The 57671-nt window shown below is 55.8% G+C and carries 43 protein-coding genes (2 of these 43 cut by a window edge); 24 read left to right on the forward strand and 19 right to left on the reverse strand.

Annotation, left to right across the window (positions count from 1 at the left end; all coding sequences use genetic code 11):
- From HG15A2_RS19035 to HG15A2_RS19045, 3 genes are all read left to right on the forward strand, one after another.
- Positions 1 to 786: the 3' portion of a coiled-coil domain-containing protein gene (locus tag HG15A2_RS19035; protein ID WP_145062305.1), read on the forward strand. It extends 726 nt beyond the left edge of the window; only the last 786 of its 1512 coding nucleotides appear in the window; its start codon lies beyond the left edge, outside the window; the stop codon is at positions 784 to 786.
- 86 nt (positions 787 to 872) lie between these two features.
- Positions 873 to 2099, forward strand: a complete 1227-nt coding sequence (locus HG15A2_RS19040) for a PQQ-dependent sugar dehydrogenase (protein WP_145062307.1) — start codon at positions 873 to 875, stop codon at positions 2097 to 2099.
- 346 nt (positions 2100 to 2445) lie between these two features.
- A complete protein-coding gene (locus HG15A2_RS19045) occupies positions 2446 to 3243 on the forward strand; it encodes an IS5 family transposase (protein ID WP_145062309.1) in 798 nt (265 codons plus the stop codon).
- A gap of 25 nt (positions 3244 to 3268) precedes the next feature.
- Here the strand turns inward: HG15A2_RS19045 and HG15A2_RS19050 are convergent, their stop codons facing one another.
- Complete coding sequence (locus tag HG15A2_RS19050) at positions 3269 to 4381, reverse strand: FG-GAP repeat protein (protein ID WP_145062311.1); 1113 nt, start codon at positions 4379 to 4381, stop codon at positions 3269 to 3271.
- A gap of 642 nt (positions 4382 to 5023) precedes the next feature.
- Here HG15A2_RS19050 and msrA point away from each other — a divergent pair.
- The 3 genes from msrA to HG15A2_RS19060 all read left to right on the forward strand — a co-directional run bounded on the left by msrA (position 5024) and on the right by HG15A2_RS19060 (position 7109).
- A complete protein-coding gene (msrA, locus tag HG15A2_RS24675) occupies positions 5024 to 6229 on the forward strand; it encodes a peptide-methionine (S)-S-oxide reductase MsrA (RefSeq protein ID WP_145062313.1) in 1206 nt (401 codons plus the stop codon).
- 76 nt (positions 6230 to 6305) lie between these two features.
- Positions 6306 to 6467, forward strand: coding sequence for a hypothetical protein (locus tag HG15A2_RS24235; RefSeq protein WP_218932097.1), 162 nt, complete (start codon positions 6306 to 6308; stop codon positions 6465 to 6467).
- Between the two features lie 198 nt (positions 6468 to 6665).
- Positions 6666 to 7109: a hypothetical protein gene (locus HG15A2_RS19060; protein WP_145062315.1), complete on the forward strand. Its 444-nt coding sequence runs from the start codon at positions 6666 to 6668 to the stop codon at positions 7107 to 7109.
- A 240-nt stretch (positions 7110 to 7349) separates the two neighbouring features.
- Here the strand turns inward: HG15A2_RS19060 and HG15A2_RS19065 are convergent, their stop codons facing one another.
- The 3 genes from HG15A2_RS19065 to metH form a co-directional block, all read right to left on the reverse strand.
- Positions 7350 to 7991, reverse strand: a complete 642-nt coding sequence (locus HG15A2_RS19065) for a DUF6498-containing protein (RefSeq protein ID WP_145062317.1) — start codon at positions 7989 to 7991, stop codon at positions 7350 to 7352.
- Positions 7992 to 7999: 8 nt separating this feature from the next.
- Positions 8000 to 9229, reverse strand: coding sequence for a metallophosphoesterase (locus HG15A2_RS19070; protein WP_218932098.1), 1230 nt, complete (start codon positions 9227 to 9229; stop codon positions 8000 to 8002).
- Between the two features lie 373 nt (positions 9230 to 9602).
- The gene (gene metH, locus HG15A2_RS19075; RefSeq protein WP_145062322.1) at positions 9603 to 13310 is read right to left on the reverse strand and encodes a methionine synthase; all 3708 of its coding nucleotides are present in this window, start codon (positions 13308 to 13310) and stop codon (positions 9603 to 9605) included.
- 369 nt (positions 13311 to 13679) lie between these two features.
- Here metH and ilvD point away from each other — a divergent pair, with 369 nt between their 5' ends.
- The 16 genes from ilvD (at position 13680) to HG15A2_RS19155 (ending at position 35495) form a co-directional block, all read left to right on the forward strand.
- Positions 13680 to 15362 (forward strand): dihydroxy-acid dehydratase, encoded by a 1683-nt coding sequence (ilvD, locus tag HG15A2_RS19080; RefSeq protein WP_145062324.1) that lies wholly within the window; start codon positions 13680 to 13682, stop codon positions 15360 to 15362.
- A gap of 39 nt (positions 15363 to 15401) precedes the next feature.
- The gene (locus HG15A2_RS19085) at positions 15402 to 15644 is read left to right on the forward strand and encodes an addiction module protein (protein WP_145062326.1); all 243 of its coding nucleotides are present in this window, start codon (positions 15402 to 15404) and stop codon (positions 15642 to 15644) included.
- Complete coding sequence (locus HG15A2_RS19090; protein ID WP_145062328.1) at positions 15641 to 15943, forward strand: hypothetical protein; 303 nt, start codon at positions 15641 to 15643, stop codon at positions 15941 to 15943. The genes HG15A2_RS19085 and HG15A2_RS19090 overlap by 4 nt, the downstream gene beginning before the upstream one ends.
- Positions 15944 to 15957: 14 nt before the next feature.
- Positions 15958 to 16824, forward strand: coding sequence for a hypothetical protein (locus tag HG15A2_RS19095; RefSeq protein ID WP_145062329.1), 867 nt, complete (start codon positions 15958 to 15960; stop codon positions 16822 to 16824).
- A 132-nt stretch (positions 16825 to 16956) separates the two neighbouring features.
- Entirely contained in the window at positions 16957 to 18543 is a 1587-nt protein-coding gene (locus HG15A2_RS19100) for a S10 family peptidase (protein WP_145062331.1), read from the forward strand.
- A gap of 382 nt (positions 18544 to 18925) precedes the next feature.
- A complete protein-coding gene (locus HG15A2_RS19105; protein WP_218932099.1) occupies positions 18926 to 19810 on the forward strand; it encodes a nitroreductase family protein in 885 nt (294 codons plus the stop codon).
- The gene (locus HG15A2_RS19110) at positions 19807 to 20982 is read left to right on the forward strand and encodes a polysaccharide pyruvyl transferase family protein (RefSeq protein ID WP_145062336.1); all 1176 of its coding nucleotides are present in this window, start codon (positions 19807 to 19809) and stop codon (positions 20980 to 20982) included. Before HG15A2_RS19105 ends, HG15A2_RS19110 begins: the two co-directional genes overlap by 4 nt.
- An 835-nt stretch (positions 20983 to 21817) precedes the next feature.
- Positions 21818 to 24151, forward strand: coding sequence for an arylsulfatase (locus HG15A2_RS19115; RefSeq protein ID WP_145062338.1), 2334 nt, complete (start codon positions 21818 to 21820; stop codon positions 24149 to 24151).
- Positions 24148 to 24426 carry a hypothetical protein gene (locus HG15A2_RS19120; protein WP_218932100.1) on the forward strand — a complete coding sequence of 93 codons (279 nt, stop codon included), beginning with the start codon at positions 24148 to 24150 and terminating at the stop codon, positions 24424 to 24426. Before HG15A2_RS19115 ends, HG15A2_RS19120 begins: the two co-directional genes overlap by 4 nt.
- Positions 24427 to 24849: 423 nt before the next feature.
- The gene (locus HG15A2_RS19125; protein ID WP_145062340.1) at positions 24850 to 26406 is read left to right on the forward strand and encodes a DUF1254 domain-containing protein; all 1557 of its coding nucleotides are present in this window, start codon (positions 24850 to 24852) and stop codon (positions 26404 to 26406) included.
- Between the two features lie 91 nt (positions 26407 to 26497).
- A complete protein-coding gene (locus tag HG15A2_RS19130) occupies positions 26498 to 28981 on the forward strand; it encodes an arylsulfatase (RefSeq protein ID WP_145062342.1) in 2484 nt (827 codons plus the stop codon).
- A 176-nt stretch (positions 28982 to 29157) separates the two neighbouring features.
- Complete coding sequence (locus tag HG15A2_RS19135) at positions 29158 to 29553, forward strand: hypothetical protein (RefSeq protein WP_145062344.1); 396 nt, start codon at positions 29158 to 29160, stop codon at positions 29551 to 29553.
- 15 nt (positions 29554 to 29568) lie between these two features.
- Entirely contained in the window at positions 29569 to 29928 is a 360-nt protein-coding gene (locus tag HG15A2_RS19140) for a hypothetical protein (protein WP_145062346.1), read from the forward strand.
- 961 nt (positions 29929 to 30889) lie between these two features.
- Positions 30890 to 31882 (forward strand): glycosyltransferase family protein, encoded by a 993-nt coding sequence (locus HG15A2_RS19145; RefSeq protein ID WP_145062347.1) that lies wholly within the window; start codon positions 30890 to 30892, stop codon positions 31880 to 31882.
- A gap of 180 nt (positions 31883 to 32062) precedes the next feature.
- Complete coding sequence (locus HG15A2_RS19150) at positions 32063 to 33850, forward strand: hypothetical protein (protein WP_145062349.1); 1788 nt, start codon at positions 32063 to 32065, stop codon at positions 33848 to 33850.
- A 205-nt stretch (positions 33851 to 34055) separates the two neighbouring features.
- Positions 34056 to 35495 (forward strand): magnesium chelatase, encoded by a 1440-nt coding sequence (locus HG15A2_RS19155; RefSeq protein ID WP_145062351.1) that lies wholly within the window; start codon positions 34056 to 34058, stop codon positions 35493 to 35495.
- 789 nt (positions 35496 to 36284) lie between these two features.
- Here HG15A2_RS19155 and HG15A2_RS19160 read toward each other — a convergent pair.
- The 4 genes from HG15A2_RS19160 to larB form a co-directional block, all read right to left on the reverse strand.
- A complete protein-coding gene (locus HG15A2_RS19160; RefSeq protein WP_145062353.1) occupies positions 36285 to 39560 on the reverse strand; it encodes a hypothetical protein in 3276 nt (1091 codons plus the stop codon).
- A 164-nt stretch (positions 39561 to 39724) separates the two neighbouring features.
- On the reverse strand, positions 39725 to 40513 hold the full coding sequence (locus tag HG15A2_RS19165) for a helix-turn-helix transcriptional regulator (protein ID WP_145062355.1): 789 nt from the start codon (positions 40511 to 40513) through the stop codon (positions 39725 to 39727).
- A 451-nt stretch (positions 40514 to 40964) separates the two neighbouring features.
- The gene (locus HG15A2_RS19170) at positions 40965 to 41843 is read right to left on the reverse strand and encodes an NAD(P)H-hydrate dehydratase (RefSeq protein ID WP_145062357.1); all 879 of its coding nucleotides are present in this window, start codon (positions 41841 to 41843) and stop codon (positions 40965 to 40967) included.
- Positions 41844 to 41882: 39 nt separating this feature from the next.
- Positions 41883 to 42569, reverse strand: coding sequence for a nickel pincer cofactor biosynthesis protein LarB (gene larB / locus HG15A2_RS19175; protein WP_246117792.1), 687 nt, complete (start codon positions 42567 to 42569; stop codon positions 41883 to 41885).
- A gap of 179 nt (positions 42570 to 42748) precedes the next feature.
- Between larB and HG15A2_RS19180 the strand changes: the two genes are divergently transcribed.
- Positions 42749 to 43549, forward strand: coding sequence for a metallophosphoesterase family protein (locus HG15A2_RS19180; RefSeq protein WP_246117793.1), 801 nt, complete (start codon positions 42749 to 42751; stop codon positions 43547 to 43549).
- Positions 43550 to 43662: 113 nt separating this feature from the next.
- Here HG15A2_RS19180 and HG15A2_RS19185 read toward each other — a convergent pair whose 3' ends face one another.
- From HG15A2_RS19185 to HG15A2_RS19230, 10 genes are all read right to left on the reverse strand, one after another.
- Positions 43663 to 44490 carry an ExeA family protein gene (locus tag HG15A2_RS19185; RefSeq protein WP_145062361.1) on the reverse strand — a complete coding sequence of 276 codons (828 nt, stop codon included), beginning with the start codon at positions 44488 to 44490 and terminating at the stop codon, positions 43663 to 43665.
- A 70-nt stretch (positions 44491 to 44560) separates the two neighbouring features.
- Positions 44561 to 45493, reverse strand: a complete 933-nt coding sequence (locus HG15A2_RS19190) for a tyrosine-protein kinase family protein (protein WP_145062363.1) — start codon at positions 45491 to 45493, stop codon at positions 44561 to 44563.
- A gap of 44 nt (positions 45494 to 45537) precedes the next feature.
- On the reverse strand, positions 45538 to 46359 hold the full coding sequence (locus HG15A2_RS19195; protein WP_145062365.1) for a hypothetical protein: 822 nt from the start codon (positions 46357 to 46359) through the stop codon (positions 45538 to 45540).
- 214 nt (positions 46360 to 46573) lie between these two features.
- Positions 46574 to 48796 carry an AMP-binding protein gene (locus HG15A2_RS19200; protein WP_145062367.1) on the reverse strand — a complete coding sequence of 741 codons (2223 nt, stop codon included), beginning with the start codon at positions 48794 to 48796 and terminating at the stop codon, positions 46574 to 46576.
- 257 nt (positions 48797 to 49053) lie between these two features.
- Positions 49054 to 49731 carry a hypothetical protein gene (locus tag HG15A2_RS19205; RefSeq protein ID WP_145062369.1) on the reverse strand — a complete coding sequence of 226 codons (678 nt, stop codon included), beginning with the start codon at positions 49729 to 49731 and terminating at the stop codon, positions 49054 to 49056.
- A gap of 26 nt (positions 49732 to 49757) precedes the next feature.
- Entirely contained in the window at positions 49758 to 50315 is a 558-nt protein-coding gene (locus HG15A2_RS19210; RefSeq protein WP_145062371.1) for a hypothetical protein, read from the reverse strand.
- Between the two features lie 242 nt (positions 50316 to 50557).
- Positions 50558 to 53005, reverse strand: a complete 2448-nt coding sequence (locus HG15A2_RS19215) for an ATP-binding protein (protein WP_145062373.1) — start codon at positions 53003 to 53005, stop codon at positions 50558 to 50560.
- A 152-nt stretch (positions 53006 to 53157) separates the two neighbouring features.
- Positions 53158 to 53535 (reverse strand): DUF2780 domain-containing protein, encoded by a 378-nt coding sequence (locus HG15A2_RS19220; RefSeq protein WP_145062375.1) that lies wholly within the window; start codon positions 53533 to 53535, stop codon positions 53158 to 53160.
- A gap of 111 nt (positions 53536 to 53646) precedes the next feature.
- Positions 53647 to 55008, reverse strand: coding sequence for a hypothetical protein (locus HG15A2_RS19225; RefSeq protein WP_145062377.1), 1362 nt, complete (start codon positions 55006 to 55008; stop codon positions 53647 to 53649).
- Positions 55009 to 55222: 214 nt separating this feature from the next.
- Positions 55223 to 56221, reverse strand: a complete 999-nt coding sequence (locus HG15A2_RS19230) for a sugar phosphate isomerase/epimerase family protein (RefSeq protein ID WP_145062379.1) — start codon at positions 56219 to 56221, stop codon at positions 55223 to 55225.
- Between the two features lie 210 nt (positions 56222 to 56431).
- Between HG15A2_RS19230 and HG15A2_RS19235 the strand changes: the two genes are divergently transcribed.
- Complete coding sequence (locus tag HG15A2_RS19235; protein ID WP_145062381.1) at positions 56432 to 57505, forward strand: hypothetical protein; 1074 nt, start codon at positions 56432 to 56434, stop codon at positions 57503 to 57505.
- 46 nt (positions 57506 to 57551) lie between these two features.
- On the opposite strand, the gene HG15A2_RS19240 is transcribed toward HG15A2_RS19235, so the two are convergent.
- Positions 57552 to 57671, reverse strand: the final stretch of a protein-coding gene (locus tag HG15A2_RS19240) for a sulfite exporter TauE/SafE family protein (protein ID WP_145062383.1). The gene runs 630 nt beyond the window's last position; 120 of the gene's 750 nt are visible here — the last part of the coding sequence; its start codon lies beyond the right edge, outside the window; it ends in the stop codon at positions 57552 to 57554.

The raw sequence follows: 57671 nt of genomic DNA on the forward strand, positions 1-57671 counted from the left end.
AATGTGCTCATGGAGCAGGTGGAAGCGATTGAAGATCGCAACTCGGACGAAATTGGTCTCACAGCAGTGATGCGCGAAGGGCAAGAACTAGGCGCAAAGCGAGATGCGCTGACTGACGCAATTGCTAAGCAACAGGACCGGCTGATTGCTCACGAGGAAGAGTTGCTGCAACTTCAACAGCCGAACAACAAATATCACGACCAAGCCATTGCCCGCATGAAGTTTTTCCTCTCGAAAATGGAGGAGTCGAAGCTGCAACGTCGCTCGCGTCAAACTCCCGAGCCTCAGGACGATGCTATCGTGGCGGAAGTTTTGTGGCTTAACGAGCGACTCGACGATGCGGAACGGCAAGGGCAAGCTGAGTCTCGCAAACGCCAGCAGTGGGACGATAAGCTCTCCGGTCTGCATCAAATTCAGCAGCGTTTTCGGGAAGCAGAGTTCGACAGTCGTCGCTCGATGTTCCATCCTCGCTTCGAAATGGCGGATTTGGTCGAGGATTATCTCGAGGGCGATCTCGGCACGGAGGGGCTGTGGTCGGCAATTCGCAAGAACCAGGAATTCGCCCCGCAGTGGCACGAGCAACGCGGTGGCGGGTTTGATGATTTTCTCAACAGCGAAATGTCCTACGTATTGTTCCGCGTACTGACCGACGTAGCGGGTCACGCCCTCCGCAACGCCGCACGCCGGGGCATGGAACGCCGTGGGCCGATCCGTACGCAGCAACGCCGGCAATCAGGTAGGCCGAAGTTACCACGTCGCGGGTTTACCAAGGGGCGTGGGTTTTAGGCGCAAGCTGGTTTTAGGCGCAAGCTCCAGCGGCATAGGCACCCCCAACCACTTTTTCAATAGATAATGCAAAGTACTGAACTCCCATGAAAACTATACTCATTGCTATATCCTCATTGCTCCTCACCACCACTGCGCTAGCAGAACCTGGGACCATGGAACAAGCGGTTTCCACGGAGCTGAATGTCGGCTTCGAGCCGGTTTTCAACGGGCACGCATTCGAGAGGCCGATCGCTTTGGACCATGCGGGCGACGGTTCGGGAAAGCTCTATGTCATGGGGCAACTGGGTACGGTTGAAGTGCTTGATGGCCCGGAGGATGACTCGCCGGAGATGCTACTCGACATTACCGAGCGCGTGCTCTTCCTCAAGAATGAAAACGAGCAAGGTTTGCTCGGCATAGCGTTTCACCCAAAGTTTGCGGACAACGGGCAGTTCTTTCTCTACTATAACCCCCGGCCAACGGACGAAGATTCGCGGCGGCGGACGGTCGTTTCTCGGTTTACTGTGGAGAACGGCAAAGCCGATCCGGCTAGCGAAGAGCTATTACTAACGATCGAACAACCTTACTGGAATCACAACGGCGGCACGCTGCGCTTCGGTCCCGATGGCATGCTTTACATTGCCGTAGGCGATGGCGGTAAGTTTGATGATCCGCACGATCACGGCCAAAACCCCAAGACGCTGCTGGCGAGCGTGCTGCGGATCGACGTCGATCACCGATCTACGGTCGATGGCAAGAAACTGCCCTATGCCATTCCGTCGGACAATCCGTTTGCCGATAAGCCCGAGCAGGGTCGCGGCGAAGTGTGGGCCTATGGGTTGCGTAACGTGTGGCGTATGGAGTTCGACGCGAAGACTGGCGAGTTGTGGGCGGGTGACGTGGGGCAGAACGTTTGGGAGGAGATCGACATTCTCGAAGCAGGCAAGAATTACGGCTGGAATGTGCGCGAAGGAAAGCACGCGCTCGAAAAGCAAAAGGGGGTACCTCCGACCAAGCCGCGTGAAGGCGACGAACTTGTCGAGCCCGTTTGGGATTACCATCACGACATCGGTAAGTCGATTACTGGTGGGCACATCGTTCGCTGCAAGTCGCTACCGCAACTTGACGGCATGTATCTGTACGCGGATTACATCTCCGGTTCCATCTACGCGCTCGACTACGACCGTGAAGCAAATGAGGTGCGTAAGAATCACATCCTCCGCGAGAAAGGTCTGCCAGTGACCTCCTTCGGCCATGACGCACAAGGCGAGTCGTACTTCATGCAAGATGACGGTGTGATTTATCGATTGGTGGTTGAGAAGCAGTATTAGATATTTATGTCCCACACAGAGGCGCATGTAGCGCGAAGGCTTGTTGCAAGCAAAGTTAGCCATCATGGCGCGTCAAGCACGTATGACACGGATATTTTCGAACAGGAGGTAGCAGAGGGAACAGAGCAAGCCAGCAAGTCGCCACTCCATTCTCTCTGTTGCCTTCTGTTTGAGTATTGATAACGACAGACTTGAGGCCCTAACAAAACTGTCTGCTAGTGCCGCTGCTTATGCAGTACGCTAGCACAATGAAGTGAACACAATATACGCCATATTATGCTAATCCATTTGCCTTGACCTGGAGAATTCTTCGAGACCACAACCTCGAAATGAAGGAGAATCTGCCATGGCTAAGCCACTGGTGCCTGACGAACTCTGGGAACGAATTGAACCGCTGATTCCTGAACAACTGCCAAAGCCCAACGGAGGGCGACCTCCCATTGAAGATCGCAAAGTACTCACGGGTATCTTATTTGTCCTGAAGACAGGCATTGCTTGGGAAGACTTGCCGCAAGAGATGCAATGCGGTTCGGGCATGACTTGCTGGCGACGCTTGCGCGACTGGCAGGAAGAGGGAGTGTGGGAGGCGTTGGTACAACTGCTGCTGAATGAATTGCGCGAAGCCGATCAGATCGATTGGTCGCGTGCTGCCGTCGACAGCGCCAAGGCTCGTGCTATGGGGGGTGGCGAAAAGACGGGCCCGGACCCTACCAACCGCAGTAAACCGGGGAGCAAACATCACGTTGTGACCGACGCTCATGGAATTCCGTTGCACGTGACGCTTACGGGAGCGAATCGACAGGATGTGACACAGCTGCTGCCTGTGATTGACGGCATTCCGCCAGTAGCTGGAAAGCCGGGGCATCCTCGGCAACGCCCTGACGAAGTGTACGCTGACCGTGCTTACGATTCGCAGGCCCATCGTGAGCAACTTCAGCAGCGTGGCATCGAACCTCATTTGGCTAAGCGGAATACGGACCATGGTAGTGGACTGGGAATCTATCGTTGGGTTTCGGAACGCACGCTAAGTTGGCTTCATCAGTTTCGACGCCTAAAAACCAGATACGATCGCCGAGCTGATATCCACGAAGCTTTCATGAAGATCGCCCAAGCGTTAATCTGTTTCAGAGTCTTAAATTGGTAGTTTTGTTAGGACTTCTTAGTGTGGCCTATCGCCGGCGGCGGAGAAACCATGCGGTCCAGGCGAAGGTGGCCAACAGCAGCGAGGTCGGTTCAGGGATGCGACTGTTGAACAAGTAGGCAGAGCCAGAACCGAGGCGCCCGTTGCCATTGAAGTGTGCACCGACTAGCGTCGTGTCGCCGCTCATCGCCACGGAGTGGCCAAAAAGGTCCCCACCCGCAGCGTCGGAGGCAGTGAGCTTAGCAAGCTGATTGCCGGTGGTGACATCGAACAAATAGGCTGAACCAGAGCTGCTGCCCCCGTCATCATCGAAGACTGCACCGACAATAGCCGTGCCGCCACTGATCGCCACGGAGAAGCCAAACCGGTCGTTTGCCGCAGCATCGTTAGCGGTCAGTTTAGTAAGTTGGTTGCCGGTAGTCACATCGAACAGATAGGCTGAACCCGAGTCGCTGCCCTCGTCGTCATCTCGGTGTGCACCGATAAGAGCCGTGTTGCCGTTGATAGCCACAGAGTAGCCAAAACTGTCGCCCGCCGTAGCATCCTCGGCGGTAAGCTTGGCAAGTTGGTTGCCGGTACTGACATCGAACAGATAGGCCGAACCAGATGAGCCGCCCCCATCGTTATCGAGGAATGCACCGACAAGAGCCGTGTTACCGCTGATCGCCACGGACCAGCCAAAACTATCGCTCACCGCAGCATCGTCGGCGGTGAGTTTGGCAAGCTGGTTGCCAGTAGTGATATCGAACAGATAGGCCGAACCAGATGAGCTGCCCCCGTCGTCATTGCCGAATGCACCGACAAGAGCCGTGTTGCCGCTAATCGCTACGGACCCGCCAAAACGATCAACCGCCGCCGCATCGTTGGCAGTGAGCTTGGCTAGTTGGTTGCCAGTAGTGACATCGAACAGGTAGGCAGAGCCCGAATTGTTGCCCCCGACGTCATCGCCGAATGCACCGACTAGAGCCGTGTTGCCACTAATCGCTACGGAATAGCCAAAATAGTCAAAATAGCCAACCGCAGCGCCGTCGGCGGTGAGCTTGGTTTCGGCATTAAAAAATATGGCGGAAGCGGGCGTGGCAGCCAGACTGGCCAGCAGGAACGCTGTCAATAAAGATTTTGAAGCAGCGGTGGTTTGCATTAGACGTTACTGTTTGTCAAAGAGGATAGGTGAGACGGTAGGCTTCAGAGATTAAGATCTGTCAAGGTGATGCTCCGCTTCGATAGCGAACCGGTGGACTCCTAGCGGGCTGCTTACTCTGTCCTAGTCCTAGTTTTCAACGTTAGTTAGCCGAAACGGCTGAGTATAGTGAACGATTGACCAGCACAGTTAGCCATCCCGACACGCGGTGACACAGATAATACGGATTTTTTTCAACAAGAGGCAGCAGAGGGAACAGGGTTGTGCTTCGTGTTATTTGCTCTGTTCTCTCTGTTGCCCCCTGGTTCGAAAATCATCGGTCTCAGAATTTTGATGCCCTCTATTCTGCGGTTCCTGCGACCGTGCGTGGGGCTGAGAGCTTCCCCCACTTTCTTGCTAGTTGTGTGAGCTATTTCACCCAATCACGGTCAGAAGTGTCGTTGTTGGAAACTTTCGTCGTACCCCCGGCGTAAGAAACTCTACCCATTTCCGTCAAACTGATGTGCGAACGAGACTCTCAGTTTTGAGGTCAACCAGCCTTTTGCAGGGCCAATGTTCGGCGTGGGACAGTGTTCGCCGTGAGCCAGAGATTTGATAGAATGATCAAACAAGCGTCGGGCGACGCCTCCAGGAGATCAACTCATGACGCAGCCAACAAATCCGGGTTCCAATGGGCTACGCATCGCTGCGATTGCCTCGCTGTGCGTACTATGCGGCGGCTTCATCGCGGCAGGCCAATTGTTCTCCGGCTCGGGAACCAAAGCTGGCACGGGCGACACACCTCCCAGCGGTACGAAATCACAAATCAACAGTGCGAGGGCGAAGGATATGGATGCGTTGAACGACCCCAAACTTTCCAAGGCAACTTTCGGCGGCGGATGCTTCTGGTGTACCGAAGCGGTGTTCCGCGAACTACGCGGCGTAAAGGGCGTGTGGAGTGGTTACTCCGGCGGCAAAGTGGATAACCCCAGTTACCGCGAAGTCACCAGCGGGCTGACCGGTCATGCGGAGGTCATTCACATTGCGTACGATCCCAAACAAGTGAACTTCGAGACCTTGCTGGAAGTATTCTTCAAAACGCACGATCCCACCACGCTCAATCGTCAGGGTGCGGACACCGGCACGCAATATCGTTCGGCAGTGTTCTTCCACGATGAGGAGCAGCAAGAAACAGCTGAGCAGATCAAGAAGAAGCTCGATGCATCGGGAGCTTTCGGCGACGAAATTGTCACTGAGATCACGAAGTTTGAGAAGTTCTTTCCCGCCGAAGAGTATCACCAGGACTACTTCAATCTGAACCCCGATCAGGGTTACTGTCGCGCGGTGATTCAGCCGAAGATGGAAAAGTTCCGCAAGGTGTTTGCGGACAAACTCAAAGGGGAGGAAGACGAAGTGAGTGCTGAGAACCCAACGAATCCTGAGGACGTTGACTGGAAAAACGTGGACTGGAAGAGCAAACTCACCGAAGAGCAGTTCTATGTGACACGCAAGGAAGGCACTGAAAAACCTTTCAAGAACAAGTACTGGGATAACAAGCAAGAAGGCACGTACAACTGTGTGTGCTGCGGGCTGCCATTGTTCGAGTCGGACACCAAGTACAAGTCGGGCACCGGCTGGCCCAGTTTCTATAAGCCGATCGATAAGAAGAACGTGGGCGAGCGGGAAGATCGCAAACTGTTTGGCACTCGCACGGAAGTTCACTGCGCCCGCTGCGAAGCCCACCTAGGCCACGTATTCACTGACGGGCCGGAGCCTACGGGGCTCCGTTACTGCATGAATTCTGCTTCGTTGAAATTTGAAGACGAGAAGCAAACAGCCGAAGAGAAAAAGAAAGCGGCACAAGAGTAAGAGTAGCGGACGCGTCGAGCACAGCCTAGAAAACTTTCGTTTTCTCAGACGCTGAGCACCCCAGGACGATGCCTCCTTGGTCAGATACGGAAGTGGCCAAGCTTGTGCCTGGAACGTCGATTTTGGCCGATTTTGGGGCCTGCTGTTTGAGACAGAGGTCATCGACACCGCCGGGAGTAAATCTGCCCAAATCGCAGCCAGTTTCGACGCACAGGAGGATGAATCTGACGCACGTTAGCAATTCCCCGTTCGGCACCCAGGACGACGCCTCCTTACACAGTTGGAATACGCTGAATTCACGTCGATTTCCTAGTTGGCCGAGGGGTGGCATGCGGCTTGTGTGGTAAACTCCACGATGGGTTTGCATTTGCCATGAGTGCCCTGCGAGCTATGCGGCTAGCCAGCATCGTTCTTGATTCGATTCACCGGAGAGACAATGGAAAGCGCGACAATCTATTCAGCATCGCCAAGTGCTCTTGCCAAGTCGGACATCTCTGCAATTGGTTGCGTGAAGAAGGTCAGAACTGATGGAGGTCTATTGAAGAAGTCGACGTTTTTCGATGTCGAACTCGCAGACAGAGTAATTCGCCTCAATGTCATGCCTCAATCGGAAACGCAGGCTCACTTTCGGGAGTTCAAGGGGTACGTCCAACACCTGCATCAGACAGACCCACTAGACAACTACGATGAGATTAGAGGGTATATCGACAGTCTCCAGCAAGCGTACGGACTTGCAACTGATAGAGACTTTGGTTTTGAATCGGACGTTTTCTCGGTCCTCAATGGCATAGCCGAGTCATTATCCGGTGTTATCTTCCTTTGCGATTCACTGATTGACACCGAAGGAATGGTCATATTTGGACCGCTCGGTGATGCCTAGCTCGTGCAGTCCGACAACTGCGCTCTAAGTACAAGGGAGTGACCTTCATTATGCTCCAAAAATCCTTGGCTTTCATGCACCGGCGTGAAACGCCAAGGCAGTTTGGCGACATTAGAAATCACCCGCCAAGTGACAGCGGTTGTCCAAACCGCTGTCAGTTTGGGCACCAAATTATCTAACCCATGTGCGCCCCAGCTTAGCGGCCCACGGCCTTAGCGTAGGTTTCTCTTCCCTTACTGCTCAGGCCCCCAAACGCATGACTAATTGGAGCACAAGATCCAGGATGGTCTTGAGCACAACTAGTAGCGCGATCACTGGCCAGGAGGCGCCGACTACCATTGCGAGAAATACGCCTAGCACAATCGCCACATGCAACACAAGCATCCGCGGGTAAGGTCGCCACATGTGCGAGCCGGGGCCAAGATGTCGGCCTCGACCTTCGATGAGGAACTCCTGAATAAAGTCGTACGCATGGCTGGCGACTAGCGCTAGTGCCGTAGTACCGATCAACCAAGGACTATATTGCGCGCCCGCCGCGCCGTAATACTCCTTGCCCACAAAGCCGCCTAGTGCGAGTACAAAGATTCCATGCACGAGGGTAAATATGCCGTAATGCATGGCAAAGAAACCGGCCGAAGCAATGCGTTCTTTCGCCTCTCCGCCAGTACACCACAGCATCTTCAAAGCCGTGGTCACCCCCACTGCAACGTTCTCGGCCCAATAGAGCGCAAGCACCAGAAAGGGGCTCCACTCCCACCAAATAACGCCAATCAGCGGTAAGAAATTCGACACGAGCAGCAGCGCCGCACTCGGTGGAAACCACGGCCAAGGCCAGCTGCGGATGGCATCGAATCTACCGTCGGAATTTCGCTGAGTGTTCACTTCGTTTCTTAGGTCAGACTTCGTCGACTGCGTGACGAAAGGAGGCTCATGCACAGCATTGTGAGAGGCACTGTGGATGGTTCTGGGATAATCGCATTTATCTGGATGTTTGCAAAGTCCCCATCAAATTGCCTTTGCCAGGCAAGAAAGTCAGTGCCGTCTGAGTCGAGGTCTCCATCAGCGTCAGCGCCGTTCCCAGCGCCATAATCTGACTGCCAGTTCATGAGGTCCTGTGTATCGACGAAGCCATCGTTATCGAAGTCGGCATTTGAGGAAGGGGGAGCAGGTAGATTGCTTTGATCGAGAGCAAAAGTGTCGATTACCAGTCCTCCATTCATGCCGTTGTTGCCGTCACCGAGGGACAGAAATTCGAATGTCGCTATTTGATCAGTTACTGCAATTCGCATAGCGCCGTGATTTTGGTTGTAGCGAACCTCGCTGCCTGCTGCGGGAATACCCAGAGGATACAGCGTCCTGCCGCCCACGCCATTCACGAAGTAGAGCATTTCGTTCTGGGTGGAATCTGTGACTCGAAGGCGTTCGTAGATGTGGTTATGCCCAGCGAGTACGGCATCGGCACCCCACCGCTGGAACGGCAATTGCAACAGCGTGTCGCCTCCGTGAATGCTAGATGAGGAGTAGGGTGCACGGTGAACGTAGACGAAGTTCCACGTGGCCGTTGAACTTGCTAGTCCTTGCTGAAGCCAGACCGTCTGTGCCGCACGAGCATCCGTGTCAGCATGAAAGAGTTCACTGTCCATCGCGAATAAGCGAACAGAACCAGTCCCGTTTTCGATCGGTAATTCCACATCATAATAGCTACCCGAACTGTTGTGCACTCCAGCTGGCAGCCGACCACTCGGATTGTCAGGATCGTCGTGGAAGTAGTCGATATGTCCTGAAGCACTACCGCCAGTGATGTCGTGGTTGCCAATGGTAGGGAAGAAGCGTTGCGTAATACTGGTCTGAGTGGGGTAGGGGCTAGCCTCACTAATGGCGCGCTGTTGAATATAGTCGCCGTAGCGGGCTCCGACGATGCTCTCCCAATCGGAATGGCCTGTCGTAACCCCGCCGTAGTTGTTGTCGCCTAGGGTGATGATGTAGTCGGTGTCCCAATCGGTGCTTGTGACCATATTCGCCACGTTAGTTGCATTAGCACCACTTGTTCCCCAATCCCCAACAACTCCGAAAACTGTTGCTCCACCGGCCTCTGGGATCACTACTATTAGCTGAATCATCGCGGCTAGAATCAAGCTGCGACCTGACGATCGAAGCTTCGCAGAATATAACGCGAGTGCTCGTTGCATAGGTGTCGCCTACTCCCGTTGGGTCTCTCGCACGTGAGCTTGCTCCCGTCCGTCTGATTCAGGTGGCTCGTGGGCAGCAAGAAATCGTGCTTGGCACTTAACTTGTGTTGGTTGTTCGTCGTCCCTTGAATTTTATTGTACACAGTAGAGAAGAAACTGCTGGGGTTTTGCCAAGACTATATCAGGTAGTGGCATGGAATACTGAAGCAGCTAAGTGAGAAATGCTACACGACTTAGAGCGACGCGATTGTTTCGCACCCTGCAACTTTTTCGAGAAGGGACCTCCGCACTTCAGATCGCACCCTCAACTGTCGTACCCCAAGTTCGGCCGCAACCAGCGCTCGGCTTCTTCCAAGGGCATGCCCTTGCGCTTCGCGTAGTCTTCGACTTGTTCTTTGCTGATTCGATCCACGGCAAAGTAGCGTGCCTCAGGATGCGCGAAGTACAGGCCGCTGACGCTGGCGGCGGGGTGCATGGCGAGGGATTCGGTGAGTTTCACGCCGGTTGCGTTCTCTGCATCGAGAAGCGCGAACAGCGTGCGTTTCTCGGTGTGGTCCGGTTGTGAAGGATAACCCGGTGCGGGTCGGATACCGCGATAGTTCTCAGAGATAAGCGATTCGTTGTCGAGAGCCTCCTCTTTACCGTAGCCCCACTGCTGGCGGACTTGTTGGTGGGCATATTCCGCAAAGGCTTCGGCAAGGCGATCGGCGAGTGATTTGGTCAGTATCGCGTTGTAGTCGTCATGTTGGGCGTTGTACTTTGCGGCCAGTTCATCACAACCGATGCCGGCGGTCACGACGAAAGCGCCGATGTGATCTTTGCGTCCACTTTCGATTGGAGCGATGAAGTCTGACAGTGAATAGAAAGTGCCCTGCCCTTTGCGTTCCCACTGTTGGCGCAGCCCGTGGAACCGGGCAGCGACTTCTTTCCTCGCATCGTCCGAGTAGACGAGAATATCTTCCCCATCACTGGCAGCGGGCCAAAAGCCGTAGACGCCGGTAGCGGAGAGCGACTTGTTGGCGACGATCTCGTCGAGTAATTCGTTTGCTTCGTCGAATAGTTTTTTTGCTGCTTCACCAACCTTGGCATCCTCGAAAATCTTCGGGTACTTGCCTTTGAGTTCCCAAGTCATGAAGAAGGGGGACCAGTCGATGTACTCGCGCAAGGTTTCCAGCGAAAGGTCCTTAAATTCACGCACGCCGGTGAACTCTGGCTGCGGAATATCAACGGTCGCCCAATCACAGGTGAACCGCTTCTCCTTCGCCTGCTCATAAGGCAACAAGGTCACTTGTTGACGCTTCGCGAACGAAGCGACGAGTTGCTCCTGCGTCTTGCGATTCTCCACGTCGAATGTTGGGCGGCTCTCTGGGTTAATGAGCTTCTCAACCACACCTACAGAGCGCGATGCATCGAGCACGTGGGCCACGATATTCTCATAGTGCGGAGCAATCTTCACGGCCGTGTGCTTCGCACTGGTTGTAGCACCGCCGATCAACAGCGGCTTCTCGTTGCCCGTACGCTTCATTTCGCGCGCCACGTGAACCATCTCATCGAGACTTGGCGTAATGAGCCCTGACAAGCCGATGATATCGACGTTGTGTTTTTCGGCTTCTTCGAGGATCGTCTCGCAGGCGACCATGACGCCCAGATCCACAACTTCAAAGTTATTGCAGCCGAGCACTACGCCGACGATATTCTTGCCGATGTCGTGCACGTCGCCTTTGACGGTGGCCATGAGCACCTTGCCGCGAGCTTGCCCGGCAGTGCCGGCGGCTTCTTTCTCTTCTTCCATGTAGGGAGTGAGATACGCGACGGACTTTTTCATCACGCGGGCAGATTTGACTACCTGGGGGAGGAACATTTTACCTGCGCCAAACAGATCGCCCACGACACTCATGCCAGCCATCAGCGGGCCTTCGATGATTTGCAGGCACGTGTCGTACTTCTGGCGGGCTTCCTCGGTATCTTCCTCGACGTGTTTGACGACGCCTTTCAGCAGGGCGTACTTGAGACGTTCCTCGACGGTGTCATTGCGCCACTCGGTATCCGCTGATGCCCCCCGGCCCCCGGACTTGTCTTTGAGGTTTTCTGCAAAGTCGACGAGGCGTTCTGTCGCATCGTCGCGGCGATTGAGGATCACATCCTCGACGAGTTCCTTAAGTTGCGGCTCGATGTTGTCGTAAACCTCGAGCTGCCCAGCGTTCACGATACCCATATCGAGACCGGCGCTGACGGCGTGATAGAGGAACGCGGAGTGAATTGCTTCGCGCACCTTGTCGTTGCCACGGAATGAGAAACTCACATTCGAAACACCGCCCGACACATGCACGCCGGGGCAGGTGGCTTTGATCTCGCGTGTTGCTTCGATGAAGTCGACCGCGTAGTTGTTATGCTCTTCGATGCCAGTAGCGATCGTGAGAATATTCGGGTCAAAAATAATGTCGCTGGCCGGGAAGTCAGCCTCCTCGGTGAGCAGTTTGTACGCCCGCTGGCAAATGCGTACTTTGTCTTCCTTGGTGGCGGCTTGCCCTTTTTCGTCGAATGCCATGACCACCGCTGCCGCACCGTACTGCCGGCACAATTTTGCGCGGCGCAGGAATTCCTCTTCGCCATCCTTCAGGCTGATGGAGTTGACGATCGGCTTACCTTGAATTGCCTGCAAGCCGGCTTCCAGGACTTCCCACTTGCTACTATCGACCATCACGGGCACAGCGGCGATGTCCGTCTCGCCAGCGATTAGACGCAAAAACTTGGTCATCACGGCGACGCCATCGATCATGCCCTCGTCCATGTTGATATCGATGACATTCGCACCACCTTCGACTTGATTGCGAGCGACTTCGATCGCTTCCTCGTAGTTCTCGCTCTTGATGAGACGATCGAACTTCTTCGAGCCGGTAATATTCGTACGCTCGCCGATCATCAGGAAGTTACTCTCGGGGCGCAGTTCCATCGGTTGGGTGCCGCTGAGGCGCAAGCGTTGCGGCAGCTTCACACGTTGGTGCGGCTTCACATTTTTCGTTCGCTCCGCAATTGCTTCAATATGTGCCGGGCTCGTGCCGCAGCAACCTCCCACGATGTTCAACCAGCCCGCATCGGCAAATTCGCCGACGAGTTTCGCCATGCCTGCGGGATCGAGATCGTACTCGCCCATTTCGTTGGGCAATCCGGCGTTGGAGTGGCAACTGATATGTGCGGTGGATATGTTCTGCAAGGTTTCCAGATGAGGTCGCATGAGTTCGGGACCCAGTGCGCAATTCATGCCAACCGACATCATCGGGAAGTGTGAGATCGCCTGCCAGAACGCTTCGACCGATTGGCCAGAGACGAACGTAGCGCCACCCTTATCGAACGTTCCTGAAACCATGACGGGCAGGCTTGTGCCCGACTCATCGAAAAATCGCTGTATCGCGAAGAGACAAGCCTTGAGGTTGAGCGTGTCGATGACGGTTTCCGCCATAAGGATGTCGATGCCAGCCTCAGCCAGGGCTTTCACTTGGCCGTAGTAAGAGGTTTCCATCTCGGCGAACGTCGTGCCACGAAAAGCGGGGTCGTCTACCTTGGTGCTAATGGCGGTTTGCTTGGTCGTGGGACCAATCGAGCCGGCGACGAACCGCGGGCGCTCGGGCGTTTTTTCGTTGAACTCGTCGCGTGCCTTGACTGCACACGCAACCGCCGCGGCATTGATATCTTGCACGTACGAATCGGGCATGTCGAATTCGTCCATACCAACGACACTCGCACCGAAGGTATTGGTCGTTACGATGTCCGCGCCGGCGGCATAGTAGCGACGATGAATGTCTGTGATGTCGTCTGGCCGCGTGAGGCAGAGAATATCCGCGAAGTTCTTCAGGTCCTTGGTGTGATCGGCAAAACGTTCGCCGCGCACGTCAGCCTCTTCCAGACCGAGGGCCTGAATCTGGGTGCCCATGGCCCCGTCGAGAATGAGGATTCGCTCCTTCATGAGCGAGTGAAGGAGTTCGGTCTGGTCGATGATCGGAGAGGTGGGCATAGCTAGGTGAGATAGAATTGGGTGTGTTTAGAACCGACCATGATACCTATCTTAGAGAGGACCGCCCAGGGTGGGGCGGAGTTCGCTCGTTGAAGGGGGAAGGCGGAAGGCAGTATCATGTCATTCCGAAAGGAGTCGAACGACTGAGGAATCCGGTTGTTTCGCGAACTCAGGCTGAAGCTAGATTCCTCGGTCGGCAAGCCTCGCTTCGGAATGACATTAACGCAGAATTTGCAGTCCTATTGAGCCAAATGCAGGCCCATGACCAGAGCCCGTCGTGTAGCTATAATGGACGTTTCTTACTTCCCGCGGCTTGCGCCCGGGACTAGGGTTTCCACGTATTCTCGACCTACTACCTAACGCCTCAACATGCTTAACAAATACAGCAGCAAGATCACTCAGCCGAAATCTCAAGGTGCCAGCCAAGCGATGCTTTATGGCACGGGGATGACCGACGAAGATATGCAGAGGGCCCAAGTGGGCATTGCTAGCGTTTGGTACGAAGGCAACACATGCAACATGCACCTGCTTGACCTTGCGGCCGAGGTGAAGGCTGGTATGGCGGAGGCAGACCTCGTGGGCATGCGGTTCAATACGATTGGCGTTTCCGATGGCATCTCGATGGGGACCGACGGGATGAGTTACTCGTTGCAGTCGCGTGACCTCATTGCCGACAGCATCGAAACCGTGATGGGAGCCCAGTGGTATGACGGACTAGTGACCATCCCCGGGTGCGACAAGAACATGCCGGGCTGCTTGATCGCCATGGGCCGGCTAAACCGCCCTGCCCTGATGATCTACGGCGGCACCATCAAGCCGGGCTTCACGAAGTTCACCGAGAATGGCGAGAAGCGAGATATCGTCAGTGCGTTCCAATGCTACGGCGAATTCCTCGCGGGCAAGATTACCGATGAGGAACGTAAAGAGATCGTGAAAGTGAGCTGCCCAGGGGCTGGCGCTTGCGGCGGCATGTACACAGCCAACACGATGGCCTCGGCCATTGAAGCGATGGGTATGTCGTTGCCCTATAGTTCTTCAATCCCAGCGGTCGATCCCGACAAACTAAAGGAATGCCGCCAAGCGGGTAAGGCGATCTATCACTTACTCGAAAAAGACATCAAGCCGCGTGACATTATGACGCGTGATGCTTTCGAAAACGCGATGGTACTTCTCACCGCGGTAGGCGGCTCAACGAACGCGGTGCTGCATCTGCTAGCGATGGCGCGTTCGGTGGATGTAGCGCTCTCGATCGACGACTTCCAGTCAGTGAGCAACCGCACGCCGTTGATTGCCGACTTGAAACCGAGCGGCCGTTTTGTGCAGGAAGAGTTGCACGCAGTGGGCGGGACGCCGGCGGTGATGAAGCTGCTGCTGGAAGAAGGCATGATCAAGGGCGATTGCATGACGGTGACCGGTAAGACAATCGCAGAGAACCTAGCCGAGCTGCCAGGGCTTTCCGAAGGGCAAGAAGTGGTGCGCCCGTTGAGCAACCCGATCAAAGCAACTGGCCATATACGCATCATGCGCGGTAATTTCTGCCCCACCGGCGCGGTCGCCAAGATTACGGGCAAGGAAGGCTTGGTCTTCAAGGGAACTGCCAACTGCTTCGATTCCGAAGAGGACATGCTTGCCGCGCTCGAAGAAGACAATATCAAGAAAGGCGACGTCGTTATCATCCGCTACGAAGGCCCCCAAGGCGGCCCTGGTATGCCGGAGATGCTAACTCCGACTAGCGCCATCATGGGTGCAGGTCTAGGATCGGATGTGGCGTTGATGACCGACGGCCGATTCAGTGGCGGCTCGCACGGTTTTATCGTGGGGCATGTGACACCCGAAGCCCAAGTCGGCGGACCGATCGCACTCGTTGAGAATGGCGACAAGATCACCATCGACGCGGAGGAGAATCTCATCACCGTAGACATCACGGACGAGGAATTCGCGAAGCGTGAGGCGGCTTGGAAAGCGCCGGCATACAAGGCAACACGGGGCACGCTTTACAAGTACATTAAGAACGTGAAGAGTGCGAGCGAGGGGTGTGTGACGGACGAGTGAGATTTTGCGGTTTTTCCCATTCTTGGTACAATTAGATTCATGGACACACAGAACCTACCCGTCTTCGATGCTGCTCTGGCACTTCCGCCGGCACAACGCTCAGAATTGGCTGACAAGCTGGTATTGAGCCTTGCGCCTCCGGAGCGAGACGGCAACGAAAAAATGATTACCGATCTAGCTGCACAACTAGACGCGTTCGAGCGTGGTGAGTTGGAAACGATTGATGGGCCCGAGGCCTTAGCAGAACTTCGACGCCGCCAAGCTCGAAGGCAATCGTCTTGAAATGGGAATTGACGCCGCGCGTCTTGGATGATGCCGACCGAGCAGCAGCATGGTACGAATCTCGCCGAACAGGTTTGGGCAGCGAATTGCTCGACGAATTCGAGTTTGCCATCTTTGAAGTGATCAAGTCTCCTAAGCTGTATCCATTGCTGGAACAACCTGAGAACATCAAAGGTCGTGCACGACGCTTTTTGCTTCCCCGGTTCCCTTACGTGCTGATTTACGCGATGGATGGGGTAGAACTTGCCTTTCTCACCTTGCAGAATACTGCCAGCGATCCCGAAAACTGGCTTCGTTAATGATGGGTCAGAGAATGCCTCGCCGCTTAACCGTCCTAACACTCGTTCTCGCGGTTATCCTCGCCGGGGCATGGTACAAGGAGCGGGAGAACCGGCGGGACTGGGAGACGCAAACGGCGTGGAACCAGAAGATCGAGCGGCTAACGTCCGACGGACTTAAGCATAAAGAGATAATGGTCGCTCAAGTTCGTTCCTGGTGGACCAAGCCCAATGGCTTGAGCAAAGTCGAGTCAGAATGGAACGATGGCGAGCCCTTGGAACTGACGCAAATGGACGATCTCCAACATGCAACCTGGATTGACCCCAAATACAATATCGAACACAAATTCACATTCCGCGACGGCATAGTAATCGGCCACGGTACAGGTTGGGGGCCACGCAGTGTACTGGCGACATATCCGAGGCCTGCGAATTTCTCCCGCAGTTCCGAAGCCGAGTCCATCCGCGAAATAAATCTCGGCTGCGCCATAATCTTATGGTTTCATCTTTTCCTAGCATCGTTAGCCACGAAAGACTCACGCTGGTTGGAAGAGGGAGCGATCATAACCGCCATCACTGCTGGAGTTGCGTGGCTTGTCGATCCTATCCACTCCATTAGTTGGCACGGTATTTTCTCAAACGACAATCTGGTCTTTGCTTTGATAATGCTCGTCCTCTCAGGTGTACTGCTTGCCATTCGCCGGGCCGATGCGGCAGTCGGCTGGGGTTTTCGCTTCAGCCTGAGAGGAATGCTCATCGCAATGACTGCGGTGGCACTTCTACTGGCCTTGGGACCGGTCGGCTACGTGGCATTGGCAGTGGCAAGCGGTGCGGTGCTGCTAGGTGTCTTGAGGTTTCTACAGATTCGCGGGGCAACTTCCCACGAGCCGCAAGTGGGTTGACTATACTGGAAAGTCCCCCAACACTTAGCTGCAGAGCCAGCCCGACGCTTCTGACCGACTGCTCTCTGGATACCACGCGGCGGTCAAGGCCGTCGGCCAACGATAATTTTTCGCCTTTGGAGTTTTTCTCTGATGTTTCTACGTAGTTTGCTTCTCGTGTGCTGTACTCTCTCGCTCTTCACATTTCACCCTTCGCTCGTTCTGGCTGACCATCACGAGGAACTCAAGGCAGAAGCTCAGACTGCTGACAAGAAGGAAGAGACGCGGGCAGACGAAAAATCTGATGACAAGAAAGACGAGCCCAAAGTCACCCAGGGCACCGTCACCATCGACGGCAGCGAAGTCGCTTACACCGCCACCGCGGGTAAGCTGCCGATGAAGAGCGACGACGGAGAGACCAAGGCGGACGTGTTTTTTGTCGCCTACACAGTGGAAGCGGAAGGCGGCAAGCAGCGCCCGATCACGTATTGCTTCAACGGCGGACCCGGCTCTTCGAGCGTGTGGCTGCACCTGGGCATGCTCGGGCCGCAACGCGTGAAGCTGGATTCCGATGCAGGACGTGTGCGACCACCGGCCGAGTTAATTGCGAACCCTTACTCGTTGCTCGATAAGACGGATCTCGTGTTCATCGATCCTGTGAGCACCGGCTACAGTCGTCCGGCCAAGGGAGAGAAGAAGAACCAGTTCCACGGCTACGATGAAGATCTGAAATCTGTTGGCCAGTTCATTCACGACTACACCACCAAGTACGGTCGCTGGGGCTCGCCGAAGTTCTTGCTTGGCGAGAGCTATGGCGGCTTGCGCGCGGCAGGGCTCAGCGGTCGGCTGCAAGATCGGTACCACATGTACCTCAACGGCGTGGTATTGATTTCCGCAGTGGTGGACTTTCAAACGCTACGTGCCAACGGAAACAACGACATCGGGTACGCGCTCTTTTTGCCCGCCTATGCAGCGACAGCTTGGTACCACGAGGCGCTCGACGAACCACTCCAAAAGCTGTCCATAGAGAAGCTCGTGAAAAACGCCGAAAAGTTCGCTTCCGGGCCCTACCTGAGGGCGTTGCTCGCTGGCGATTCGCTTCAGGGAAAAAAGCGTGAGAAAATCATCGCCCGCATGTCTGCACTTACGGGACTCTCAGAAGATTTTCTCGATCGCGCAAAGTTGCGAGTGAGCATGCCCCAGTTCGGCAAAGAGCTGTTGCGTGAACGCCGCAAAGTCGTTGGTCGTTTTGATGGTCGCTATACAGGCAGCGATCGCGATTCAGTGGGCGAGTACACCGAGCACGACCCAAGCGGCACAGCACTGTTCGGGGCGTTTACTTCTGCAATGAACCAGTATCTGCGCGACACTCTGAAAGTCGAGGAAGAACGTGTCTACGAGATTCTCACTGGCAACGTCCATCCATGGGACTATAGCGAATTTACCAATCGCTACGTAGATGCCAGCCAAACGCTTCGTAAAGCGATGGCGGACAATCCCTACCTCCGTGTGTTTGCCGCCTGTGGTTACTATGATTTGGCGACCCCCGGTTTCGCCATGCAATACACGCGTAACCATCTCGGCTTGTCGCCTGAGTTGCGTGATCATATCGAGCTGCAGTTCTACGAAGGGGGTCACATGATGTATGTGCATGAGCCTTCGCTGGAGAAGCTGCGAGACGACTTACTGAAGTTCTATGACACGACGCTCAACGCAGAAGTTAAGACACCTACGGAGTGACGCTAGCAGTTGAGTAGGGTGATCAGAGGGCAGTTTCATTGACTTGACGAACGAGACTGCCCACGCTTTGAATTGTCGTCTTTACTAGCCCTACTAGTTCTGCAATAACTCACGAAGCACTCTCAATCTTACCGGCAACCGTTACGTTAAATCTTACGCGTATAGGCGTGACGATTAGAGTTCCCTGCCATGGATCGAACCTAATTCCTCCCTTATCGCAGTTATGCTTAGGCGTGTTAAATCAAAACTTCTGCGAAGTTCACGTTTTAACTCCCTGTTACGTGCTTGCGTACGGTGGCCCTTCTTTGCGGACTGTTACTATTGCTTTTCGGGGAGCTTTCGCCGCGAACATCGGGCGGTGCTGCTGGGCAAGCTCTCGCATTTGAATAAGAAAGATGAAGTCTGCCATTCGGGAGCTACCTACACGCTCCGACGGAATGTTCATCGGCTGGAAAAGGGGCTGATTATGCGGCCTCGGCGTGCGAGCTTCGCCTTGGATTATCTCGGAGAGACGATGCAGGCGTACGAAGAGACGATAGGACTAGCAAGTGAAGAAAACCAAGCTTTGCTGACATGGGCTTATGATGTGCTCTTCAAGTACTATTCAGTCGTAACTGAAAACGCTGAAGTCGACGCCTTTCGTACCCATTTTGAAGCGATGGAGGTTCCTCAACGTACCGAACCGAACCAATTGATCCCCTATCAGCGTGCAACGAATCCGCTGCGGGTCGATCTTCAGGGCATCCAGGAATTGGCATATCGTCGACGGAGCGTTCGTTGGTACCTCGACAAACCGGTTCCTCGAAGTTTTCTCGATGAAGCGATCGAAGTTGCCAAACTTTCGCCGAGTGCCTGCAACCGCCAGCCCTTTTCGTTCCAGGTTTTTGACGATCCTGAGGATGCCCGACGCGTAGGTGCGATCCCCTGGGGAACGAAAGGCTTTGCGGAGCATTTTCAGTGTGTGATCGTCATCATTGGAGATCTGAGCGCCTATTTCGATGAGCGAGACCGCCACATTATTTATATCGATGCGGGCCTTTCCGCGATGGCTTTGCAATTCGCCCTCGAATCGCAAGGAGTCAGCTCTTGCTGCATCAATTGGCCCGATATTGAAGCGAAGGAAATTGAAATGCAGGAAGTCTTGGGGCTGGAACTCTACCAGCGGCCCATCATGTGTATGTCAGTAGGCTACCCCGATCCGCAGGGGAGTGTGCCCTACTCGCAGAAGAAAACGCTGAATGAAATTAGGACGTACCGCCAACTATGATTGTTCAACTCTTTGGGGCGGGATTTGATAACCGCGGCGCCCAGCTGATGCTATGGACGGCTGCCCAAAAGCTACGGGAGTTGCACCCGGAAGTCGAAATCGTCGTCGAAGCGATCCGGAGTAGTCCCTCGGAAAGGGCAAGCTACGACCTCCGAACGCTGTTCCCTTCGCTAGGACTTCCCAAACAGAAAAGGGCCGTTCGACTCGCTTCGACCTACGATCGTCTGAGCCGACTGCTGCCTACGAAGCTGCATCGCAAGTACGGGCTGGTTCGACGCTGCGACGTGGATGCCTTTATCGACATTTCTGGGTACGCTTTCGGTGACAAATGGACGCTACTAAACCTCCGAGAACTCGATGCGAGGCTCTCCGTGTTTGCTCGCAAAGGGAAGCCTCGGATTCTGCTTCCTCAAATGCTTGGCCCCTTCAACGAAGAGCCGAAGCGGAGGGCGGCGGAGAAGGCTTTCTCAAAAGCGGACCTGATTTATGCCCGCGATCAAACGTCGTTGGAATGCGTACAAGCGCTGGATTGTGGCCCGGCGGAGATTCAGCTGGCTCCAGACATCACCATCTTTTGCGACGCGAAGAAAACGAAACCACCATTGGATGGGCCTTATGCTTCGCTGGTGCCCAACGCGCGGATGCTGGATAAGGCGGCCGGCACGTGGGGCGAGAACTACATGGAAGCCCTGGTCCAAGCGGGACAGAAGATTAAGAGTTATGACGTCCAACCGATTGTTGTCATCCACGATATTGGCCAAAACGACATCAAGCTGGGCTACGAACTGGCAGATCGCTTGGAGATTCCCCGTGAGAGAGTCTATCAACCCGACGATGCGTTAGAAATCAAGCAGCTTCTTGCTCAGGGCGTGATGACGATTGGTTCGCGGTTTCACGCGCTCGTATCCAGCCTGTCGACCGGAGTTCCTTCGATTGCCTTGGGTTGGGCGCATAAGTATGAGGCGTTACTCAAGGATTTTGGCCTCCCCGAGCTGTGCTGCCATCACACCGAGGGGCCTGATTGCACGCTGAAGCATATTGATCGCTGCATGGACCCAGACCGCCGCGAGCAAGTCGTGCAGACCTTGCAAGCCAGTAAGAAACACATGCGTGCTGAAAATGAGCGGATGTGGAGCCGGGTCTCCGAGATGCTTCGCGTGAGGTGCAGCTAGCCCTAGGGTATGCGAGGACGTTCTGCCAAGGAGGGGCACGCCAGTGGATGTTGAACTAGCCGAGCAGCACTGTGTAGGTTGGTTGGTGGGGTGCAACCGCACAACAGTACCAAAACCGTCATAGCAATCGCAGACAAGAGGCGCCTTGGCAATGAGTTACGTCGAAGAACGTACTCCCATTTTCGAGCTCGTGAAATAGCGCCGTTTTGGAGAGTTTTTTCTAGCCCGGGAGAGTCACTCATTGGCTGCGAAGAAAATGTCGTTCGCTGCTCAGGACAAAATGACCTGTGTCATGAACCCGGACCATAACCGGGCACAAGAATCCCCCGTGTGCCATCATTTGGACTAGCACTTCTCTGCGGTAGGTGAATTTACCGCTGCATCCAAGAACAGCTATTTCGAGCTGGCGGGGGATGCAACCTCATGCAATTGGCCGAGCGACGAACTCAGCGAAGTCTGGTGCACCACTGCGTCGCAGCACCCAAAACATTGTCACACAGGTGGCCGTGCCTCGAAGTCTGTTTGCCGCGATCCTCGACCGGATTGCACGCTTGGCGATTCCACCTCCTAGTGTCGCGGTGCCATGCGCCTAATTCAATTGGCCGGTGTAAGCCGCGACTTCAGAGGAAATTGCGCGCCGATGGCGGATTTGAAGCTCAGTGAAGGGCCACACAACGCCGCTGGTCCATCAAGGAACGAGAAAAATGTTTGAAAAACTCCACGCGCTAGCCGCAGGGGAGGGGCGCTGCGGTTAGAATAAGGGCCGGAATGCGCCGGGAGCGGTTCCCGGCTGATCTATCTGGGGAATCCCGGTCAAATAAACTTGGGGCAAATCATGTTCAGATTATCGTTTGTGGTCGTTTTTTCGGTTCTATGTTCCGGGCTTGCCCATGCTCAGGAAGTGCTCCCACGTCCCGAGGGGCCTTTCACTGGGAAGATAGGACTGACGTACAAGGATTCCGAGGCGGTGAAACCGGAGCTTAAGGTGCCGGCTACGTTTGGAATAGAAGACGCTCCGAACATTCTCATCGTCCTCATCGATGACTGCGGCTACGGCCAGATGGGAACCTTTGGTGGGGCAATTCCGACTCCCACATTTGATCGCGTTGCCAACAATGGTTTGCGTTTTAACCGCTTTCACACAACTGCGCTCTGCTCGCCAACGCGAGCCGCGCTGCTTTGCGGGCGCAATCATCACTCGGTGGCGAGTGGTGTGATCGGCGAGGCGGGAACCGGCTTTCCCGGTTACTCAGGGATCATTCCCGCAAGCGCCGGCACCTTTGCCGAGACGCTTCGCGAGTACGGCTATATGAATGCGTGGTTCGGCAAGAACCACAATGTACCCGACTGGGAGACGAGCCTCGTTGGGCCCTTCGACCGCTGGTCCGAAGGCCTAGGCTTCGATTACTTCTATGGCTTCGTCGGTGGCGACACCGATCAATTCCATCCTGCGTTGGTGGAAGGCAAGAAACGTATAGAGCCGCCCGAAACCAATGAAGATGGCAGCCCCTATCACTTCACGACCGACATCGCCGACAAGGCGATCCGCATGATGCGGGCCTCGAAAGCGGTCGCTCCACAGCGTCCCTTCTTCGTTTACTTTGCCACCGGTGCAACGCACGCGCCCCACCAAGTGCCCGAAGAGTGGATCGCCAAATTCAAAGGCAAATTCGAGGGAGGCTGGGACAAGTACCGCGAAGAGACGTTCGCCCGCCAAAAGAAGATGGGCATCATACCGGCCGATACAAAATTGACTCCTCGGCCCGATTCGCTTCCTGCTTGGGACTCGCTCCCCGAGGCCGAGCGCAAAGTCTACGCCCGCATGATGGAGGTGTTCGCCGCGTTTACCGCTCATACCGATCATGAAGTTGGTCGGTTGGTCGATACGATTGAAGAAATGGGCGAGCTCGACAACACGCTCGTCATCTACATGGCGGGCGACAACGGTTCGAGTGCCGAGGGAGGGATCAATGGACTCTTGAATGAAATGACGTTTTTCAACGCCCTGCCGGAATCGCTCGACACCAAACTCGCCGCGTTCGACACGCTCGGCAGCGACAAACACTACAACCACTTCCCCGCCGGTTGGGCGTGGGCGATGGACACGCCGTTTCAGTGGACCAAACAAATCGCTAGCCACTTCGGCGGCACTCGCAACGGCATGGCCATGTCCTGGCCCAAACGGATTAAGGCGAAAGGCGAGTTACGCGATCAATTCCATCACGTGATCGATATCGCCCCTACGATTCTTGAGGCAGTCGGCGTGGAAGCACCCGCTCAACTCAATGGCGTTGCGCAGAAGCCGATTGAGGGGGTCAGTATGATTTACACGTTCGACGATGCCGACGCGCCCGACCGCCGCACAACGCAGTATTTCGAGATGCTCGGCAACCAAGGGATGTACCACGATGGCTGGATGGCGAGCGCACTTCGGGGCATTCCCTGGGACAGCGAGTCGCCGCCGATCGATCTGTTGAATATGCCTTGGGAACTTTATCACATCGACAAAGACTTCAGCCAAGCCAACGATCTCGCAAAGCAGAACCCAGAGAAGCTCGACGAGCTCGTCAAGCTGTTCTTCGCCGAAGGATCCAAATACCAAGTCATGCCACTCGACGGTCGCAAGACAGAGCGATTAAATATCGATAATCGCCCGAGCCTGACACAAGGGCGGACAAAGTTTACGTATCCGAACCTGCTGCGTCTTCCTGAGGGGGCCTCACCCGACCTGAAGCATAAGAGCCACACGATCTCGGCGAATGTCACGATACCCGAAGGAGGCGCCGACGGCATGATCTTCACGCAGGGAGGTCGCTTCGCTGGCTATGGACTTTTTGTAAAGGATGGCAAACTCGTCTATCACTACAATTTGGCCGGTGTCGAGCGATTTAATATCGCTTCAGACAAGAAGATTCCTACGGGTGAAGTCGAGATCAAGGCCGTCTATAAGACCGACGCCGACAAGGCTTTCGCTGGCGCCGACGTGACACTGTTCGCCAATGGCGAGAAGATCGCCAAGGGCCGGGTCGAGAAGAGTATTCCTAATCGCGTGACTCTCGACGAAACGCTCGACATCGGCTTCGACACCGGCACGCCGGTGGCCGACGTTTACGAAATGCCTTTCAAATTTGAAGGCCAATTGGATTCCGTGACCATTGAACTTGAGTGAGAGAGGTAGGTAGCCGGTATATCCAAGACAATTTTATTCTTGGTGATCGCCGTCGGGCTTTTTCGGTCACTGCAGCGGATGGTCAGTCGTTTGATCGCTCGGTTCGTCATGCAGAAAATTTCGAACCATCCATTCCATATGCGGAACAACATCAGGCTGCCGAGGCCAAACTGGCAGCACTGAAGCAGAAGCATGGCAAGCGGCTTAACATCGTGTGGATCTTGGTCGACGACATGGGCATGGCGACCCAGGCTGCTACGGCGGTGGCGCAGTAATCGGCGCGGCAACGCCCAACATCGACCGGCTGGCGGCTGGTGGAGTGTCGACCGATTCAAGTTCGGACAATTTCGAAGTGCCTCAGGTTGGACCAACACTAGCGGCCTAGCGGCTCTAGCTACTCTCAGAGGTCTTGCCCGAAATTGTACACCACAGCGCCTTGCAGAAATCTCTTCTAGCTGGCGGGGGGATGCAACCGCTGCAGGCGGGTCAGCCGTCGACACCGTCCGAACTTACTTGCCAATAGGCATGAAGAGCGACTGGCCGTCCTAAGACGCCCTTGCTGTAGAACGACATATATTAGCTGGCCGAGACATGCGTTTCCGCGACGAAGTATCGACAACTGAGAGTGCGTGACCTAAGATTGTACACTCGCCGTGATCGCCCTTCCCGCTCATTGCACTCAATCCAGAACTTGCAGCATGACCAGCCGACTAGCCGTTCGTCTTTGCGTGGTCGCTTGGCTCCTTATGGGAGTCGTGGGCTCAGTTGGCACGTACGCCGAGCAGCCGACCCCCGGCTACAACGAAGAGATCCCGGCCGAAATCATGACGCCCGATAAGGTCGAGACCAGCATCGGTCCCCTCAACTTCGACGATGGCATCCCCGATGCCGAGACCACGCGGAAACTCTACGACAATCTCGACACACTCCGTGCGGTCGAGACCTTCCTCAATTTCATTCCCGCTACCTCCATCGAAGGACTGCGCCTCGGCCAGATCGCCCAGGGAGCGACCGAATGCAACCAGATAATCCTTTTCCAGAACCTGCTGGATTCCACTCCCTTGTTCCTCACCGGCAACACGGACACCGTCTATTGCCTCGGCTTACTCGATCTTGAAAAAGACGGACCGACCGTGGTCGAGATCCCGCCCGGCTGCGGACCAGGCACCTGTGATGATGCCTTCTTCCGCTTCGTCATCGACATGGGGCTTCCAGGACCCGATCGAGGCCAAGGAGGGAAGTATCTCATCGTCCCTCCCGGCTACGAGGGCGAGCTGCCCAAGGACAAGAAGGACGGCGGTGACTACTACGTCGCCCATTCGCGGAGCTATGTGAACTGGGTGCCGCTGCGCGGATTCCTTGTCGACGGCAAACCCGACGCCGCCGTGAAGATGTTCCAGGATGGCGTCAAAATCTACCCACTGAGCAAGGCCGACAACCCTCCGGCCATGGAGTTCATCGACAGCTCGGGGGATTATTTCAACACGATCCACGCCAACAACGACGAGTTCTATAAGGAACTGAATACGGTCATCCAGCGGGAACCCGTCGACTTCATCAGCCCGGAACTCCGTGGCATCGCCGCCTCTATCGGCATCGTCAAAGGCAAGGAATTCGCTCCCGACGAACGGATGCAGAAGATCCTGACCGACGCGGTGGCCATCGCCAACGGCACCGCCCGCGCGATCGCCTTCCGCAACCGCGATCCGCGTGCCAAGATCTACGAAGACGGGGCTTGGACGACCGCCTTCATCGGCGGCGACTATCGCTGGCTCGACGGCAATGGCATGAGAGGCCGCGACCTCGATGCCCGCACCAACTTCTTCTACATTGCCACAGTGAACACCCCCGCGATGGCCTTGAAGATGGTCGGCAAGGGCTCGCAGTACGCGCTCGCATACGTGGATAAGGATGGAAACTCGCTTGATGGCTCGAAAAACTACAAGCTCCACATTCCGGCGAATGTCCCGGCCAGGAACTTCTGGTCGGTCGTCGTCTACGATCCGCAGACCCGCTCCGAGCTCCAGACTAGCCAGCCCTTCCCCAGCAAGAACAACAAGCGTGATCAACTCATCGAGAACGCCGACGGCTCGGTCGACCTCTACTTCGGCCCCAAGGCTCCCGAGGGCAAGGAAGCCAACTGGGTCGCTACCGAACCGAGCAAGGGCTGGTTCGGCTGCCTCCGCCTCTACGGCCCGCTCGAACCCTGGTTCGACCAGACCTGGCGCCCCGGCGAGATCGAGCTGGTGAAATGATTCAAAGATCTAAACACTGAACAACCATCATCCGGAATTCATCATCCGCAGAATGGCATACACCTTTTTAAACCAATAAACCAAACATACCATGAAGCGAATACATACCCATCTGCTCGGCAGGCTCTGGCTCGCGGCCTTGCTTTCCGCCAATTCCGCCTTCGCGGTCGATACCACCGGCACTCCCGGCTCGCCGGATGCCACCACCTCCGTCCCCGGCGACCAGCTTCCCGCTCCGGCTCCAAGGTTCGGCGGCGAAATCAAGGAAACCGTCGATGAATCCAAGACCTGGTGGCCACCACGCGTCGTGCCGCCCGAGGGTGCTCCCAACATTCTGCTTGTCCTCATCGACGACTCCGGATTCGGCACCTCGAGCACTTTCGGAGGTGTGATCCCCAGCCCGACTCTGGACAAGCTCGCGGCCAACGGCCTGCGCTATACGGCGATGCACAACGCCGCACTGTGCTCCCCGACGCGCGCCGCGTTGATCAGCGGTCGCAATCACCACACCATGGGCTTCGGCGTGATCTCCGAGGCGTCCACCGGGTTCCCGGGCTATAACTCCATCATCACGCCGGACAGGGCGACGATTGGACGCATTCTTCAGGACAACGGCTTCGCGACCTCGTGGTTCGGCAAGAACCACAACACGCCGCCGTGGGTCGCGACCGATGTTGGACCGTTCGACCAATGGCCATCGGGTTACGGGTTTGAATATTTCTACGGTTTCCCGGTGGGCGAGACCAACCAGTGGGCCCCTTATCTCTTCCGCAATCACACTGCAATCTTCCCGTGGAAGGGCCAGCCCGAGGGCGACTGGAACCTGACCACCGCGATGGCCGACGAGGCAATCGACTACTTGCGCCGGACGGACGCGACGCACCCCGACAAACCGTTCCTGCTCTATTACGCGCCGGGAGGCACCCATTCACCCCACCACCCGTCGAAGGAATGGGTCGACAAGATCAGCGCGTTGAAACTCTTCGACGACGGTTGGAACAAACTGCGGGAGACGATCTTCGCCAACCAGAAGGAGCTCGGTGTCATTCCAGCCGACGCCAAGCTGACGCCATGGCCCAAGGGATCGCCGGCCAACTTGAAGGATTGGGAGGAGCTGTCGGCCGATGAGAAGAAGCTGTTCATCAAACAGGCGGACGTGTTCGCCGCCTACCACGCCTACACTGACCACGAGACCGGTCGGGTGATCGACGAGATCGAGCGCCAGGGCAAACTCGACAACACGCTGATCATCTGGCTGCAGGGCGACAACGGCAACAGCGCCGAGGGCACCACGGTCGGCACCCCGAACGACTACGCGGCGTACAATGGCGTCGACATCCCGGTGGACGTTCAGTTGGCCGATTTCTATGACAATTGGGGAGGTCCTGAGACGACCCCGCATATGGCGGTCGCCTGGACCTGGGCTTTCGATACCCCTTACAAGTGGACGAAGCAGGTTGCGTCGTATCTTGGCGGAAATCGGACCGGCGCGGTGATCTCCTGGCCGGCGCGGATCAAGGACAAGGGCGGCATCCGCAATCAGTTCCACCACGTGGTCGACGTCGTGCCGACGATCCTCGAGGCGACCGGAATCCCCGCACCCGAGTCTGTGGACGGCATTGAGCAGCACCCGATCGAGGGCGTGAGCATGGCCTACACCTTTGACGCGAAGAACGCCGACGTACCGTCGACGCACAATACGCAATACTTCGAGATGATCGGCCAGCGGGCGATCTATCACGACGGCTGGTACGCCAACACGAAGGTGGTAGTCGCGCCATGGGACAACAACCCGGGCATCAAGGTGCCGGACGTGCTCGACTACGAGTGGGAACTCTACGACCTCACGACGGACTGGACTCAGTTCGAGGACGTTTCCGCGAAGCACCCTGACAAGCTCAAGGAACTGCAGGCGGTCTTCGTTGAGGAAGCGGAAAAGTACAATGTGTTCCCCCTCAACAATGAGGGATTCCAGCGCTTCTTGCGGCCGCGGCCGAGCGGCTCGCCCGGCGTCACCGAGTTCAGTTATATCGCGCCGATCTCGATCGCGCTCGGTGCGATGCCGCCCTACCTCAACCGGGACTACACGGTTACTGCCGACATCGACATTCCGGAGGCCGGCGCCGAGGGCATGCTGATCACCGAGGGTGGCCGTTTCAACGGCTGGGGGCTCTATCTACTGAAGGGCAAACCGGTCTTCACCTACAACATGCTTGACCTGGACCGCTTCCGTTGGGAGAGCAAGGAGGCGCTTCCTCCCGGCCAACACACCGTGGTGTTCGACTTCAAGTATGATGGCCCGGGGCTCGGCAAGGGTGGAACCGGCGTACTGAGCGTCGATGGCGTCGAGGTAGCGAAAAAGACGATTCCCCACACCGTGCCCGCCGTCGAGATCATGGACGAGTGGATGGACGTCGGTTTTGACACCCGCACCGGCGTGGATGATAGCGACTATCAAGTGCCGTTCACCTTCACCGGCAAGATCAACAAGATTACCTTCAAGCCAGGTCCACCGGAGATGACCGAGGAGCAGATGAAGAAGGCCTCAGAGATGAGGGCCAAGCCGAACGACTGACCCGTCACTTCGGTTGCAAAGTAGTCGGGTCTGCTCTCGCCAGGGTGGGTCCGCGCACTCAGAATCGAATCAATTCCAAGTAGAAAACGAGAACTATGAGAACACACAATGAAAATGAAATGACAGCGTAAGCACCGGTATCCGCATCGCGGAAGGCTCTGAAAACCAGTTTTCTGGTGGCAGCCTTGTTAACCTCAGCCGTGGCTCCGTCCTTCGCGGAAACCACTGCCGCCGAATTGCCCGAAGTGTTTTCCGACGGCGACGACGCAAAGAAAGAACGTGTCGACGGCCTCAATCATGTACGGTATCTTGAAATTTACCTCGCAGCCCCTAACCCGGAAACCGGCAAGATCGTCGCCGCCTGCTACAACACCGCCATCGTCGCCTCGAATATACCCGAAGACAAGGACACCTGTCCTCAGAAACTGGTCGAGGGCCTCGACTTCGAGAAGATGAAAAAGGAATACGAGGTCGTCGCAGCGTCCCTGAATGGACTGAAACTCTGGATGCTCGATTGGACCCAGGTCGAGAATGGGGTCACCAGGGAGTTTAACGGCATTAAGGGCAGCTGATGCGCCCAACTGAACATGGACGGTAGCACCAACGTGAACAAGGTGCCTGCCTACAAGCCGATGATCATCGACCGCAAGAGCTCGATGGGTTGGAACAAGGACACCAAGGTGCTCTTATTGGACGACGCCGAAGGCTACACCTGGATCATGAAGGGTTTCGAGCTGGGCGTGAAGCCGCAGCACACCTACGACGAATTTGTCGCCGCCGGTGTCAACAACTACAAGAAGCTCCCTGCGGGCTGGAAGTTCCGGATCAAGGTGCTGGAGATGGACTACATCGAGACACCGGCAAACGGAAAGGCCACGATCATGGCAGATGAGTTTTTCAACGTCTACGACAAGATCGGCCCGGGTATGGGCAACTACAAACCGTGATTGCATGAATCATCGGTGCGAGCCTCTCGGTGATGGGTGGCCAAGAGCGGGTCGGGGGTCGTAGATGAGTGCGGCCCCTACGCCCCGGAGGGCAAGGAAGCCAACTGGATCGACACCGTGCTCGGAAAGGGCTGCTTCCCCTGCCTCCGCCTCTACAGCCCGCTAGAATTGTTCTTCGACAAGTCTTGGTCCTACTGAGATTGATCTCGCCAAATAGATTCGGCAGAGTTGCAAGGTCGCGCAACGAACGGGTGGCCCTACAAGGCGATGTGAGCGCGTGTCCTCTGATCCTCTCCTTGCTGTTTGGGGCCCGACACGGCTGCAAATCTGCTCGGTCATGAAGTTGCCGAAGTTAGACCAACCGCTCTCTTGAAACGCCCACTCAAATTGCAAGAGGTGGTGAAGACCTCAGAGGCAGTGTGGTTAAATCTACAGCACAACGATTTGGTGTTTGGAAACCACCCCAAACTTCACTTTCGTGACACATGTGGCATCGTCATGGACTTCTTAGCTACCAGCTCAATGATCGTAAGAACAAGCGTCTTTATGACAACCACCCGTCGATGGAAGGCACTGTTCCTTGAGCAAGAATTCTTATCGGAATGTTCTTCTGAGGAGGTTTTCGTCCAATTCGCTCAGTGATGGGTGCCGAATCCTATGACGGATTCTGTACCTTTGTACGGTTGCACCCTTGTTGATGAAATTGTGTGTGAAGCTACCTAGTGTGAAGCTAGCTAAAGGTCGGACCCGCTGAAGCTTGTTGGCTTTCTATCAGGGAGATTGTCAGCTGACTAGCGAATATCACCCTCAAGACCCTCAACAGAATCCGCAGAATGGACTTGTGGCACGCTTGCTGATTACCTAACTTTCGCAAGCATCCGTGTTCTCGCTGGCTCGCCTAGCAAGAACGCATTCCGTTTAATCGTTTCCATTCTGCCGTGCAGTACCAAGGCCCGCTGCGATGTCGTTTTCAACTCCGATCGTTATGCTGGTGTTTAATCGGCCAGATTTGACCAGCCGCGTGTTGAACGAGATTGCTCGCCAACGCCCACGGACGCTGCTAGTCTGCTGCGATGGGCCACGCCAAGACGTTGCAAGTGACGCCGCTAACGTTGCGGCCACACGGGCACTTTTCGACAAGATTGATTGGCCTTGTGAGTTATTGACGCAATTCAATGATGAGAATCTAGGCTGTCAATACGGAGTCGCAGGTGGGCTTAATTGGGCGTTCCAGCACGTAGAACGTGCTGTCATTCTTGAAGATGATTGCCTCCCGCACTCAACTTTTTTCAATTACTGTCAGTCTCTACTAGATCAGTATGAAGACGACCAGCGGATCATGGCAATCAGTGGCGATAACTTTCAAGAAGCACAACAACGCACGCCGTACAGCTACTACTTCAGCAAATACATGCATTGTTGGGGCTGGGCAACATGGAGACGTGCGTGGGAAAAAATGGATCTGAATCTCGATGCATGGCCCGCTTTCCGCGATAGTGGTGGAGTCGAAACCATCGCTGATAGCCCTGCGGAGGCGTGGTATTGGCGTCAGATTTTTGAGCGACAACAACGTGCGGAAATCGATAGCTGGGCCTTTTCCTATCAGTTTACCTGTTGGTTGGAGCATGGCCTCACGATCCTTCCCGAGAAGAACTTGATTAGCAATATCGGTTTCGGAGAACGCAGTACCCATACGGCGAATCCAGACCATCACCATGCAAATCTCCCAACTTTCCCCATCGGTGAATTAAGGCATCCGCCCCGAGTCCATCGCCATCGTGAAGCGGATAAGTTTACCTTTCCACGCTATTACTTTCGGGACAAGCTTACCCGAAAACTACGACGTGCGGCCCGCAGGCTCTGGGCGAATTACTTCGACCGGCCTGTCAGCCCGGGCCTCGCATCTGCGGTCCCTCAGCCAGACAACTCGACTCAGCCACGTCGAGCGGCCTAAACCTTCCTACAACCAAGAATCTATCAGGCGATCAAAAAGGCAGGACAGAAAATAACTTCTCCGTGGTCCCTCGCCCCTTTGGGTGAGAGGGCGGTCTGAGGAGGGGAAACCGACACGGAAGTTATCATGAAGTCATTCTTAACAGGCAAGGTCCAGCCACTTCAGGCTTAGCATACCGACATGTCGCGATTCCTACTGATTGATCACGGGCTTAGTCGTGTTGGAGGTCACAACTTCCAGTACGCAGTCGATATGCTGAGCGCTGCGCAACAGCAGGGCTATCAGCCGGTATTGGCCACCCATCAATCGCTTTCGCCGGATTTATTTCCTGACGAGTGGACGGTCATCCCTGCGTTCGATTACCACGCGCTCAAGGCTCACCAACTGGGCGTCGATGGGAGGAGCCGGTACGCAGTTGATCTTGAAGGTCGCCCGCTTGCTAAGAATGGCCCCAGCCTTGTCATTCGTCCTTTGGAGCGATGGCGACAGCAACGGCGACTGAATCAGTTGCAGCATTTCGTCGATGGATGCGAGCAAGTCTTCGACCAGATCGGTTGGAACGCCGAAGATCGCGTATTCCTGCCAACGCTACGTGAATTCGACTTCTTGGGGCTCGTGCGCTTCTTACAGGCGCATCCGGAAAGTGCTCAGCTTGATTGGCATATGCAATTCCATTTCGATGCTTTCAAGGGACGCGAGACGGAACACGCGGATCAGCAGGAACGCCGACTGAGGTTCGACCGGCAGGTTAATACCGCTCGCCAAGCGGTACCGGAGCATCGCTTTAATTTTTACGCGACGACTCAGGCAATGTGCAGGCAGTACAATCTGCTGGGTGTAGGCCAGTTCAAGCATCTGCCCTACCCTGTCGGCGATGTCTTCCGTGCGAAGAACGAAACGAAAGAGCTAAAACGACCGCTGCGGGTATCTTGTGCGGGAATGGTGCGACGGGAGAAGTATGGGTATTCGCTCACCAACTTTCTGCGAGACACGGCCGACTTACTGCAAAGCGGCGACATGCAGCTGGCTGTGCAGATTAATCCCAAACGAGTGCGCCGGCATCTGGGCAAAGCAGGGCTGGGTACCGCCAAGGTAAGCGAATGCTCAGCCGTTGAGGATTCTTCTCCCGTGGTTGTGGTGAAGCATCCACTTTCGTCGGAAGAGTATGTCGAGTTCATTCGAGGCTCGGATATCGGCCTGTTTCTTTACGATAGCGAACGGTACCACTCCCGCGCGAGCGGCATCCTGCTGGAAATGCTCAGCTCCGGAGTACCGATAATCGTACCCGGCGGGTGCTGGCTGGCGGACCAAATTCAAGGCGAACAATACGACCACGCACAACAAGTGTTGACCGATGCCAACCTAAGCATCGACGCAGACCTGCCACAGGTTTGGGCAACAGAAGCATCTGGCCGGGTTGCCTCAGCGACCGCGGAAGTCCCCGAAACCGTCTCAGGCGAAGTCTCAATAACGGGCAGCCAACATGCAATCCTTACTTGGAACTGGGATTCGAAAGACGTTGCTGGGCAGTACGTACAAATCAAAGCCAGCACACATGACACGCAAGGAAATGTCCTAGGAAGCGAGCAGGTCTTCACGTGTGGTGTCGCCCCCGATACGACGGCTCGACCGGGTGTTCTGATCTCGATCCCCGAGCGAACTTCTAAGTTGCGCATAGAACTGTCCAACGCGTTTGCCAATAGGACCATGGAACTGGATGATTTGCAACTGAGCTTCGTGCGAGCCGCAAGTAAAAAAGTCCCAATCGGACGAGTTGGCCTCATTGCAGCTGAGCCAGAACAGATTCCCGGCTTGCTGCGAGAAATGACCCAGCACATCGAGCACTATCGTGACTCAGCCCAAGCGTTCTCTGGTGCGTATGGAGAGAAGCACGCTCCTGAGCGCACGCTGGAGATTCTTGACGCGAATAGTCAGGCAAGGCAGCGTCCGGCGCCGCTTGCGGCTTAGCCGGCTTTTTCTTACGCAATGTTGCTGGGCAGTGGGCTACTGGGAAGTCAGTGCGCAAGGGTTCGGCTGCTAAGCCGCAAGCGGCAATCTCCACCGTTAAGTTGGCACGGCGGATTACGGCCCTATAATCAACACTTGAGCGTCAATCATGAATTGATCGCCTTAAGGTTCCTCAATCATCCCTCCGCATCCCCCTGCCGCCACCATGCCCTCGCACCCTGATACTGCCTCCCAACCCACTACACTCGCTGAACTCAAAGCTAGCGGTTGGAAAAGCCGCTCGGTGAAACAGGAGATTCACGACAACTTTCTTGAGAAGCTGCGCGGTGACGAGCCGTTGTATCCGGGCATCGTGGGGTACGACAACACCGTACTACCGGAGCTGAACGTCGCGATCCTTGCACAGCACGACATGCTGTTTCTTGGCGAGAAAGGACAAGCAAAGAGCCGGCTCATGCGACTGATTGCGGAGTTTCTCGATCCGGCGATTCCGTATCTCGACGATCCGGAGATTCCCCTGCACGACGATCCGCTCCAACCAATCACGCGACGCGGGAAAGAGATCATCGCGAACCTGCCGCCTGAGGAAATTCGTGTCGGCTGGTGGAAGCGCGAAGATCGCTACGCGGAACGGCTTGCGCCAGGAACGAAGTTTGCTGATGTGATTGGCGAGATCGACCCAGCGAAACTTGCCGCCGGTGTGAGCATGGGCGCCGAAGGCGCGTTGCACTTTGGGCTCATCCCAAGAATGCACCGGGGAATCTTTGCGATGAATGAACTACCGGAACTTGACGAACTCGTGCAGGTCGGCCTGTTCAACATTCTCGAAGAACGCGACGTGCAAATCCGCGGCTATCCGGTGAAGTTCGATATCGACGTGCTCATTCTCTTCAGTGCGAATCCAGCTACGTACAATCGCAGCGGCAAAGTGATTCCGCAACTGAAGGACCGCATCGGCTCGATGATCCAAACGCACTACCCGCTAGAGCGACAGTTGGGTGTGGAGATCATGGAGCAAGAAGTTGATTCGAGAGCGGAAGGCGGAGGGGGGAAGGCGAAGGACGTGATCGTCCCATACTTCATGAAGGAGTTAATTGAAGAGATTAGTCGCGCGGCGAGGAACTCAAAATTTGTCGATCAACAGTCGGGCGTTTCGGCTCGGTTGTCGTTAGCCAACTATCGCACGATGCTTGCCTCTGCAAGGCATCGGGCAGCCGTGCTGGGTGAGTCACCGGCGGTGCCACGGATCTCGGACCTCGGGCATCTGTACGCTTCGTCATTGGGCAAGCTGGAGCTCGACCTGATGGGCACACATCAAATGAGCGAGCGCCAAGTGCTGGACGCCGTGCAAGCCGAAGCCATTGCCACGGTGTTCAACGAGTACGTCGACAAGCACGGACTAGCCGAAATAGCAGAGATTTTCTCGCAAGGCGTGAAGATCGAAGTGGGCGACATGCTCCCCTCGTCCCACTACGCAGAACTGATCCAACGCGTGCCACCTGTGTGGGACAAAGCGTTCGAGGTAAACGCCAGCGAAAGCCCCGCGGTGCGAGCCTCGTGCGTAGAGTTCGTACTGGCCGGTTTGTACGCGACGGATCGCATTAGCCGCAGTCAAAGCCATGGGCGGATCGTCTATGAGGTTTGAATTTAAGCGTAGCTGAACGCGAATTCGGAAAGCCATGTTGCGTCGGGGCGTATCACACATTTACTGACTAGCCTTCCAAGACAAAACGTGACTCAGAACACCTGAGATCCGCAGGCCCTTATGATGGAACAGTACGACCCCGCCAGTTCGATTGGTTGGCGGCACCATCTTAATCATGTCTGGCCTCAGGAAGCTGCTTTTCAAAGCACCTATCTTTGAATTGAATATCTGCTTCTTGATATTCACGCTCTCAAGGACAGTCTTAAGAAAGCGACCAGTACGCGGGAGCGAGACAAGCTACTAGAGCAATACAACGTCGTGTTCGACGAATTCGAGCTTCAGCTTAGGGGCATCGAGGCCGAGGAACAGCCTCTCTACTTGATGCAACATTTACCATTCAATCGCTCTGAGTGAGTCGATTGACCATCGAATCGTTACAGTCGCGAAACCTGATTTTGCTAACTGCGGTTCAAACCGTCGGGCAGGAACATCGCCAGCACTTGACTATCGTTCGATTCGTACGAAGGCTGTGCACGCCTATGTAAGATAAGGTCAATAAGTAAACGACCGTTTCTAGTGTCGGTCTGGAACGCATCTAAGGTGGCCAGCTTGACCGCCACGGTTGGTCCAACTGACTGCAATTGTGAAACACGGAAACATGCAGAGGTGGTGTAATCATTGACTGGACATTGGATGCTCTGTTTTTACCGTCGAGGCCCAAGATCGTAGCGTTCACTTGCTTCGAGTAAGAGCACTCGAAAGCCCTTCGCGAGGCAAACTGGACGGAGGCTATCGTCGACTTCTGTGAGCAGCAAACAGGCAACTGGTCAAAAGCAACAGGAACGAGGAAGGCTCGGGCACACTCGTTGCGGCTGCAGCCGCGCTGGAGAGTGTCCCGTAATTCATTTGCCATCCGGACAAACCTGCGGGGGTTCCGTCAGTGCGTTGCCATGCAAGGAAGTCGGAGCCGTCGACGTCGCCATCTGCGTCAAAATCGCCCTCAAGGGTTGGAGTGGTGTAGAGCACCACGTCGTTGCCGTCACCACCCTCGTAGGAGATAAACAGAGGTGTGTCGCCGAAGTTTCCGACACCACCAAATTCACCGAACATGCCAACATTGTCGCCCTCCTCGAGATCAATAAACTGGCCCGTCCGCTCACCGGCTACGTTGAGAATCAGGAATTCTTGGTGCGGATCGAGTTCGAATCCCCCAATCAGCTCTACATCCAGCTCTCCCGCTAAGGTTGCATCGCCTCCGATTTGCAGTGCATCGTACTCTCCTTCGAGCAAACCGGCGAGTTCGATCGTGAGAGTGTTGGCAGCGCCAAAAATGATATCGTGCTCAATTTCCACAACTGCAGGGCTGTCGCCGGGGCTATAGCCGCCATTGAACAAAGGTGTGCCACTGCCGAAGATATCTCCAGCACCGCTCACTGGGCCATTGAAGGTCACGTCGCCGATGACATTCATAACGCTTCCCGCTGGGCTGGTAACCGGCTGGTCAAGTGTGGTGTCGATGAGTGTCAGATTGCCATTGTTATTCAGGCTCGCGGAACTCAGTGTACCGGCCACGGTCAGGCTTGCCCCGGCCTCGACAGTGACATCATCCGAAAGATTGATCGCGCTGTCTGAGTCGATGTTGACCGCATCGCCCATTAGTCCGGCGGCACCAATCACCAATCCCGAGTCTGAGAGGTTGAGCGTGCCATATTCGAAGTTAAGAATTCCAGGATCAAAATTGGTAAAATAGTTCGTGCTGAAGGTTCCGCCACGAATGGTTAGCGAACCTGCGGTTAACAATCTTACTCCTTGATTTTCATAGAGAATCGGTTCACCACCAAGGAATGGCAGATAAAATTCCCCCATCACGTTCACCTGCCCACCATCAGCCACAATCACTGAGGCTGATTCCGTTGACAAGGCCATGCCGCCAACATTCCAAACGGAACCCGCGCCAGTGACAGTAACAGGCCCTGTATTATTTGCGAAGTTCGTTGTGTCCACCGAAGCGCCGTCTTTCACTTCCAACTCACCAAGAGCTGTGACCTTTAGATCATAGTGGGTCCAGTTGGAGCCACTGTCAGAAATGACAGCTTGCCCCGTACCCACGACAGGATCACCGCCAATCCGGCTCTCGCCTTCATCCTCGCCCGTCACAACCGATGCTCCGTCCGAGACGAGGAACAACCCCGGCGCTCCATTCCCGATTTTGAATAAATTCCCCGTCAACTGGGCATCCGAACCGGTTACTACAAGGGTCCCATGGACACTGCTGCCAACTAGAATACTGCTGTCGACATTGACCGTATCGTGGTTGTAGCCGTTTCGACTGGTGTCACTGATCACCAACAAGCCGCGCTCCGGGCCAAGATGACCAACTTGAAGCCCTGAGGGATTCCATGGAATAACGTTGTTCAGAATTGGATCAACGAACAGACCGGCTTGGAACTCAGGCGCCACAGATCCGACCGTTTGAATAGCTGCAGAACTTGGTAATACGCTTAGGAAGGTTATTATCATAGCGCCCAGGCAAGACTTAAAACATGGCGGGGAGCGATGCTTACGCCCCAGTAGCAACGCAAACAGCGCCGAGGCTAGTAGCGTCATCGAAGTCGGTTCGGGAATCGCCGTAGTAAACAAGGCCACGTCGTTGCTGTTGCCAGCGGTATAGGTGATAAACAAGTCAACGCCGTTAGAGCCGCCAACGCGTGCCCCCTCGGCTAAGCCGTCGAATTGCCCCGTCAGTTCGCCCTCGATGTCGAGGATCGTAAATTCTTGTTGCGGGTCGAGCGCAAACCCATCGATCAGCGAAACGTCGAGCGCACCGGCCAGCGTAACATCACCGGCGATGTTCAATTGGTCGAACTCGCCGCTGGCCGTACCCGCCAATTCGATGTCGAGCGAGTTGAGAGCGCCGAGAGCGAGGTCCGTCTCAATAGGCACGACGGCCGGGCTATCGCCAGGGCTGTAGCCTCCGTTAAACGTGGCCGTACCGCTACCAAAAATCCCCCCCGCCCCTGAGACCAAGCCATTAAAAGTTATGTCGCCGATTACGTCGATCGTGGAGCCGGCGGGGCTGGTGACTGGTTGCTCAAGAGTCGCACCTTCCAGAATCAGACTGCCGTTATTGGTCAGAGCGCTGGAAACGAGAGCCCCCTCAACAAACAGCTTAGCAGTGGAATCCACAACAACTTCTCCAGAAACATCGATCGTTGAACTAGAGTCAACGTGTACGTCGCTGCCCAGTAGCCCCGCACCGCCCACCGTGAGTCCTGCCTGATTCAAGATCAGTGTTCCCGAATGAAAATTGAGCCGACCAGCACCGCTTCTGGTAATTTCCTCTGCGATGATTGTGCCTCCATCGAGATTAGCATCGCCACTAATAGTGAAAGCAAAAGAAGAGTCATTGGTGGAGATCAGCTGCCCGCCGTCTTCCACCCGGAGATTGGACACCTGGAGGGCGTTGTGATTGGTCCATGTGGAACCACTCCCTTTGATCGTCGCGTAGGAGATGACGGTAGTTATGATTCCACTACTTTGATTCACGCCAGATTCGACGGTGCCCCCATTAGCAATAATGATTTCTGTAGAGCTTGCCATCGAAAAATAGTCGCCAATGGTCAATTGGGAACCTGGGTCTGTTACGATAAGCGTACTTTTACTCCTCATCTCAAAATCGTTATCAACGACAACAGCCCCTCCGTTTTCAACATGCATTCTCGGTACCGCCCCAAAGTTCCCAATGATTAGATCTCTGGCGGAAAGGCTGGAACCGGCATCGCGAACATTCACTTGAACATACTGGGTACTATTTGAATTCTCACTGCCAATGATGAGGAACGTGTTCGAGTCGACGACCCCACCATCGTACACGTCAAGAATCGTTGCTTCGCTGAAGCCAATTGTAGTCTGTTGCGTAATGATCCAGGGATCAGCAATCACTCCAGTAGAGATGTCTCCGATGAGATCGACGGCGCCGTGTGTGGGGGCGACGATACCAAGAAACAGTACAGCAATGCTGAGTGACCTGAGGGTTAGTAGGCAATTTGAAAATCGTAGTGCCATAAACGGTCTCCCCGGGTACTACAGTCGATGAAAGCGTGCGAAGGCACTGGTACGCAGAGAGACTTGTCTAACGTATTGCCTAGTTGTCCTATGGTAATCTAGGCAGCGGCGACAATCTATCAGTCTATTTAGACTGTCAGAGTCGTTTGGTAAGCTATTATTCGCTATCCCAGCCAGATCGACATCAGGCCGGCACGATTATTAACCCCAAATTTCCGGTAGATGCCGGTGATATAATTGTGCGTGGTGGAAGGTGCTCGATTGATGTCCTGCGCAATTTCTTTTTCCGTTTTCCCGGTTAAGAGCAGCAGCACGATCGAACGCTCGTTGTCACTAAGCACCTCGTCGCCAACCAACAGCCCATGACTTAGAAACAACCTGCGCTGAAACCAACGCACGCTGCGTATTGCGGTGCCGACGAGATTGGCCTGCTCCTGATTGAATCGTTTATCGCCGCCGGCAAGCTCAAAGCAGAAGCAAGACTCCGTGTCGTCGTTCACTGGCGTAACTACATACAACCGATCAGTCAGGCCATAGGGCATTTGATACTTCTCAAAATGCTCGGACTGCTCGTATTCGCTGAGGTCGACTAATTCGCGTAACAGGCGAATGCGAAATTGGCCTGCCTCGCGCATGATGGCAATCGAAGCAGCACCGACCGTCTCTGCAAGGTGCTGATTTTCGAGGAGTTCTTCCCGTTTATCTTGGTAGACCTCGGGCAATTTGTAAGGCTCATGGACGCGCACGCGCCAACCGCCCAACGGATCCTGGGCCGCGAATTTGCCATGAGCAACGCGCAGCAGCCCACACCAATAGGCGAAGTCGGCCTCAAGCCAATCGGCAAGCGTCTTCATGAGATGAGCATTTGCTGCGGAAGCTTCGTTGGGAGCAAATGCTTCCAAATCGTCCCAAAGCTGGACCAGCTTGTCAAAAACTACAGGCGAGAAATCCATAGTGACATAGAGTAAGCCTGATTGCTTGCACGTCAACTACCGGGATATTCCCACCTGCAACTAGCCGAGGAATTCAAACCGACGCGAGCTTTGCCATTTACTTCCGTCTGGCGACTGCATCAACCGATACAGATGGCGGTTTGTGCTAACTCGCAGCGGTGTCGATGACTTTACACAGTTACCCAGCGAATCAGATTCTTTACTGTGCAAATCACGAATAGCAAACCAGAGGCACAATCTCCTCTGGTGGCTTAGCTCAAACTACTTTTCGGCTAGGCAAAACGGCACTGGCACTGTTGCTTACCACCTTTGGGCTGCTCACGTTGTCTACGCGGCGGAAGCGTGTCTAGCGATCTGATCAGGCATCGAATCTTCCTACTTTCTCACGCCCATAGCCAGAGACGGTCACTTCCTATTAGCCCTTGTCTTTCGTCAGCGTGCACACCCGCCGCTAGAGCATCATTGCTAGAGACAGGAAGTCGAGCAAGTCGCTAGAGACGAGCGAAGTCTCGCCGAGTTTGTCTGCCGCTAGGTCCCCCGCTCTGCCGTGGACATGTACCGCTAGTCGAGCGGCTTCCCACGGATGCATCCCCTGCGCGGCGAACGCGGCAACCACTCCTGTCAGGCAGTCGCCTGTACCGCCGGTGGCCATCCCTGGGTTGCCGGTTTCATTCACGGCATAGCGCTGAGTGTCTGCGACGACGGTGCCTTGGCCTTTGAGGACGACGATGGTGTTGCCGCTGGAATCCTTCTTGGCGAAGTCGATGGCACTAGCGATGCGGTCCTCTTGGGAATGAGGTGCCGCGCTACTTGCGAGGCGAGCAAACTCGCCGGGGTGGGGCGTGAGGATTCTTGGACCGGCGGGGGCGTCCATCAATTGCGGTGCGCGTTCAAGCAGTTGTGCTAGCGCGTTCAAGCCGTCCGCGTCGAGCACCAGAGGGCGCGGCACGTCGCGGTAGAGTTGGCCGACGAGCTCGGTGACGCCTTCGCTTTGCCCCAGACCGGGGCCGATGGCCCACGCGTCGTAGTGTTCGCGCACGCCGGCTAGCTCCATGACGTTGGCCAGATCGACAATGCCGTACTCGTCTTCCATCAACGGAATCGTGGTGTAGCAAGGTGAGTACGTGGCGACGGTGGGTTGAATGCCAACCGGCGAAGCAACGGTCACCAATCCTGCGCCACCTCGCAGCGCCGCCATGCCGGAAAGGCCGGCCGCACCCGCCATTCCGCGCGAGCCAGCGATGACCAGCACGCGACCGAAGTCGCCTTTGTGCGCGGCAGCGTCGCGTTGGGGGAGCGTTGGTAGGGGTTGGTCGGTGGCGTTTTGCATAGTGAATATTGTGAGTAGTCGGCAGTGGGCAGGGTTCAGTTAGTGCGCCGGGGCATCCTGCCCCTGCATTGAGTCGTGTTTCTGGGTTGCTACTAATCCAGCTAGATACCCGCCTTTGAAGCCGGCGTCGATGTTCACCACGGCGACGTTGCTCGCGCAGCTGTTAAGCATGGAGAGCAATGCCGCGATGCCGCCGAGGTTGGCTCCGTAGCCTACGCTCGTCGGCACAGCGAATATCGGGCAGGCGACGTAGCCGCCAACGACGCTGGGTAGTGCGCCTTCCATGCCGGCTACGACGACTAGCGCATCGGCGTTCTCGAATTCTGCGAGCCGCTCAGGCAATCGGTGCGGGCCGGCGACGCCCACATCGTGGACCATGCTCACACGTGCGCCCATCCAAAGGAGCGTCTGGTGGGCTTCTTCAGCGACGGGCAAATCGCTTGTGCCGGCAGAGATCACTACGACGTTGCCTTTGGCCTGGGCGTCCGGCAGATCGTCTCCGATTCGCAAGGTGCGGGCCGTGGAATCGTACATCATTTCTGGCAGCAGCTGCGAGATCTCGTTTGCTTTTGCCAAATCAATTCGAGTTGCCAGCACGCGCTCGCCGCGACTGCGTAGTTCCGAAGCGATCTGAGCGATGGTTTCGGCCGTTTTCCCCTCGCCGTAGATGACCTCTGGGAATCCGCAGCGGCGGGTGCGGTCGAGATCGATAGAGGCGCTTGCCAATTGGAGGGTAGCCTTCTGGTCAGTTTTTTTGGATTCGTCTCGTGGCATTCCTAGAGTGTAGCGAATTGAAGTGTGGGGCGTAACACAGTAGGCATTAGGTAGGTTTGGTACACTTATCTTAGGCGACCCCACGGCCTGCGCTGGGGGCTACTCACGACTATTCCTATGGGGCGAACTGTTTGTCATCTTCAATTAATACCACCCGCATCGCGCTCTTCGGTGGCGTTTATAGCAACTATTTGGCTCTGGAAGCGACGCTGGTAGATGCGCGCAACCGAGGTGTCGATGCCGTCTATTGCTTGGGCGACTTTGGTGCTTTTGGGCCTTACCCGGATCGCGCGCTCGAATTGCTGCGTGAGAACAATGTGGCTTGCTTGCAGGGCAACTACGACGATTCGATTGGCAACGAGTTGGAGGATTGCCAGTGCGGGTATACGGACCCACGCGACAATCACTTCGCGCAACTGAGTTACGATTACACGCTGGCGAACACATCGGCCGATCACAAGGCCTGGATGCGCACGCTACCACCGACGCGACGATTGGACTTGGGTGGTCGTACTGCCCTGCTCTGCCATGGTAGTCCACGGCGAGTGAATGAGTTTCTTTGGGAGAGCACGACGAGCACGCACTTCCTCGACTCGCTGGCCGCTGAGTATGAGGCGGATCTCATGCTCGTAACGCACACGGGAATCAAATGGCAACGAGAACTCGCCAGTGGGAAGCAGTTTGTGAACGTCGGCGTACTCGGACGTCCTGAGAATGATGGCACGACGAATGTTTGGTATACCCTTCTGGAAGTCGCGAATGACATCGTGAGCGCAAAGTTCGTTCCCGTAGCGTACGATCAAGAGCTGCTCGCACGCGAAATGCGTGCTGAGCAACTTCCCGAAGAATTCGTAGAAGCTATTCTCACCGGTTGGTGGACTACTTGCCTAGAAGTGCTACCGAGTAAGGAGCGCCGGCGGGGGCGATTTTGATCTTCAGGCGATTCCTTCAAATGCACTCATATCGCTTGCGGCTTAGCGGCGTTAAAGGAACGTGTGAGACATCGTGAGACGTGAGTAATCCCTGGACGTGCTGGCGGGCTCTGCTAAGCCGCAAGCGGCGTGGTGCCGACCAGCTCGTCGCGTACCGCTTGCAGTGTTTCTGCATCAATAGTGGGGCGCTCATTGGCAAAACCAACCAGCAACGCCAGATCGCACAGACGATTGATCCGCCGGGGCACGCCGCCTGTGAGTTGGTGGGCGGCTAATAAGGCATCAACGGCAAAGATTTCTCGCGAAGCGCCGGCCGCTTGCAGGCGTTGCTCGATGTATTGGCAGGTTTCTTCCGAGTCGAGCGGTTCGAGGGTTGCCTTCGCATCGAGGCGTTCTTCCAGTGCTCCGAAGCGAGCAATGGCCGGTAGTAGAGCCGGCTGGCCGACTAGTAGTAGCGTAAACAGCGGTTGGCCGGCGTCGTTGAGATTGAGCAGCAAACGTAGCGGTTCCAGCAGACCTGTATCTTCGAGCAGGTGAGCTTCGTCAATCACAACGACGGCGTGACGTTCTTGCTGGGCATTGGTATTGAGCACGTAGTTCAAACGCCGCAAACTTTCCTCGACCGTGTAACGCGGATCGGACGCCGGTGGGGCGCCAAGTTGTTCGGCCAAGTACACTAGCAAATCGCGCTCGGTCATTTGTGGGAACACGACTTCTACGAACGGTCGATATGCCTCGCCTGCCTGCCTGCGCAACTCAGCAATTAGCTGGGTCTTGCCCACACCGGTGGGACCAGCGAGCAAAGCGGCAGCGCGCCGACTCTCTAGTGCGTATCGTAACTTGTGCAGCACGGCTTGGTGCGAAGCACACGAGAAGAAGAAGCCTTCGTCACAACGCGGCTCGAAAGGTTTCGCTGCAAGTTGCCAGTAGTCTTGGTACATTCTTTGGCTTCTCGATTGTGCGTTCTTGGGATGAGGGACTGGCAATTCGATTCGATGGCATCCAGGCCTGTTAACCGGCTGCGGCCAACGGAATTGAACTGGTTGCTTGGTTTTCTAGTGTGCCGAGTGTGACTGCGGCGATACTAGGCGTGAGACGATCGAGCTGTCCGGCGTTGGCAATGGTCGCGGCAGCGTCGGGTGTGGCGAGCAAGGCTGCGTCGAGTCGGCACTGGCGGGCAATCGTTTCTGCGAAGCCAGCTTGCTGCACGTTTGACAGCGAGCCGAGGTCTACGAGCACCAGATCATAGTGATAGCGCAACACGCCAGCGGTGACTGAGGTGTGAATCGAATCAAGCTGAGCAGCCGCGCGTAAGCCGCCACGTACTAGCGGCAAGAGTGTAATGCCATCGTTGATCGATGCAACGGTAGCTTCCGCCAGCGGGGTTTCTCCCGAGAGCACATTCTCCCAACCGAGATCGACTTCCAATCCCAGTTGCGATGCAAGGCCGGGCGAGCTGAAATTGCCGTCAACGATGGCGATTGATTTTCCAGCAGTGGTAAGCGTACGAGCAACACTCAGTAGTAGCGTCGTGCAGCCGACGCCTTCTGAGGTGCCAGCAATGCCGACGACGGTCCTGCCCTGGTCTGTGGCTACCGCAAGTGTTTCGTGAAGTTGCTGCCAGTGTGGTGCGCCACTAGAGGTAAGTTCGTCGCAGACTGGGGACCACGCAAACGCATCGACTTCCAACCCGGGCTGGAACCTCGCTTCGACCGTGCTGGGTTGTGGTGCAAACGAGGAAAGCGGCTTGCGCTCCGTTGCCGGCAGCTCGGTTCGCTCAACCCGTTGAGGTGGCGGCGCTAGCGGCAGTGTGGCCGGGAATGTCGCCTCGGCAGATGATGGCACGGGTGCCGCTACAGGTGTCGGTGTCGGCTCAACGGCTCGGGCTGACTGCTCGGTGCGATCTTGATAGGCACGGATAAACGCTTGATCGAGGGTGCTCATGATGCGTGTCGCTGCGTGATTATTTGGACGAATGATCTAAACGCTTAACGTGATTTCGGTGTTGGTCGTTGTGCCATTTCCGTGGCCGTACGAATGCGTACGCCGGAAAGATAGTCCGACGAGTAGCCGGTCGAAGCGTAGCCCTGGCTCGGATCGGCCGGTGGCAAGGGTGCCAACGTTGCGTTTTGTGCAGTTGCACCAGCGGGCTGTTCTGCACTGGGTGCTGCCTTTTTCGGCTCCGCAAGTACAAAGCTAGGCGAGAACGGTTCGTTTGCCTCAGATGAGACTGGCTGTTCTTGTTTGGGCTCGGTAGTCCACTGCGGCTGGTAGTTTAAATCGAAGCCATCGTTGGCCACGTAGTCCGTCGCCAAAGGGGGCCCGTCGTATTCCCCGTTGTTCGCATTCAGCCATCCCAGCAAACCTGCCGCAAGCAGCAATGCCGCCGCCATGATGAGGCCAGAATGTGGCATAATCGCCTCGTGCATCCTGAAAATGCGACTGGCGAGTGTGACCTTCGGAGTGTGTTGCTGCCCACCAGAGGAAGACTCGCTCACACAGCGGCGTTCTTTGGACGCACGCCGTTCGCTCGATGGATCGATGTCTAGCGACTCGGCAATACTCACATTCGGAAGCGAGTAAGGTTGCGGTTCTTCCAATGGCGCACTGACCGCAACCGCTTCGGCGGCCCGCAATGTCTCCGACACAGCGTGCCCCGACAATGTAGGATTCGATTGAGAGCCTACAGCAACCGGAGCGTCGCCGACTCGTGGAATGCGCGCGAGCACTGGCAGCGATCTGGTGCGAGCCGTCTCTATGGCATCACCAACGGAGGTAGAATCAGCGGCAGTCGTTGTGCGTGGTTTCAAGTTGAAGCTTCCCTCGCTGCGCGACCTTTTGTGATGAAGGCCGCTTAGCAATTGCTAGCACTGTCCGCGCATACCAGAGGCGGCTCACCTTGAGAGTATCGGTAACGATTGGGCCGACCTTGAGGGTTGCCGAAGGATGGAGGCAGAAAGAACGGCGAGGTGCTAGCAGAAGTTCAAGAAATTCAGGCGATCCGGGAGCGTCGCGGCGGGAAATCTAGCTTACCGAAGGAGAAAGATCAGCCGGCGTTCGCGGGGCGGCTTGCAATTGCTCGGCCAAGAACTTCGAGAGCGTAGCCGGCGTGGGGTGGCTCCAGGCGACGTCAGGTGTGAGGAGCAGGCCGAGGGCTCGCTCGAATTCTAGGCTGAGCTCGATGGACGTCATCGAATCCATACCCAGCTCCGCAAAAGGCGTATCGCCGGAAATTTCGCAGTTGGTGGCTTCAACTTTGGTGGCTAGCAGTGCGAGCATCCAAGTTGTGACTGCAGCGTGAAGTTCCTCGGGCGGCATGGTGCCGATCGAATCCAGAAAGTCGGGCTCCAAGGATGCTGGCTTCGGTGCGGCGGCATGCCCACATTGCCCACTCCCGACAGAGCCGCTCAATGGTGATGCAGCCAAGGTAGACCGCCATTGGGCTAGAATTTTGAAGCCGTCCTCAAGGTACAGTTCGCGACAGTAGGAGCGCTTCACCTTGCCGCTGGTCGTGAGCGGCAAGCTAACTGGTTGAATGAGTAGGATGGCGTGCGGATCGATTTCATGCTGCTGGACTATAGCTGTCCGAATGGCCTGGAGAGCTTCGTCGAGATTTCCGCGGCGATGTTCGCGCTGGACTTGATGCACAACAACGAGTTGCTCGCTACCGTCGGTCGCAACGTCAAAGGCGGCGCCAGTGTCTACCGCAACATGTGAATCGGTGGCGGTTCGCTCGATATCTTGCGGGTAATGATTGCGACCGCGGATGATAATGACATCCTTGATGCGGCCCGTGATGAATAGTTCAGGCTGGTCGCTCTCGGCCTGGGCATTGTCAGCATCACCCACATTGAAGAATCCTAGGTCTCCGGTGCGCACGAACGGGTCGGTGGAGCCCGCGAGAGTAGCCGCAAATGTGGAACAGTTCTCGACCGAGCGTCCCCAGTAACCGTTTGCGACCGATTTGCCGCTGACCCAGACCTCACCGATCTCGCCAAGAGGTAGCTCGGTTTGAGTTGCTGGATCGACGATGAGCACCTGTTGATCGCCGAGGGCACGACCGCAACCGACAAGTTGCTTCGTGTCATTCGCCTCGGCAGAACCCTGTGTGGATACGACTTTGCGACGGGTGAGCGCTTCGCGGCTTACGTTCAGCACGATCGGTTCTTTATCTCGCTGGCCTCCGGTAACTTGAAGAGTTGCCTCAGCAAGTCCGTAGCAGGGGTAGAAGGCGCTCGATCGGAATCCGGCTGGCGCGAAGGCTGTTGCGAAGCGTTCAATCGTGCCCGCGTCAATAGGCTCGGCACCGCAAAAGGCAATATCCCAGCGACTTAAGTCGAGCGCGGCACGTTGTTCCTGCGTGGTTTTCTCAACACACAGATCGTAAGCAAAATTCGGCGCGCCGCTAATCGAAGCGCCGCTACTGGAAAGCGAATCAAGCCAGGCTATCGGACTTCGTAAGAACGCTGCCGGTGCCATCAATCGACTGGTACCACCAACGAACAGGGGAGTCAGAACTCCGCCAATCAGTCCCATATCGTGGTAGGCAGGTAGCCAGAAGCAACACTCCTGGACTGGCTGATCAAGTTGTCCGTCGTCTAGCCCGAACCCTTCGCGTATGGTCAACAGATTGTGAATGACGTTGCCATGCGAAACCACTACCCCACGCGGCTGGGAGGTCGATCCGGAAGTGTATTGGAGGAATGCTGCGTCGGATTCTTGCGGATGATGGAGATCGAATGCTGTTGTGACCTCTACTTGAGTGTCGGTCGGCAACCAATCGAGAGTTCGCACGGTCTCGGATTGTTCATCTAGCTTCAAGAGCCCCAGCGCATCGGCGGTGGTGAGCGCCACTTTGGGTGTGCAGTCTTCGGCAATGACGTCGAGCCTGGGTAACGGACGACGCGGTTTGGGATAGGTGGCCGGTACGGGAACCAAGCCGGCGTAAAGCAACCCGAAGAACCCGGCAATGAATTCCAAGCCGGGCGGATAGACCAGCATGGCACGCTCGCCCGGCTGGTACTTCCTCTGCAGTTCGGACCCGATTAATCGAGCTTTGGCGTCGAGATCGCCGTAGGTCCACACAATTTCCTCGCCTGAGTCGCCAGCGAAGCGATAGGCAACACGCTGTGGATGCTGCTTGGCTCGCTGGACGAGCAGACCGGTGAGGGTTTGCGGCGCGTCAAGCGTTGCGTTGGCCGTGCTCATGGTGCTGGTTCGTAGCGAATAGGGAGGTTGATAAGCCATGGGACTGGCCAAATTACTCTGCTGGACTTCCTTTTCAACGTTTCCTTTTCCTGGGCTTCCATTTCAGGACGGCTTGACGCCGATCACAATTCCATGCACGTCGCAAGCTATTAGGGTAAGCGTAGCCTAAGGGCCAGTGCAACGTACCAAGCGAATATTGGGTCAAGAAAATTCAAAGTTACTAGCTGTGGTTTCCGTCCATCCTAGCTAGGTACTCTCTGAAGAGGCGATTTCCTTGAACAGCATGGGCCAGAGTGTTACCTCTCTAGGTTCTGGGACTGACTTGCCGAATCTTCTTCCGCAGGAACTTGCGCGTCTTCTGTCTTGGGTAGTTCTGGATCGGGACTTGTTTCGGCAGGGGCGGGAATGTCGGTATTAGGTTGTGGTGAACCGGGCTGCTGAGGCTGGGTTGGCTGAGGGCGGGGTACAATCGGGGTGAATTGCTGTCCCGGAGCGCCGTAGTAGCTTTGGTTGTTCACCGACAAGATCCCCACTTCGCCCGTCCTGCCGGTCCGGTTGTCATGTGCCGCGACGCTGCCAAGTTGAATGAGCGGCGTTTTGCTTTGGCGAGAGGCAACGACCTGAGCACTTTCGCACACGACGCTTTTCACGTAGAGGGAATCGTTGGTCACGCCACAGATGGCTTCCCCCTTGCTGTCTCGCAGGACGAGGAGTCCTAGGCTGCTCGCATCGCCCCCATCCCCCGGTTGCTTGACCCCTTGCCCCAACTGGACGAGTACAAGTCGTGGATCGTCGCGATCGACCACCATCACGTTCCGGCAATTGATTCCACCGATGCAATGAATTTCATCTGCGACGAGTCGTTCGCAGACGACTTCTTTCGAAGCAACATGGCGGAACAACTTGTCCCGAATGGCGGCACCAAGGGCAAAAAAGATCAGCGGGTAAACGATCCAACGTTCGCGGTCTGTCATCGTGGGAGCAAGCAGGAGGGGAGTGATTAGTTGGTGGATTGATTGGCTACAGTTTCGGTTTTCGTCTCTTTGCCTTTTCGGACGAAATAGAGCTCGCCGACTTGGCGTTCGGCACGGGCTTCGTTGAAGATAAATCCGACAAGCTTATCCTCTTCAAGTCTCGGGAGCAGCTCGAAGCGGCGAAGCACGGGCTGCGGTTTCTCCTTGATTGAAGAATCTTGTTCTGCTGAATCGACAAGTGCCGGCTTGGCGGGCTCAGTGGCAAATTCCAGCAACAAACTGGCCGGAGATTGCTCGACAACGCGCCAATCCGCCTTAATCGTATCCGGGCGGCCCTCCATAGTGAGTTCCACGCGCGAGTCACTAAGAAAGCGAATCTCAACGGCTACGTCATACTTTTGCCAGTCGCTTTGCGGAGTATTGACATTGGCCTCTTCTCCAGCGGTCGGTTGTGGCGTGCCGACCCATTCTCCTTCTAACTGACTCACTACACCGTTGCTGCAGCCGAGTGCAAATACCAGCAGGCACGAAACGGCTATCAAATTGCGGAGAATGGCCGATGAATCGGCAGCAGAAGCGGACATAAAACTAGTCAGGATAATCGTCAAATGAAATACTGCAATGAATAACAAGCAGTATAGCGTAATCAACCGATTTCCGGCTGTAAGAAATCGGTCGGACAAGTGAACCTTGCGATTTTCTTGAAGGCGACAAATCGTACTAATCAATCAAATTTCCGTGGTTTTATCCACCGATAATTCGAACGATCCGGGCGGTTCGTTGACAAAAGATAGCTACTGAACCGCGTTCATCCGGGGATCACAGCTCAATAGGCCGCCGTCACGCGGCCGTCTACGTGCTTCCAGAAGGGCAGCCACACGAGGGTGAGCCTATCCACGGCGATATCGCTCTTACGCGGGCCGATCTCGATCTTCTCTAGTGGCAGGCGATTGGGTTGGTACTCGATGTCCAAATCCTCTAGGGCAACCTGCTGGTCGTGCTCCAATTCCTCGAGTTCGTCCTCCGCATCCATGAGCTTCGCCTCGGCTCGATTGGCCTGGGAACGCTCGCGGCTTGCTTGGCTGCCACTGCTGGAAATACTGCGGCGAGACTTGCTGCCGCCGAATAGCGAGGCGATCCACTCAATAAGCACAATCACAAACTGAAACATTTTCGCCCACGATTGCGACCTTTGTTCTTCGAGATAGCTGCGAGCCTTGTCCACCCGAGCCTGCTGCCTTTTGAGTTTGCTAGAGAACTTCTCGCGGACTTTCTCTTTCTCCTCTTCACGCTGATCGCGAGCCTGCTGGGTAATACGAATGCGGAAATCGGCTTCGCTCTCATCCGACTCGCTACGTACGTCCAGTGGCTCGCACTCGAAGATCGTGTAGCGTTCGGATTGGTAAAGATGGTCCTTGAGATCGCGTTCCCAGCCCTTGTAGTTTTTCTCCTGCGACATCTCCGATGGCAAATCGTCAAAGGCCGCGTCAGCTTGTGGCTCGTCTTCTAGCCGCGGACGTTGGTAGAACACCATGGAACCGTCCCAAGGCGGACGAGGCAGCTCGTCGTGGACGGTTTGTAGTGTCGCATAGTCCCGCCACTGATCGACATCCACCGACGACTTCACGAAGTGCATTTGCCCCAGGCCCAAGAGCCCCGGGCGATAGATGAGCGCCCCACCCTGAGGGCGGCGCTCGGCTATTTCGTAAAACTGCTGTTGGATGTCGGCTGTGATCACAGGACGCGAAGACTTCGCGCGCTCAGCTGCCTTGATGGCTTGACGCTGCTCTTCCTCAGACGGCGCGGCGGCAGCGGCCAGTTTGGCTAGCTTGGCCTTGGTATCCGCCATGAGCTTGCTGATTTGGTTGCGCGTGAGTGGCCCGCTCAGGTACGACATAGCCCAACGTGTGTGGAACACTACGGCCGCATTGTCGTGCACGTTGTTCATCAGAAACACGCGACTACCAAGGGCCGCAAGCGTCGCTTCCATTTTGCCGCGGTCGAACTTCGCACCCGCTTGGGCTGAGGCTCCCTCGAGTCCTTCCATCACGCGAGACTTGTCGCGTTCGGTTTGTAAACGTCCCAGCAACCACGTGCCCGCGTTCGAGAGGCCCTTATAGTCAAGATCTACCGGGTTTTGCGTAGCCAGCACGCATCCCACGCCGAACGCACGCGCCTGCTTGAGCAGCGTGAGCATCGGCTTCTTGCTCGGCGGGTTCGCGGTGGGCGGGAAGTACCCATACACTTCGTCCATGTAAAGTAGAGCACGCAAGCTGCCAGTGCCGGGCTGGGATCGCATCCAACTGAGCATCTCGTTGAGCAGAATCGTGACGAAGAACATCCGCTCGGAATCGTTCAGATGCGCGATCGAGAGAATCGACAACTTCGGCCGGCCTTCGTCCGTATAGAGTAGTTTCTGAATGTCGAGAGGTTCGCCCTCTAACCAACTGGCAAACGATGGGGAAGCGAGCAGGTTGTTCAGCTGCATTCCCAGATCCAATCGATCGTCGGCCGGGAAGAACGATTCCAGATCGACGACGCCCACGCGTTTGAAGGGCGGTTGCTGGATCTCTTGAATGAGCGCGGGCAGGTCAAGATCGCGACCTTCTTGCCAAGCGTGGCTCAACACGTTGGAAAGCAAGATGTGCTCGCGACTTTTCACAGGGTCCGCATCAATGCCCAACAGCGCGAGGATTCCGGATGCTGCCGATTGCACGCGATCGCGGAAGGCGTCGCCATCGTCGAGCACTGCTTGCGGAGGAGCATTGAACGATTTAAGAATTGTGAGTGGCACCCCTGCACTGCTGCCTGGCGTGTAGATGACTTTCTCGACTGCGCTGTTGTAGCGTCTGATGCGCTCACCATCTTGAGCCCACTTCGCTAGCCCATTTTTCCATAGTTCGGCCGTGTTCTCTGCAAGCTGCTCTCGCGTAATATCTTTGCGTTGGGCATCACTCGCATCGACCCACGGCTCGTAGTCGCTCGGCTTAAAGTCAGGAAAGGTAAGCAGTAAGTTGCCCAGATCGCCCTTGGGATCGATGGCAATGGCGGGCACACCGTCGAGACCCGCTTCTTCGAGCAGCGACAAACAGAGTCCGGTCTTTCCGCTACCCGTCATGCCCACGCAGACCGCGTGCGTAGTGAGGTCTTTGCTATCGTAAAGCACGTCTGTCTTAGACGTTTCTCCCGTGGACAGATTGTGCTTCCTGCCGAGATAGAACTCGCCTAGTTTCTCGGTAATGAGCGTGTTGGTTGGCTTTTTTTCGGAAGTCATCGTTGTTGGTGGCTCGTCGATGGAGAATTCATGTCATTCCGACGGCCGTCGCAGCGGAGGAGGAATCGAGTCCGAACCGGAGTTGGGGCCGGATTCCTCGGTCGGCTAGCCTCCCGTCGGAATGACATGAGAATACGAGTACAGGCAGATGTTTAGTTTAACGCTTTTTCGAGCGTGCGCAGAGCCTTCTCATTCGGCTGGTGAGCGAGAAACTCGCGCAGGATTACAGTGAATTTGTCGATCAGATCGTATGTGAGCCCGAGAGAACTGAATACTGGGCCTACCTGGCGCATCGCACCGAGCCCGCCACACCACCGACTAAGCGTGGCAAGCCAGTGAGGAACCGCCGCGTCGAACACCGGCGACTTGCCAACGATGTCTGAGAACCCAGGGATTGCGTCGGCAAGCGTCACAAGATCGTCGCGATCAAGTCGCTCGACGGGTAATGAAAGAATCGCTCCCATACCGCCGGCGGCCTGTTCGTCAGTGACTCCGAGCTGGTCAACAATGGTGGCAATGAGGTCGGACATAGCTGATAGTGTCTCTCGAATCCTAACCTATAACCAATAGCACTAACCACAAAGGTCACAAAGGACACTAAGACTCCGTTTCCTACCGTTGACGCTTCGAGAGTGGAATTGCTAGTCAATTCCAACTTTGTGATCTTTGTGCTCTTCGTGGTTCGTTTTTTGCTGTAGCGATTTCGTTAAGGCCAGAAACTCGCGGTACTGTTCATCCAACGTTTCAAACGAAACGCCCGTGGCGGCTTCTAGGGTAGTCGGCTCGTCGCGTCCCGCATAGATGGCAGCCAATAGTTCACGGAATGCCGGTCGATACTTGCCGCCTTCGTACTCCATGAAAAACGTCGCCAGTCCCGCTGACTGACTGTAGAGTCTGGGCAAATCTTTGCGTCGCTGCAATTCGAGCATGCCGAGGGACGATAGTTCTTCCAATGGCACATAGTAATTGTCAACTAACCGGCGATGCCGAGCGGCTGGTAGGCGGCCTGCTTCGGCACCGCCAAGAGTGTACATGCTGGAATCTCCGTTACGCTCGCCCCTCGCCAACGACTCAAAGTAACACGCCACACCTTCTGTCGCCCAGGCGTTCGCCAAACGTGCGAAATTCTTATTCGCCTTGCGAGACTCAAAGAAGAACTGATGCACGGCCTCGTGATAGATCGTGCCTGGGTCTTGGTCTTCGCCGGCGAAGAAATGCGTTTCGCGTTCTCGATCAAAGTAAATCCCCAGGGTCTTAGCAATCTGTGGCTGGCGTCTTAGTAACGCGGCATTGTATTGATCACGCGTGCGATGATAGATCACCTTAAACGGCTTGCGGCGATAGCCAGTTGGCTGCTTGCCGTCGAGGCGCGCTTGCAACTCGCGGGCAGACACATCGAACTCGCCAAACTGTTGCCGCCAAATCTGGTGGAGTGTTTCCAATCGCGTGGCCAAGTCTACGGCGGCCTCGCGACTGTGATTGGTAGTAACGTGGAAGTGATCGGTACGTACCGTCCAGCCGCGAGCGATGGTCGCGTGATGCTCTCCATCTTCGGTGGGTGTGATCCACTTTTTTCCCCAAGGGCGCTCGCCCGCTTCCCAGCGATCGCGATCTCCCGCCTTGATCCAGCCGAACTCTTCATGCCACAGGTTCCCGCGTTCGTACATGAGTGCCGCGTAGCCACCGCACCAATGTTCCGTTCCGTCGGGACCGGGCACAAGTTGATAGCCGAGCATCCGACGGGCTATGGCGTTGTCGGGATCAAGCGAGACGACTCGCGTGGCCAACTGCAGGGCCTCGCCAACGTTTTCTTCCGCCAGCAGATTTGAAAGCTGAGTTAGCGCCAGATCGTTCTCTACTACGGGAGGAACCTGCGAGCCCTCAGAATTTACTTGCGTATAAAGGTCACCCGCCACCCGAAGTTGCGTTTCAGCAACAGCGCAGTGAACCGCAACCGAGAGTAACGCTAAGATCAAGAGTAGCCGTGGCAATAGTACGAGCATAACCAATTATACCACGCGAAATCCACGCTCGAACTACAGCACGCTGCAAGTCTCCCCCTAGCCGCGAATGAACAAGTCGCCGGAGAATCGCTCTGCGGCTAGTTGTAGGGTGCGTGAGCGCAGCGAAACGCACCATGCTGCTTCCGCTTGTTGTTGGTGCGTTTCGCGGAGCTCACGGCACCCTACGGCACTATTCTCCTAACTTCCCAACTCACTAATCATCAGCAAACGCGGCATCGAACGCGACGTTGCTGGGTGCGAAATCAAGTTTTTTGACAAACGCCGCCGCTTCGGCAGCACCGTGAGCCCTGTCCATGCCGATGTCTTCCCACTCGACCGATAGCGGTCCTTGGTAATTTATGGCGTTAAGCGCGCGGATGATCTCTTCGAAGTTTACGCCACCACGACCGGGCGAACGGAAGTCCCAGCCGCGACGCGGATCGCCAAAGTTCAAGTGGCTCGCTAAAATGCCACTGCGACCATCCAGCGTGACGATCGCGTCCTTGATATGCACATGATAAATGCGATCTGGGAACGCGCGGATGAATTCCACCGGATCGACACCTTGCCAGATCAAATGGCTCGGGTCGAAGTTGAAGCCGAACTCTTCGCGATTGCCAATGGCATCGAGCGCCCGTTGGGCGGTGTGCAAATCAAAAGCGATTTCGGTGGGATGGACTTCCAAGGCGAATCGCACGCCGCACTCGCCGAACACATCGAGTATCGGATTCCAACGATCGGCAAACTGTTGGTAGCCTTCTTCGATCATGCTCTCAGGCACCGGCGGGAAGGAATAGAGCAACGGCCAGATTGCTGAGCCGGTGAAACCGTTGACGATACCGATGCCCAACTTCTGCGCCGCGCGGGCAGCATTCTTCACGTCCTCAGCGGCGCGAGCGTTCACTCCGGCCGGATCGCCGTCGCCCCACACGTACGGCGGAAGGATTGATTGATGCCGGGCGTCAATCGTGTCGCACACCGCCTGACCGACCAAGTGAGTGCTGATCGCATGGCATTGCAACTCGTGCTTTTGTAGTTGCTGACGTTTCTGATCGACATAGCCGTCGTCAGAAACCGCTTTGTCGACTTCAAAGTGATCACCCCAACACGCGAGTTCCAACCCGTCGTACCCAAACCCGCGTACCATCCCGGCCAACTCATCCAAAGACAAATCGGCCCACTGGCCGGTGAACAGTGTGACGGGACGAGACATAATGAGGGCTCCTGCGGGGCGTGAATATTCTAGTGAATCGGTATTTCTAACAGGCAGGCCATTGTCGCAAAATCCTGAGGACTGGCAACCACTTGCTCCATGAGTCGTTCAGCACTCGTCCCCACGCTCCCGCGTGGGAACGAGGGAGAGCTTCCTTAAGAGAATGCTATACTTCAACTGACCCGTATAGTTTGACGAATCGACTAAGCAATGCGAACTCCCAATCTCAAACTCCACTTTTGGTACGCACAGCGGACCCTACTACTGCTACTCGCGCTCCCCTGCCCTGTCCTGGCGGCGTTGCCGATTGAGATCGAAGTGGTGGCTGACCCCGGTTCGGGGCCCCAGATGCAGCGTTGGGCAAAGGTGCTTGGCGAGTGCGATTTGGCGCGCGTGCGCATTCGTGGTGCGCGGGGGACCGATCAGGTAGGCATTCGCACGGAGGAGACCGAACGCACGATACGCTACCACGTAACTGCTGTACTCGACTCCCGAGGTCGCCTAGTGCTTCCAGGCGGGAAATTCACCGACCACCAAACCGTCGCACTCAAGCAGTTTTTTCAGGAACTGCCTTTGGAGCAGAAGCACAACAGCGTAGACCGCGGACGCTTCGGGCTGACGGCTGCGCAGTTTGAGAGGGTGTTTAATGCGTTTTCAAATCCTGTATCGCTCCCTAAAGAGGAAGTCTCGCCGGGGGCGTTATTGAGTTCGCTCGCCAAGCAAACTCGACTTTCTGTGGAAGTGCCAAACAATATCAAGTGGCAGTTAGACGACAAGTCCCCCGAGGCGGTATCGTTGCCAGAACTTTCATTAGGGACCACGCTGGCAATATTTCTGCGCGAGCACTCACTGGGAATGGCTCCTGAGCAGCCACGCGGCGGGGAATTGCAGCTTCGCATCTTCGAGTTGCCCGCCGATCAGCGAGCTCTCGAGCATTGGCCCGTGGGATGGAAGAGCGACGCGATCGGGAAGCAGCTCGCGCCGAACATGTATCGCTCAACAGCTATCGAGATCAACGGCTTTCAATTGGAGGAAACACTCCAGGCGCTTGGCCCACATGCTGGGATACCGCTAGTTTACGATCGGTACGTGCTCGCTCGCCGCAAGATCGTGCCGGAGAAGATTCCCATCAAAATCGATCGCAAAGAAATGCTCATCCGCCGCGGGATCGATCTCGTGCTACGGCAAGCACGACTCACTGGCGACATGCGTGTCGACGAGAACGGGGTGCCGTTCTATTGGATCACACAATTTGGGAGCGATAGTCCGCGGGCGAGTAAGTAAAGGCAGCAACAGAGCGTCTCGTAGGGTAGGTCGAATGGAGCGAGGCTCACCCCAACAGCATCTTCAGTCCCGTGGCGACCATCACGATGATGAGAAACGCGAACACAAGGCTTTCCCCCTTCTTCATGGCGAGCTTCGCGCCGAACACGCCGCCGGCTAGATTGCC

It is taken from the genome of Adhaeretor mobilis (assembly GCF_007741515.1).
Classification (GTDB): domain Bacteria; phylum Planctomycetota; class Planctomycetia; order Pirellulales; family Lacipirellulaceae; genus Adhaeretor; species Adhaeretor mobilis.

Bases quoted from the DNA above. Each gene is read 5' to 3' on its own strand.
- HG15A2_RS19040 (WP_145062307.1), top strand. From the start codon at position 873: ATGAAAACTATACTCATTGCTATATCCTCATTGCTCCTCACCACCACT.
- HG15A2_RS19045 (WP_145062309.1), top strand. From the start codon at position 2,446: ATGGCTAAGCCACTGGTGCCTGACGAACTCTGGGAACGAATTGAACCG.
- HG15A2_RS19050 (WP_145062311.1), bottom strand. From the start codon at position 4,381: ATGCAAACCACCGCTGCTTCAAAATCTTTATTGACAGCGTTCCTGCTG.
- msrA (WP_145062313.1), top strand. From the start codon at position 5,024: ATGACGCAGCCAACAAATCCGGGTTCCAATGGGCTACGCATCGCTGCG.
- HG15A2_RS19060 (WP_145062315.1), top strand. From the start codon at position 6,666: ATGGAAAGCGCGACAATCTATTCAGCATCGCCAAGTGCTCTTGCCAAG.
- HG15A2_RS19070 (WP_218932098.1), bottom strand. From the start codon at position 9,229: ATGATTCAGCTAATAGTAGTGATCCCAGAGGCCGGTGGAGCAACAGTT.
- metH (WP_145062322.1), bottom strand. From the start codon at position 13,310: ATGCCCACCTCTCCGATCATCGACCAGACCGAACTCCTTCACTCGCTC.
- ilvD (WP_145062324.1), top strand. From the start codon at position 13,680: ATGCTTAACAAATACAGCAGCAAGATCACTCAGCCGAAATCTCAAGGT.
- HG15A2_RS19085 (WP_145062326.1), top strand. From the start codon at position 15,402: ATGGACACACAGAACCTACCCGTCTTCGATGCTGCTCTGGCACTTCCG.
- HG15A2_RS19095 (WP_145062329.1), top strand. From the start codon at position 15,958: ATGCCTCGCCGCTTAACCGTCCTAACACTCGTTCTCGCGGTTATCCTC.
- HG15A2_RS19100 (WP_145062331.1), top strand. From the start codon at position 16,957: ATGTTTCTACGTAGTTTGCTTCTCGTGTGCTGTACTCTCTCGCTCTTC.
- HG15A2_RS19110 (WP_145062336.1), top strand. From the start codon at position 19,807: ATGATTGTTCAACTCTTTGGGGCGGGATTTGATAACCGCGGCGCCCAG.
- HG15A2_RS19115 (WP_145062338.1), top strand. From the start codon at position 21,818: ATGTTCAGATTATCGTTTGTGGTCGTTTTTTCGGTTCTATGTTCCGGG.
- HG15A2_RS19125 (WP_145062340.1), top strand. From the start codon at position 24,850: ATGACCAGCCGACTAGCCGTTCGTCTTTGCGTGGTCGCTTGGCTCCTT.
- HG15A2_RS19130 (WP_145062342.1), top strand. From the start codon at position 26,498: ATGAAGCGAATACATACCCATCTGCTCGGCAGGCTCTGGCTCGCGGCC.
- HG15A2_RS19140 (WP_145062346.1), top strand. From the start codon at position 29,569: ATGGACGGTAGCACCAACGTGAACAAGGTGCCTGCCTACAAGCCGATG.
- HG15A2_RS19145 (WP_145062347.1), top strand. From the start codon at position 30,890: ATGTCGTTTTCAACTCCGATCGTTATGCTGGTGTTTAATCGGCCAGAT.
- HG15A2_RS19150 (WP_145062349.1), top strand. From the start codon at position 32,063: ATGTCGCGATTCCTACTGATTGATCACGGGCTTAGTCGTGTTGGAGGT.
- HG15A2_RS19155 (WP_145062351.1), top strand. From the start codon at position 34,056: ATGCCCTCGCACCCTGATACTGCCTCCCAACCCACTACACTCGCTGAA.
- HG15A2_RS19160 (WP_145062353.1), bottom strand. From the start codon at position 39,560: ATGGCACTACGATTTTCAAATTGCCTACTAACCCTCAGGTCACTCAGC.
- HG15A2_RS19165 (WP_145062355.1), bottom strand. From the start codon at position 40,513: ATGGATTTCTCGCCTGTAGTTTTTGACAAGCTGGTCCAGCTTTGGGAC.
- HG15A2_RS19170 (WP_145062357.1), bottom strand. From the start codon at position 41,843: ATGCAAAACGCCACCGACCAACCCCTACCAACGCTCCCCCAACGCGAC.
- HG15A2_RS19185 (WP_145062361.1), bottom strand. From the start codon at position 44,490: ATGTACCAAGACTACTGGCAACTTGCAGCGAAACCTTTCGAGCCGCGT.
- HG15A2_RS19190 (WP_145062363.1), bottom strand. From the start codon at position 45,493: ATGAGCACCCTCGATCAAGCGTTTATCCGTGCCTATCAAGATCGCACC.
- HG15A2_RS19200 (WP_145062367.1), bottom strand. From the start codon at position 48,796: ATGGCTTATCAACCTCCCTATTCGCTACGAACCAGCACCATGAGCACG.
- HG15A2_RS19205 (WP_145062369.1), bottom strand. From the start codon at position 49,731: ATGACAGACCGCGAACGTTGGATCGTTTACCCGCTGATCTTTTTTGCC.
- HG15A2_RS19210 (WP_145062371.1), bottom strand. From the start codon at position 50,315: ATGTCCGCTTCTGCTGCCGATTCATCGGCCATTCTCCGCAATTTGATA.
- HG15A2_RS19215 (WP_145062373.1), bottom strand. From the start codon at position 53,005: ATGACTTCCGAAAAAAAGCCAACCAACACGCTCATTACCGAGAAACTA.
- HG15A2_RS19220 (WP_145062375.1), bottom strand. From the start codon at position 53,535: ATGTCCGACCTCATTGCCACCATTGTTGACCAGCTCGGAGTCACTGAC.
- HG15A2_RS19225 (WP_145062377.1), bottom strand. From the start codon at position 55,008: ATGCTCGTACTATTGCCACGGCTACTCTTGATCTTAGCGTTACTCTCG.
- HG15A2_RS19230 (WP_145062379.1), bottom strand. From the start codon at position 56,221: ATGTCTCGTCCCGTCACACTGTTCACCGGCCAGTGGGCCGATTTGTCT.
- HG15A2_RS19235 (WP_145062381.1), top strand. From the start codon at position 56,432: ATGCGAACTCCCAATCTCAAACTCCACTTTTGGTACGCACAGCGGACC.